Genomic DNA, 56,406 nt, shown 5'->3' on the forward strand with positions numbered 1-56,406 from the left:
CGGGGCCTATGTGGTGTCATTTGGCACCGGCAGCTATTTCCGCAATCAGGATCGACTGGACAACAGTGTGCAGGCGCTCTACGGCATCATTGATGATGGCAATGTGGTGAACTTCAATCAGTTGCTGCAACAGGAGATCATATTCCAGGATGACGTGGACTTTACCTTTGATGGCGAGGACGTCACCTTTGCGCTGAGGGCCACTACCGACCACCAACTGGACGAGAACAATCCGGAGCCCGGCTGGTACCTGAGACTCGAATATGACGGGACGAACGAGGGCGAGCGTGTGGTCAGCCGGCCCAGCCTGGCGCCCGGGGCAGGTCGTAATGCAGTGCGTTTCACAACCCTTATCCCTGATATTGATCCGTGCGGTATCGGCAGGACCGGTTATTTGATGGAACTCGATATCCTGACGGGCAGTCGGCCGGAAGCGCCCGTGTTCGATCTGGATGGGGACGGTTTGTTCGATGATGAAGACATGATCACAATCATCGTCGATGGTGAAGAAATCACGGTGCCGGTATCAGGGGTAGGCGGTGTGACTCAGGGCGAAGAGCTCAGCACCGTCCAGGATATTCAGGGCGTCGAGCAGATTGTGCAGCCGGTTGACCCTGATGATGACAACCCGGACCCGAGCCCTGGGCTACTGGGGGATCAGGGGTCCTCGGGTCGAATTGGCTGGGAGCAGTTGCGATGATGTTTTCACTGTGGAGGAGAACACCCACCATGCGGGACAGAGTCCGGTATATCCCCGGGTTCCGCGGGCCCAAACGGGCTCGCGGGGTGAACCTGATCGAACTGATGATCGTGGTTGGTATCATTGGGGTGCTGGCGGCGATTGCGATTCCCAACTACCAGACCTATCAGGAGCGGACGCGGCGGGCGGACGCGGCGGCGGACCTGATGGAACTGGCGCAGTGGCTGGAGCGCTATCGGATCAACAACAATACCTATGAACTGGCGACAGGTGTCAATCTGCCATTCAACACCAGCCCGCGGGACGGCAATACGGCGTTTTATACTCTGTCCGTTGACAATGATGAAACAGATCAGACCCGTTTCGTCTTGCAGGCTGTGCCCAATGCCAATACGGTACAGGCCAATGACAGTTGCGGCACACTGACGCTGAATCAGGCTGGCACGCGCGGCGCTGACGATACCGTCACCGAGTGCTGGCGCTGATCACTCCACACAGGCCTCACCCGGCTCATCATAGCGCTCGAGCCGGGTGCGGCCGGCCTGCGCAATGATGATGCGGGCCCTTTCTCCTGACTCGCCCGGAGCACAGAGTCGTACGTGACCCCCGGTTGCCCGGCGCGGGGCCCCCATCAGGTTATACTGGTGCCACGGCATATGGCTGGGATGCGAGCTTAGCCGGACATTGTCCGGCAGCTCAAACTGCCGGACAACCTGGTCCGCTGTATGAACCTGTCGGTTGTGGTTCGGGTCGCGGAAAACAACCAGCGGCCCATTGTTCCATTGCGGCCCGCAGGCACCGTCTTCGTCCAGCACACAGAGCGTAATGGTGGTGCGTTCTTCGACCGCGGTCTGCCGGGCCAGCCGGAAGGCGATATGCACCGTGTGCACACTGCTTCTGACTTGTGAGCCACTGACCAGATCACGCATCTGCTGACCGCCGAAGCTGGCTGTCAGGGCCAGCAGGCTGACCACCAGCATCAATTCCAACAGCTTGAAACCTTGCTGCCGTGAAGCTGCCTGAATCGTTCGCATGACACCTGCCTCCCTGGATGTCGTATCAAGATTGCGAGTCGACTCAGATTAGCGGGTTGTCGGTGCTCTGCCTCTAACCTCGGGTATAGACTTTCAGGCGCTCTTCTGCCGAATTGCTCCTGGCCCTTGGCAACTGTGACCGTCTGGCCGACAATACGGGCTCACTATTCCGGCCTCAGCGGCCATCAACCGGATAACGGGCAAAGAAAACACCATGACAGACAGTTTGCGCATCCAGTTGGTTCAGGATGATTTCCCGGTGGGCGACATACCCGGCAACGCACAGCGGATTATCGAGCGCGGACGACAAGCCATCGAAGAGCAGGCCAGGGTGGTGGTCTTTCCCGAGCTCACACTGACCGGGTATCCGCCGGAAGACCTGCTGTTGCGGCCCAGCCTGCAGCCCCGTATTGACCAAGCGCTTGACGAAATACGACAGGCGGCCCTTCCAACAGCCCTGGTTATAGGGTTGCCCTGGCATGTCGACGGCCACCTCTACAATGCCCTGTTCGTGATTGACCATGGCGCCATTGTGGCCCGCTATCTCAAGCGCCGCCTGCCCAACTACCAGGTATTTGACGAACATCGCTACTTTGCCTGCGGTTCTGAACCGGTAGTATGGGAGTGTGAGGGTATACGGCTGGGTCTGAGCATCTGTGAGGACATCTGGTTTGATGATGTGCCGGAAGATCTGAAATCAGCCGGTGCCGATCTGATACTGACCCTGAATGCCTCTCCGTTTCATGTCGACCGGGCGTCGCAACGCCGGGCTTTTCTGATGCGGCAGGCAAGGGCGCATCAGATCGGCATTCTCTACGTCAACGCCCACAGTGCGCAGGACGAGCTCGTCTTTGACGGTGGGTCGATCGTCGTGGATGCAAACGGCCAGTTGCGTGCGGCTCTGCCGGAGCTGGAAACCGCCACGCTGAAGATTGAGGTCAGCCGCGACGCGGAAGGCACCGCTCGGATCATGGGGGACTATTCGGTAGCAGAGCTGCTGAGCGCCGAGGCCAGTGTCTACGAGGCACTGAAGCAGGGGCTGGCCAGTTATGTGAACCGCAACGGTTTTCCGGGGGTGGTGCTCGGCCTGTCCGGTGGTATTGATTCTGCACTGAGCCTGGCCATTGCCGTGGATGCCTTGGGGGCTGATCGCGTGAAGGCCGTCATGATGCCGTTTCGCTATACCTCATCGATCAGTCAGGAAGACGCCCGGGCCGAAGCCGAACTGCTGGGCGTTGATTATCATGTGCTGCCCATCGAGCAATTGTATGACACCGGCATGGCCGAGCTGGCCCCGGTGTTCGGCGACCGCCCGGCAGACGTGACCGAGCAGAATCTGCAATCGCGCCTGCGCGGCGTGCTGCTGATGGCGCTGTCCAACAAGCTGGGCCATATGGTGCTGACAACAGGCAACAAGAGTGAGCTGGCGGTCGGTTATGCAACCCTCTATGGCGACATGTGCGGGGGCTACAATGCGCTGAAGGATGTTCCTAAACTCCTGGTTTTCCGGCTGGCCCGCTACCGCAACAGCCTGAGCCCGGCCATCCCCGAGCGGGTCATCACCCGCCCTCCCAGTGCTGAACTGGCGCCGGATCAGAAAGACGAAGACAGTCTGCCGGCGTACGATATTCTGGATCCGATCATCGAGCGCTACGTCGAGCATGATGAGAGTGCGGAGGCCATTGTCGCTGCCGGGTTTGATCGTGAGGCGGTCTATCAGGTGGTTCGGCTGATTGATCGCAATGAGTACAAGCGCCGACAGGCGCCTGAAGGGGTGCGCATCACACCGCGCGGTTTCGGTCGCGACCGGCGCTATCCGATCACCCATGCCTGGAAACCGGGCCTCTGATCGTCAGGCAGGAAATATCCGGGCAAGCATGTTGCGCAGCGCCTCGACCTTGACCGGCTTGTCGACAAAGCTGTTCATGCGGGCCCGCTTGCAGGCTTCCCGTTCCTGCTGGGTAACCGAAGCCGTGACTGCAACAACGGGCACATCAAAGCCTTCCGCACGCAAGGCATGGGTCGCCGCAATGCCATCCAGAGAAGGCATGTGCAGGTCCATCAGGACCAGCGCAAAGGGTTTCTTGCGGGCCAGCTCAAGGGCCTCATGGCCATCGCTGGCCAGCGTCACCTCCGCACCCAGGTGCTGCAGCATACGCCGCATGATCAGTTGATTGGTATTGTTGTCTTCCGCGACCAGCACGGAGAAGGGGGTAGGTGGTACAAACTCGGGTGGTGCCGGTACTTCCTCTTCGAGCGCTGTGGTCTGGGTCGGAAGAATGACCTCGGCCAGGGTGCCGACAGACGGCTCGCTGCGCATCCGGAAATCGCCGTGCATCAGTTCGACCAGTGACTTGCACACGGACAGGCCGATACCTGAGCCAGTGTGGCGTCGGTTGCGTTCAGGGTGGACCTGAAAGAATGGAGTACCAATCTGATTGAGCTTGTCGGGTGCAATGCCAATGCCCGAATCTTCCACCAGTATCCGCAAAGCGCCATGGTGTTCGGAGTCGGCCTCGCCACTTTCTTTGTAAGTGACCTCCAGCCGAATAAACCCCTGCTCGGTGAACTTGACCGCATTGGACAGCAGGTTGGTCAATATCTGTCGAATGCGCGCTTCATCTGCCAGCAAGCGAACGGGGAATTTTTCAGCCAGTTGGTAGCGGAAGTCGAGCCCTTTTTCTTCGGCCAGATCACGCATCAGAATCACGACATCATCCAGCGTCGGGCGCAGGTCACCCAGAGAGGGCGTTATGCGCAGGCTGTTGTTTTCAATCTTGGACAGATCGAGTATGTCCTCGACCAGTCGGTTCATTGCATCGGCAGAGCGCACGATCAGATCCAGTTGCCCGGTGGTTTCCGCACTCTCCTTCTGTTTCTGGCGCAGCAGGGAGGCGGTGCCCATGATGCCGTTGAGTGGCGTACGCAATTCGTGGCTCATATTGGCCAGAAACAGGGTCTTTGCCGCATTGGCCGCTTCGGCTTCATCCCGTGCGTATTCCAGGCGCCGTTCGGTTTCCTTCAGGTCCGTGATGTCACGCGAGGAACCGAACAGAAAGTCCTTGCCCTCATATTCCAGCGGCACCAGCATGGTGTGCCAGAATTTGCTCGATCCATCCGGCGCGATGCCTTCTTCTTCATAGTAGATGGTACGCCCAGACTGCAAACAGTCCCGGTAGTGACTCAGAACCGTGTCCGGAGCGGGCAGCAGGTCAATCAGCCGGGTGCCTTGCAGGTCGGCACTTTTGGCGCCAATGAAATCTTCCAGTACATGGTTGATGCCTTCTATGTAGAAGTCGTCATCCCTGACCCGAATCAAGAACATCGAGTCCAGGGAGTTTTGCCACATGCCATGAAAGAGAAGTTGCTCGATGACGGTTTTCATTGGTCGGCTCAGGCCCCCTGCTCGGCGGACAGCGGCTGATAGCAACCGGCATAGCCCAGCTGCGCCAGCACCGTTGCATAGGCTCGCAAGATGGACGGCTTTTTCAGGGCCTGGTCGGCAACGAGGCCTATCACGTGAACGGTCTTACCCTGTTTCATTATGTCTTCCACCGAGGCGTTGGAGAAAGCATGGCCGTCTGTGGTGACATAGCAGATGCTGTCCGGCCCCATGCAGACTGGAGAGCTGGCGCTGTCTGACCATGCAATCATGTTTTCATTGAGCCCCATGATGGTCAGTTGGGAGGGCTTCTTGCCCAAACGAACGGTCATGCGATCAAAGCCGCCGGTTGTATCGACATCAACCCCGGTAATCGGGCCGCTGAACAACACTCTCAGTCGCGGCTTGAGTTCCGGCTGTTCGGCGAGTGCCGGCAAAGGGTCTATGCCAGCCGCCTGGGACTGACGCAGGATGGTCCCGATACTGAAACACAGGCTGAGAGAACCATGCACCACGACCTTGTTCAATGCTTCAACGGTAGAGGGCCAGGTTGAGAAAGCTCCGGCTGAATCAAACGCGGGGGAACTGACGATGGATCGGCTCATGGCGTCTGCCTGGGACGGATCGTTCAGGGTCAACTGGGCTGTTATCGGTGTCTCGCCTTCGGAGGCCTCATTGCCGATCACGAAGGGGTGCACCGGGGCTGTTTCATTGAAGGTACTCATGCCCAGCGTGGACATGGCGCGCCCGGCCCCATCCGCATCCAGAATGGGAATGCCACGCTGAGCGCCGGCAAGGAGTGGAATCAGGCTGTTCATGGGCCCGGTCTCGCCGGGAATGAGGCAGCGGAAAGAACTGCCCGTCAATTGTTCCATCAGTCTGACCATGCGCACGGGCGCTCGCGTAAACCCCATATCACCGCCAGAGGCTGCCGCAGGGGAGCCGATACCCGCCACTGTGCCGACAGGGCCTGTCTTGATCTGGTCAAAGCTGGCCACCGTGGGCCAGAGTGACTGATTGGCCATGTAGTCGATGAGCGGGCGGGCCAGACTCAGTGGCCCACCGCCGCCGCTGCCCAGAAAGGCGGCCCCTTCGATGATACATTCCAGCTGCTCTCGGTTCAGGGGCTGGTTCAATTGCATAGGATTATCCTGTCAGCTTATATATGCAGTATAGCCTGCCATAGCCAGCCGAATCAGGGTAGAGCAGGGCAGGTGCACAGAAAAGCAGAGTCGGTTGACTACAGGGAGGATTGTCTGTGTCCCGAAAACAGAAAACCCGGCCATAAGCCGGGTTTTCAGAATGCTTGGTGCCCAGAGACAGAATCGAACTGCCGACACAGGGATTTTCAATCCCTTGCTCTACCGACTGAGCTATCTGGGCCTCGCGTCAGCGACGTCGCGTATTAAACGGTTTTTTCCGCCAAGCGTCAATAGTTTTCTGGCTAACTCACTGATTTTTTTCAGCAATTCCGGGTGATTGTGCAGCAGCTCAATCCTCGGGAACATAGCCTTCTGCCTGATCAAAGTCCTCGCCGGAGAGAAAACGATCCATCTGCTCCATCAGGTAGCGACGAGCCTTGAAGTCGGTCATGCTCAGGTGCTTCTCATTGATCAGCCGCGTCTGATGAGCCTGCCAGTCTTCCCAGGCGGCACGCGAGACGTGCTGAAAAATGTCTTCCCCCTTGGCGCCGGGAAACGGCGGTCGCTCCAGTCCGGGGAGGTCTTTCTGGTATTTGCGGCAGAAGACGGTTCTGGTCATCAGTGCTGCTCCTTGTTTGGGGCTGTGCAAAGCCCTGATTGGTCTTGCCTGGGCGGTATCATTCTTTACACCAGCTTGTTCAGCAACTGGCGCGTCGGTGCGGCCAGACCGACGGTTTCTTCCAGTGCCGGTTGCACCCAGCGGCCTGTTTCGGCGACGTGGTCCGGCGCGGAGACTGGCACATGCACCGGATGTATGTCCAGATGAAAGTGGGTGAAGGTATGGCGGAAGGGCGCCCAGCTATCGCGCTCAGCTCGGCCCAGCCCTTGCGTGGTCAGCCAGTGCTCAAGGTCTTCACGGCATGCGAATTCGGGAAAACAGAACAGCCCACCCCAAAGGCCAGCCGGAGCCCGTTGCTGCAGCAGGCAGCGCTGATCGGGCAGTTGCAAAAGCAGCCACCAGGCCTGTCGCTGCGGCTTGTTTTTTTTCGGTTTGGACTCGGGATAGCGTTCAGGTTCACCTGAGCGGAAGGCCTGACAGTCTGCGGCCAGAGGGCAGTGTTGGCAATCCGGGTTGCGGCGCGTGCAAAGGGTTGCGCCGAGGTCCATCATGGCCTGGGTGTAATTGCGCGCCTCTCGATAGGGGGTGTATTGCTCGGCCAGCTGCCAGAGCCGGCGTGCCGGGGCGGTATGCCCGGGCCATCCGGGTACCGCATGATAACGGGCCAGCACGCGTTTCACGTTGCCATCCAGAATGGGGGCAGGGCGATTCAGCGCCAGGCTGACGATGGCACCGGCGGTTGAGCGGCCAATGCCGGGCAGTGCCGCCAGTGAGTCGACGTCCTCGGGGAACTGTCCTCCATGCTGAGCAACAATCTGCTGGGCGCATTGGTGCAGGTTGCGCGCGCGTGCATAGTAGCCGAGGCCTGTCCAGAGATGGAGTACTTCATCCTGCTCGCCTTTTGCCAGATGCTCGACGGTAGGGAATCGGGCCATGAAACGCTCGAAATAGGGGATGACGGTGGCTACCTGGGTCTGTTGCAGCATGATTTCCGACACCCAGACCCGGTAGGGGGTCTGCTTCTGTTGCCAGGGCAGGTGAGTGCGCCCGGAATGACCGAACCAGTCCAGTACTGCTTGCTGAAATCGGGGAACGGACCGGCTATCGGATGACGGCTTATCAGTCACTTTCTGCAGGCTCCGTGCATTGCGTGACGACTACGATCAGGAAAGGGGACCAGTCGCCCCAGCAGGATACCCATTCTTCCAGGCTCGACTGTCGTTCCGTGGATGAGCCACGCAGCGTGCCGGACATATCACTCAATGTCATTCCCTGAGGCGTGATTTCGAAGTCGCCATAGAGCCACAGGGTGTCTCCTTCCTGACGCTGCTCACTGAATTCACCTCCGGTAATCGACAGCTCTGCGGCACCCACATCACTGCTGACGCTGCCCCACCCGGTCATTGACTGGGTCATGTCGGCACTCAGAACGCTGAGTGTTACTTCGGCACTGTCTGCTTCCCAGCGATCGAGTGACGGTGCCCGTCCACCGGCCTGAATCATCTGCGCGCGCACCTGATTGACCGGTTGCCCGGCCAGGTTCATTTCCCAGGTCAGTTGTGTCCGACCGACCTGATCGGAACCACCGGTGCGCCATTGGTCGCTGTCGAGCAGCCAGCGAACATCGCGAATATTGCTGTGATGGGGCTGCAAGGCCACAGCGCGCTGTACATTGTCGGCGCGCCAGTTCGTCTCATCATCACGCCAGACCAGGCTATTGATGGCAGTTCGCTCGCCATACTCGGCGGCCTCGGCCAGTTCGGTTCCATCACTGCGACCGGTGCCCAATACCAGATAGTCGGCGCGGATGGTGCCTCCCTCGGGATTGAAACGCAGGTTTTCGGCATCAGCCGACCATTGATACAGGCCGTATTCACGCGTCAGACTGGTGAACTCCAGATGTGCATCAACCGACTGCAGCAGCAGAGGCGCGGCGAATTGTTCGGCCGGAGTCCAGCGTCCATGCAGGCGCAGAAAACCGTGGTCAACCCAGCCATCGCCCGAGAGGTCGGTAATGCTCTGCAGTTCCACGCCACCCATGGTGCGGCGCAGTTCGCCGGCAACCCTGAGATCGAGAACATTCTCTGTATCCGGATCAAACAGCGTAATGCTCAATTCTTCGACCTCAAGTGCCTGGAAGTCACCCAGTACATCACGAGCCTGATGAAAATGTCTGACCAGCGGCCATAGCTCATCCAGACTCTCGGGTCCGGCGAGTGAGGCGTCCTGCAACAGTTGTCCATTGCGCACGATAAAGCGCTCAGGCAGCCACTGAAAAACCCACGGGCTGTACCAGCGTGAGCGCCAGGTCGCGTGCGCCAGCCGCACAGGCTCGCTCAGTCCTTCAACATGCAGGCGTGCATTGTAGAGCTCGATTGCCGGTACGGGAAAGAAGCGCAGATGAGTTCGGCCCGGTTCGAGCTGAACGTCCTTGCCTTCGATGGTGAATGTTGTCAGAAATCTGTCGGCTGCGGTCTGCCGCTCATACTGACTGTAGAGAGCCAGCCAGCCGATCAGCGGCCAGACGACAACAACCAGAGCTATGGTGATGAGAGTGTGAAACAGTGTTTTGAGAGTCATTGACTGCGGTTTGGCCGATTCCTGTTGTCCCAGAGCATACCCAATTCACGCTGCAGAACATCGTCTAGCCCAAGGTTCAGCTCGACCATCCGGCGCAGATGGGAAATGGTGTCGATATCCATTTCAGTAAATTCCAGCCCGATGTAGTGGTCTTCCAGATGCGCCACGCGAACGGCCATAGCCAGCACCAGTTCACCGTCGTTCAGGTCAAGTTTCAGTGCGCCTGGGTGACCGATCGAGTCGGGTGGCAGCGGGTCACCCAGGGCCAGCATCAGGGCGCCCTTCAGGCTGACATCATGCAGTTCACCCTCCAGCACCTGATCGGCGAAGGTCAGTCTGGCCTGCAGCGTGATCGGCAGGCGGGTAAACCGCCGTGTGTCTTCCATACTTGTTATACTCGACTGGGTCTGTGACTACTATAGATGGGTGGTCGGACACCGGCAACCAGCAAAAGGGGGTGAACATGGCAAAGTTTTTCAACAAATCCGGATTATCGGTAAGTGCAGAAAATGCCTTGCCGGGACGAAACGAGCCAATGCCCATGCAACAGACGGTACATTCAGTACTGGGAACCCGCCTGACACCGCCCTTCCCTGAAGGAACGCACGAGTTGGTGGTTGGCATGGGGTGTTTCTGGGGGGCCGAGCGGCTGTTCTGGCAGTTGTCCGGGGTGCATTCAACCGCGGTCGGTTATGCAGGGGGGTTCACACCCAACCCGACCTATGACGAAGTATGTTCCGGCCGCACTGGCCATGCCGAAGTGGTGCGTATTGTTTACAACCCGAACCGGATCGAGCTGTCCGCTTTGCTCAAGGTTTTCTGGGAATCTCATGACCCGACGCAGGGCATGCGCCAGGGCAATGATGTAGGCAGTCAGTACCGGTCGGCTCTCTACCTGCCTGATGAGGCGGCAGAAGATTTGGCGCGCCAGTCCGCCGACGCAATGACCGAGAATCTCCAGCGCTCAGGCTATGGCGAGGTTACTACTGAAATAGGCGGTGGCAAGACGTTCTACTATGCCGAAGACTATCATCAGCAGTATCTGCACAAGAATCCCATGGGCTATTGTGGCATCAAGGGTACTGGTGTGACTTGTCCGATCGACTGACTGATCGAACAGACACAAAAAAGCCCACTCAGAGTAGTGGGCTTTGCTGCTTTTCAATTCAGCCCATCAAGGGCTGACAAGCTGATCGGGAGATCAGTCCTCGTTGTGGTAACGCAGGCCCAGCAGTTGCGCCCGATTGTCCTGAACGGTAAAGCGGATGCTCTGGATTTCACCGGAGGCCATACGCTGCCCTTTGACGCTGTAGGTGCCGTCATCCAGGTCTACCAGCAGCCAGGGGCCTTCCGTCATGCCTTCCAGCACGCTTTCACCACTGCTGTCATACAGGGTGAACCAGATTTCTGACAGGTAGGAGCCATCCTGCCCGAAGAACTGGATGGCCGTGTTGTACTCGGGTGCCATCTCACGAGATTCTACACCCGCACCACCTGTCCAGTAGTCAATGGCTTGGGCGCTGGTTGCAAGACCGGCAGCCACAACCGAGGCAAGAATAAAACGTCCTAGCTTTTTCATCGTGCTTTCCTCCGCAGAGTGTATTGTTGTCATTCACAGTATAGAGGGGTTCTGCCACAGGGCAAGAGAACCAACCTGTCCAAACCGCTGAAAGCATGTTGCCACAATTATTCCTGTGTGGCACCCAATTCGCGGAAGGATCCGTTCACTGCTGACGGAAACGGTTCGCCAGATCGCGCAGGGCCTGTGCTTCACTGCGTGCGGCGAGGGCAAAATCGTCTGCCTGGCTGGCATACAGTATGCCCCGAGACGAGTTGATGATCAGCCCGTCACCGTGCTCTGTCAGGCCTGCCTTGAGCACCGCCTCAGCATCGCCTCCCTGTGCACCGAGTCCAGGTACCAGAATGGGCATGTCACCTATCAGGTCGCGCACCCGCGCCAGTTCGGCAGGCGCCGTGGCACCCACCACCAGTGCCAGGTTCTGTCGCCCGTTCCATTGGCGGGCCGCCAGCCGGGCGACCTGCGCAAACAGCGTTTCACCACTGGCCAGTTCAAGGTTCTGCAGCTCTGCTGCAGAAGGGTTGGACGTGCGACATAGCACAACAACACCCTTGCTGCTGTAGCGGGCAAAGGGCTCTATGGTATCGGCACCCATGTAGGGATTGACGGTGACTGCATCGGCCCCGTAGCGGTCAAATGCTTCGCGGGCGTACTGCTCGGCGGTGGAGCCTATATCGCCCCGCTTGCTGTCCAGTATCACCGGGATATCCGGGTACTGACTGCGCAGATAGTCCATGGTCTGCTGCAACTGATCTTCTGCCGCCAGTGCAGCATAGTGCGCGATCTGGGGTTTGTAGGCGCACACCAGGTCATGGGTGGCGTCGATGATGGCCCGATTGAAGGCAAACACCGCATCCGGCCGCTGTGCTATCGAACCGGGGAAACGCTCCGGCAGCGGATCCAGGCCGACACAGATCAGGGTGTTGTGCTTGTGCCAGCGGGCTTTCAGGCTCTCATAAAAGGTGGTGCTCAATGCTTTACTCCTGATCGTGATCAGTGTGCATCATCACAACCGCCCCGGTGGCAACGGCTTGATCAGCACACGCGAATTGCGCTGGAAATTGTACAGGGCTTTGCGCTCTTCCGGCAGGTCGCTGATATCACCCTGCACAAAGCCGTGTTCTCGAAACCAGTGGGTGGTGCGTGTGGTCAGGGCAAACAATTGGCGGATACCATGTGCCCGGGCCTGGCGCTCCACCTGCTCCAGCAGCCGCGCCCCTCGGCCATGGGTGCGATAGTCGGTATGCACGGCAACACAGGCCAGTTCGGCCTGACGACCGGCCTGGGTATCAAAAGGATGCAGGGCGGCGCAGCCGATGATCATGCCGTCGCGCTCATTGACCACAAACTCGCCAATGTCTCTTTCCAGTTGCTCGCGCGACCGTCTGACCAGCACGCCCTCGTCTTCCAGCGGGCGCAGCAGTTCCAGAATGCCGCCGATATCTTCCGCCGTTGCAGAGCGGAATCGATCATAGTCATCCCGCGACACCATGATGCCGCAGCCATCCCGCGTGTAGAGCTCACGCAGCAATCCGCCGGGTTCCGTGGCGGACAGTACATGCACCCGGGAAATGCCCTGCTGGCTGGCTGACAGGGCGGCTCTGGCTTCTGCCAGGCCGGCCAGGTCGGGCGCCAGCGTCTCCAGATGCTGGCGCAATTCATGCGGTGTCATCTGGCTTTGCGCGGCAGGCTCGGGCAAAGCGTCCATGGCGCCCACGATCACCAGCTTGTCGGCCCGGGTTGCCACGGCTGCTGATACGGCGACTTCAGGCGCGCTGAGGTTGAAAACCTCCCCGGTGACCGAAAAACCGAAGGGCGGCAACAGCACTATGTTGCCGGCATCGAGTTGTTGCCGAATACCCTCGGCACCGATACGGCGAACGGTACCGGTGAACTGGAGATCGACACCATTGATGATGCCTCTGGGCATGGCATGCACAAAGTTGCCGTTCACCACACCGATGCCGGCACCATGCATGGGACTGTTCACCAGACCCGTGGAGAACTCGGCCTGCAGGCGCACCATAAGCTGCTGGGCGACGCCGGTGGCGACTTTCAGCGTGGCCGCATCGGTAATTCTGAGGCCGTCATCAAATGCCTCGGTGACACCCTCGTCCTGACAGGCCGCTGTGACCTGAGGTCGCGTGCCATAGGCAATGATCAGGCGCAGACCGAGGCTGCGCAGCAGCGCCAGATCATGAATCAGCGCCGTGCTGTCATGCGCCAGTGCCTCACCTGACAGGTAGACCACCAGGGTCTTGCCCCGATGGGCATGGATATAGGGGCTCGAGGCCCGAAAAAAGCTTAGAAAGTCGTCACTGTAGGAGGACATGGCATATTCCCTGAAACAGGCGCTTATTACAGCAGATGCGGTGACCAGATTAAAGTCGAATGCGGCCGGAGCGCCTGCAGCGTATCCGTTGCCGCCTTTTTCCACCGCCTTGCTGTCGTTGACTCAGCGACCTCAGACACTAGAGTATGCAGTGAACTTCCCTGGGACACGCGAATGTCTGAAGAAATCGAGCTCAAGCTGCTGGTACCAGAGTCTCCCGATATTGAAGTGCAGGACCTTTCGGTGCTGAAGCCGGTCCAGCGGCGCACTTTCAGGCTGATCAACCGCTACTTCGACACCCCCGATCATCAATTGACCAGCGCGGGCATCGCCTTGCGCCTGCGTTATCATGAAGGCCAGTGGCTGCAGACCCTGAAAGGCAAAGACAGCTCAGGTGGCGGTGGCCTGCACAAGCGACGAGAGTCGGAGATGCCGGTCGCCGGTGAAGCACTGGAACTGGACCGGTTTCCGGCCGGTGCGCTCCCGGATGATATTGACCTGAAGGCGCTGCGACCACTCTTTGAAACCAATTTTGAGCGTCATGAATGGGGCCTGTATTACGGTACAGCAGCTGTTGAACTGGTCTGGGATCAGGGGCACGTGATCACGAATGACGGCCGAGTGCCTCTGTCAGAAGTGGAACTGGAACTGAAAACCGGGCCGGCAAATGCCCTGTTCGATCTGGCAGAAGAACTGGCGCGGGATATGCCCATGCTGCCCTCGGACATCAGCAAGGCCGAACGTGGCTTTCGACTGTTGCGCCAGCAGCGCGACTGGCCGCCTACACCAGCACGGGATGCGCCACTGGCCGATTGGCTGAATGCGGTCTGCCGACAACTGGAAGCGCTGCCGGCAAGCAGCAGCGATCTGGCGGCCAGCCTGCAGGGACTGACCCGTGTAGCGCCCGAAGGCAAGAACCAATTGGGCCTTGTCCAGAGCCTTACCGCCGGTCTTGCGGCAGACACGCGGGTATGGCACGAACTGCCTGGCAGCAAGGCGCTGGGGCTTTGGCTGATCAGCCAGAGCCGGGCTGTCTGGGAGCATTCCGAGGCGGCCTGAACGAGCAGTCGGCCAGGTTTACCAGCCGGCCTGCCAGTCCTTGAAGACAGGTTCGTAGCCATTGCTCCGGATGGCAGCAAGCACGTCCTCCAGCGGACGACTGTCATCGATCTCGAATTGCTCCAGCGCCGCATCGGCCTCGGCACTGTAGCCGCCGGGCTGGGTCTGTGATTCAGCGCTCAGGCTGGTGATACCGAGCGTCATCAGGTGATCGCGGAACACGGCGCGCTCACGCGTGGACAGGCTCAGCTCCACATCCGGGCTGAACAGGCGCCAGGCGCAGATCAGTTGCACCAGATCGGCATCACTGATCGGCGCCCGGGCCTGGTAGTCTCCGGCGGCAGGCCGCAGGCGCGGAAAGGACACACTGAAGCGGCTGCGCCAGTAGCGCTGCTCCAGATAGCGCAGATGATGCGCCATCATCAGGCTGTCGGTGCGCCAGTCGGTGAGCCCGAGCAGCACCCCGAGACCCATGCGGTGAATACCGGCACGCCCGAGCCGGTCCATGGTGTCGAGGCGATAGCCGAAATCGGCTTTGTTGCCCCTGCGGTGATGCTCGGCATAGGTCGGGCGGTGATAGGTTTCCTGATAGACCAGCACCGAGTGCAGACCCAGTGCCTGCAGGCGTTCATAGTCCGCCTGCTCCAGCGGCTGTACTTCCAGGCTGACCTGGGCAAAGTGCCTCTGCAGTTCCGTCAGAGCCTCGGCAAAGTAGTCGACCCCGACTACCTTGGGCGCCTCGCCGGTAACGATCAGCACATGCCGGAAGCCTCGGGTTTTCAGAGCTACCGCCTCGCGGCGAATCTCATCGGCATTCAGTACCTTGCGCCGCAGCCGGTTCTCCATCGAAAAACCGCAGTAGGTGCAGATGTTGGCGCAGGCATTACTCAGGTACAGTGGCGCAAACAACTGCTGCGTGCGCCCGAAGCGCTGCTGCGTCAGTTGCTGGCTCAACTGTGCCATGGGCTCCAGATAGGTCCGGGCCGCCGGGCTGATCAGGGCCTTGAAGTCTTCTGTATCGCGCTGCGGGCGTGCCAGGGCACGTTCCACGTCTGCGGCCGTCTTGCCATGCAAGGAAAATTTTTCACTGTCCCAGTCCAGACTGTTCAGTTGATCGGCAAAGCTCATTCAATTGACCTGTCTACTATTGATTGTATTGGGGTGGTGGGGCGCTGCATCCAATGAGCCAAATGGGAGGAGGCTCCGTGAATAGCCGGGTGTCGCCTGCCGGGTGCATGCACTGTGAGACCGTCTCCGCACAGGGATGTGCGGAGTCGAGCTGTCATGGATGACGTTTTTTGCGTGTCTCACAGGCATGTACCCGAGCTTGGCGGCAAACCCGCCACCAATCCCGCAAGCAACCCTCACTCGAGCTTGGCACTTAGTTCAGTCGAAGACCCGTGGGCGTGACTCGACAGCAGCCCCTACACACCCAGAAATTCAGTCAGCGGGCTGGAGGCTGCCGCCTGCGGGCTGGCGGCGGCTAGCCCGGCAAGATAGGCCGCCCGCCCCGCACTGACCGCATCGCGAAACGCCCGCGCCATCACCACTGGGTCGCGTGCCGTCGCAATGGCCGTATTCACCAGCACCGCATCCGCCCCCATCTCCATCGCCGCCATCGCATCGCTCGGTCGCCCGATCCCGGCATCCACAATCACCGGCACCTGTGCCTGCTCGATGATGATGCGCAGAAAAGTCCGCGTCTCCAGGCCCAGATTCGAGCCGATCGGCGCCCCCAGCGGCATCACGGCGGCACAGCCGACTTCCTCCAGTCGCTTGCACAGCACCGGATCGGCATGCACATAGGGCAGCACGGTAAAACCCTGCTGCACCAGTTGCTCGGCTGCTTTCAGTGTTTCAACCGGGTCTGGCATCAGATAACGCGGGTCCGGATGAATTTCCAGCTTCAGCCAGGACGTCCCCATGGCCTCGCGCGCCAGCTGGGCCGCAAAGACCGCCTCCTCTGCCGTGCGCGCCCCCGAGGTGTTGGGCAGCAGGCGATAGCCGGTCTGCTGGAGCGGGCCGAATAGATTGTCGTTTTGTCCGTCAGTCTCGACCCGGCGCAGCGCCAGAGTGACCAGTTCGGTGCCAGCCGCTTCGAGCGCCGCCAGCATGGTGTCCGGATGGCCGAACTTGCCGGTGCCGGTCAGCAGACGTGACTGCCAGCGTTCATTGCCCAGATGCAAGGGGTCATCGGTATCTTGCATGTTCAGCCTCCCGCTATGGCCTGAAAAAGTTGAATGTAGTCACCATCCGAGATACTGCGCAGCGGCCAGTCGCTGGCCGGCACCACCTCCTGATTGACCGCCAGTGCCAAGCCAGTGGCCTTGCCATCGGGCGAGATCAGCCCTAGTGCTGTGAGCACCTCGCTCAGGCTCTGTCCGGCGGCCAGATACCGGACTTTCCCCTGCACAGTCACCGTGATAGTGGTCTGCTGTTCAGTCTTCATACGGTCGCTTCCCCAACAGTCTGACCGTCAAGGCCAGCCATCAGCTCGCGCAGGGCCGCCTCAGGATCATCTGCCTCGGTGATGGCAGTGACCACGGCGACACTGCGCACACCGCAGGCACGCACCGCCGGCAGATGATGCCGCTTGATGCCACCGATGGCGGTGCTGGGGACGCCGGCGAGATCGGCTATGGCCTGGAATTCACGCAGTCGTTCCAACCCCTGCGGTCGGCTGGGCATGTTTTTGGTGCGGGTAGGGAACACATGACCCAGTGCCACATAGCTGGGGCGCAGCGCCAGCGCGCGCAGCAGCTCTGCAAAACCATGGGTCGAGATGCCCAGGCGAAGACCAGCGTGCCGGATCGCCTGCAGATCGGCAGAGACGAGATCCTCCTGCCCCAGATGCACCCCAAAGGCACCCAGTTCGATGGCCAGTTGCCAGTGATCATTGATGAAGACCTGAGCGCCGTATTGTTGCCCCAACTGGATGGCGGCCTGAATTTCATCCCGCAGACGTGGATGACCCGGGTCTTTCAGGCGTAGTTGCACGGTTCTGACACCTGCCTTCAGCACCCGCGCCACCCAGCGGCTGTCCGGGACCACCGGATAGAGACCCAGCGGTTGCCAGAGGCAATCCAGATAGCCGTCGGTGCTGGTTGTGTCTCCCGGTTCGGCAAGCCAATTCGGATAGCACTCGATGTTGCAGTCATCTGTGCGTTGCCACCGTTCCGGCGTGCCGGCACCCTGCCCGGTAGCGTAGGCCTGATGCAGGCCCTGGTGCAGAAAGCGACTGGCCAGAACCACAGCGTCTTCAAGCGGGTGACCGGTCGCCAGCGCAGTGGCGATGGCGCTACTGAGCGTGCATCCCGTGCCGTGGGTGTGGCGTGTCGTCAGCCGGGGTTGCGCAAAACACCAGACAGTGTCGGCGGTGACCAATGCGTCTATGCATTGGCCCTCTGCAGTATCCCAGTCGCCATGTCCGCCCTTGACCAGCACCGACCGGCAACCCTGTGCCAGCAAAAGGCGGGCGGCTGCGATGGCGTCCTCCAGAGTGTCACAGGCCTGTCTGGTCAGGGCGCGCAGTTCCGGCAGATTGGGGGTTACCATATCAACGGCAGGCAAGAGTTCCTGCAAGGCGGCAACCACTTCACCGCGCGCCAATTCGTCCCCGCTGGTGGCGACCAGCACCGGATCCAGCACGACCGGCGCCTGCCAGCGCTGGCGCCAGGCAGGCAGGTTGTCAGCCAGCAGGCGAATCTGCCAGGGCTCCGCCAGCAGCCCGATCTTGATCGCGGCCGGTGGCAAATCCGAGGCCAGTGATTTCATTTGCTGTTCAAACAGGGACATGCCAGTCGATTCGACTGACTGTACGCCCACACTGTTCTGTGCCGTCAGGGCGGTGACCACGGTTGCCGGGTGCCCGCCCAAAGCCAGAATGGTGGGGATGTCCGCCTGAATGCCGGCACCGCCCCCAGAGTCGCTGCCCGCGATGCTCCATACTATGGGCCGGCTCATCTGGCCGGGTCTCCGTCCACGCTCTCGGTGGCGGCTTCCTGATACAGCTCGCTGCCGGCCAGGCGAAATTCGCGCGATTTTTCCGCCATGCCGGCTTCGGCCTCGTCCAGATCCAGCACCCGGATACGGTCATTGCGGGTATCAGGGGCGCCCTGCTGGCGGGCGATATCACGGACTTCATGGCTGATCTTCATGGAGCAGAACTTGGGTCCGCACATGGAGCAGAAATGCGCCAGTTTGTGGCCCGCTTTCGGCAGGGTCTCATCATGGAACTGACGCGCGGTGTCGGGGTCCAGTGCCAGATTGAACTGATCCTCCCAGCGGAACTCGAAGCGGGCCCGGCTCATGGCGTTGTCGCGAATCTGCGCGCCGGGGTGGCCCTTGGCCAGATCAGCCGCATGCGCGGCGATCTTGTAGGCCATCAGCCCCTGTTTGACATCCTCCCGGTTGGGCAGGCCCAGATGCTCTTTGGGTGTGACATAGCACAGCATGGCACAGCCGTACCAGCCGATCATGGCGGCACCAATGCCGGAGGAAAAGTGGTCATAGCCGGGAGAAATGTCGGTAATCAGCGGGCCCAGTGTGTAGAAGGGCGCCTCGGCACAATGTTCCAACTGCTTGTCCATATTGGTCTTGATCAGATGCATGGGCACATGACCGGGGCCTTCGATGATCACCTGGACATCATGCTTCCAGGCGATCTGCGTCAACTCGCCCAGGGTTTCCAGTTCGGCAAACTGGGCCGCATCATTGGCATCGGCCACCGAGCCGGGGCGCAGGCCGTCGCCCAGTGAAATGGTGACGTCATAGGCCTTGAGCAGCTTGCAGATGTCCTCAAAGTGGGTGTACAGGAAACTTTCTTCATGATGGGCCAGGCACCATTTGGCCATGATGGAGCCGCCCCGGCTGACAATGCCGGTGACCCGGTCTGCCGTCATGGGAACATGATGCAGTCGCAGGCCGGCATGGATGGTGAAATAGTCCACACCCTGTTCGGCCTGTTCGACCAGGGTGTCGCGGAAGATCTCCCAGCTCAGGTCTTCGGCGATGCCATTGACCTTTTCCAGCGCCTGATAGATGGGCACCGTGCCGATGGGCACCGGGGAGTTGCGCAGTATCCATTCGCGGGTTTCATGGATGCTGTTGCCGGTGGACAGGTCCATCACGGTGTCGGCGCCCCAGCGGGTGGCCCAGATCATCTTTTCGACTTCTTCCTCGATGGAAGACGTGACCGCCGAGTTGCCGATATTGGCGTTCACCTTCACCAGAAAATTGCGCCCGATGATCATGGGTTCGGTTTCCGGGTGGTGGATATTGGCCGGGATAACGGCTCGCCCGGCGGCTACCTCCTGACGCACGAACTCGGGTGTGATGGCTTCCGGCAGGTTGGCACCCCAGGCCAGGCCGGGGTGCTGCCAGTGCAGGGCCTGGTCACGCAGGCGCTCGCGGCCCTGGTTCTCTCGAATGGCAATGTATTCCATTTCCGGCGTGATCACGCCACGGCGCGCATGATAGAGCTGGGTGACATTGCCGTCATTGCCGGCTGGTCGCTCATCGATCCAGCCCTTGCGCAGCGGTGCCAGACCGGCGCGCACATCAATGGAGACGTCCGGGTCGGAATAGGGGCCGGACGTGTCATACAGCGGTATGGGTTCGTTGTGCAGCGTCTCGCCACTGGCCGCGTCGAGCGTCGGGCTCAGATGCACCTGGCGCATGCCGACCCGGATGTCCGGCCGGGAGCCGGTAATAAAGAGTTTGCTTGAGCCCGGAAAGGGTCCAATGGCATCGCGGCTGAGTTCAGCCACGCGCTGGGCGGTTGGGGTCTGGGTTGTCATTCCGTTCTTCCTGTTCTGTGGTTGGACAGAGAAAGACGAAGTGACCGCGTTGGAGGAGGATGTGAGGAGAACAGCAGCGCTGTCCAGAAGTATCACGTTTTGAGTGATTTTTCTGTTCCCTACGCGAGTAAGGGCGCGATGCCGGGTACTCAATGCATTCAGTACCCGGCATCGCGCCGGCTCGATCAGGTTCCACGGATCCCGCAATTGCGATCTCAGCCAACCGGTTTTGCAACCGGGAGGCACTCCGACAGTTCGGCTGCCAGAGTAGGGAAGGGGCCTTGGAGAGTCAAGTTGGAGTGCCGGCATGTCTTAATCGTTTAAGATCAAATGGTATCGATTTCAGCGCTTTTCGGCGCCTTTCATTGCACGATTTGGCGGGCAGGGCGCTAGTGGGACAAGGGGGTTTCAGTGTAAAGTAGGGCTCTGAGCAACAAGTTCGGTCCGACCGTGTCGGGCCCGCGGCTGAGTGGCTCAAAAAGTGGATCGCCAGAATCCACCAAAGCGACACTACATGGACTGAAATCTATCAAATACATCAGGACTGCACTTCAATGACCAAACTGACGACCCTCGGTGAGTACGTCATACTCAAACAGCACGAATATCCTCATGCCACGGGCGAGCTGAGCCAGCTTTTCGGCGCACTGCGCCTGGCGGCAAAAGTCGTCAATCGGGAAATCAACAAAGCCGGGCTGGTGGACATCACGGGTGCCTCCGGTTTGGAGAATATCCAGGGCGAACAGCAGCAGAAGCTGGATGTTTACGCCAACGATACTTTCAAGGCCGCCTTGCTGGCGCGCGGGCTGGTGGCCGGAATGGCGTCAGAGGAGGAAGTGGACTTTGTGGCGTTCAACGAAGCCCACACGGCAGGCGGCAAATATGTTGTGCTGATCGACCCGCTGGACGGGTCGTCCAATATCGACGTCAACGTGTCGATTGGTGCCATCTTCTCCATTTATCGCCGCGTCTCGTCCCCTGACGGGCCGGTTCAACTCGAGGATTTTTTGCAGCCGGGCAATCGTCAAGTGGCTGCCGGGTACGTCATTTTCGGCTCTTCCACCATGATGGTCTATACCACGGGCAATGGGGTTCACGGGTTCACCTTTGACCCGTCGATTGGCGTCTTCTACCTGTCGCACGAGAATATCCGCACTCCGGAAGAAGGCCTTATCTATTCGGTGAACGAAGGCAACTATGTGAAGTTCCCGGAAGGCGTCAAGAAGTACATCAAGTACTGTCAGGAAATGGACCCCGACAGCAAGCGTCCCTACACCTCTCGTTATATCGGTTCGCTGGTGGCAGACTTTCACCGCAACCTGCTCAAGGGCGGCATCTACATGTATCCCTCCTACGCCAATGCCCCCACCGGCAAGCTGCGCCTGTTGTATGAATGCAATCCGCTGGCCTGGCTGGTAGAGCAGGCGGGCGGCAAGGCAACAGACGGCAACCGGCGGATTCTGGACATAGAGCCCACTGAGCTGCATCAGCGTACGCCCTTCTATATTGGCTCAAAAGCCATGGTCGACAAGGTAGAATGGTTTCTGCATGAATACCCGCAGCAATAATCCGAAAACAGGCAGAGGCATTTAGTCCAGTGACTGTAGAGCGCCTGATGAGCCATCCCGTGGTGACCGTGGAACCGGATGATACGCTGGAGGAAGTGCAGCACATCTTCAGCAAGACGCGGTTCCATCATTTGCTGGTTGTCGAGCGCAACAAACTGGTGGGTGTGGTGTCGGATCGTGACCTGCTCAGGGCGCTCAGCCCCTACCTGAATACTGCGGCAGAGACCGGTCGTGACCTGGCGACGCTGAACAAGCGCGTGCATCAGATCATGACACGCAAGCCACACACGGTGAATGAGTCAGCCAGCCTGCATGAGGCCGTCGCAGTGATTCACGATCACAATGTGTCCTGTGTACCGGTGGTCGCGTCAGGTGGCAGGGTGGTCGGGATTCTGACCTGGCGAGATATTTTGCGTGCCCTTATGCGGGTCCGCCGGAACTGATGCCGCAGAACGCGGAAAGCAGGTCACTGCGCCGAGCACTGTTTCCCTTTATTCACAGTAGCCGAGAAAAAGTGTCTCTGACTGGCAAGCAGAGTTGAATGAGACTAGATTCAAACAACTGTTTGAAATCTGTCGATGATAATGGACTGACACTATGAATCATTTGCTTGTGGCCATTGTGGCTATTGTTGTGATGTTTGCCGTGCTGCGGCGTCAACTGGGAGCGGTCGCATCCATCATCGCATTGGTGGCCCTGACCGTGTTTGCTTTCTATCTTCGGTCACCGCTGATTGGGCTTGTGCTGATGATCGGCGCCATTGGTGTCGTTCTGGCAGGGCTGCCGATGTTCCGCCAGAGCTGGCTCACGCCAAAGATATTTTCAGTTTTCAAGCAGGTGGCGCCGCGCGTGTCACCGACAGAGCAGATGGCACTTGACGCGGGCACCGTCGGCTGGGATGGAGAGCTTTTCTCCGGTCGCCCAGACTGGGCCGTGTTGTTGTCCAATCGCTATGAAGGACTGTCCGGGGAAGAGCAGGCCTTTCTGGACAACCAGTGTGAAGTGGCCACCAGCATGTGCAATGACTGGGATATCTCGGTTGAGCGGGCAGACCTGCCGCAGGCTGTCTGGGATTATCTCAAGCAGGAACGTTTCTTCGGGATGATCATTCCCAAGGCGTATGGCGGCCTGGAGTTCTCCGCCAAGGCCCAGTCTGCCGTGCTGCAGAAACTGTCGGTCAATGTCACGCTGGGTGTCACCGTCGGGGTGCCCAACTCTCTGGGGCCGGGTGAGCTGCTGCTCAAGTACGGTACCGAAGAACAGAAAGACTACTATCTACCGCGTCTTGCCGATGGGCGGGAGATTCCCTGCTTCGGCCTGACGGGACCACGCGCCGGCTCCGATGCCACATCGATCCCCGATACAGGTATCGTGTGCAAGCAGAAGATCAACGGAAAGGAAGTGGTGGGCCTGCGCCTCAATTTCGAAAAGCGCTGGATAACGCTGGCGCCGGTCGCAACTGTAGTCGGCCTGGCATTCAGGTTGTTTGACCCGGATGGTCTGCTGGGTGACGAAGCAGACCGGGGTATCACGCTGGCTCTGTTGCCGCGCGATACCAAGGGTATGGAAATAGGGCGTCGCCATCATCCGATTGGCAGTCCGTTCATGAACGGGCCGATCAAGGGCAAGGATGTGTTCATCCCGCTCGACTACATTATTGGTGGCGAGGCCATGATCGGCCAGGGCTGGCGCATGCTGGTCGAGTGTCTCTCGGTTGGCCGTTGTATTACTCTGCCCTCCAGTGCCAGTGGCGCTGGCCGCTATGTCCCGGCACTGACCGGTGGCTTCGCGCGCATCCGCCGGCAGTTCAACCTGCCTGTGGCCGATATGGAAGGGGTGCAGGACCCGCTGGCTCGCATGACCAGCCTGGCCTACATATCGCGTGCTACCGTGGACCACACGGCCAACATGATAGATCGGGGCGAAAAGCCCTCTGTGCCATCTGCCATCCTGAAGAGCCAGCTGACAGAGTTTCAGCGGGTGATCATGATGGACGCTATGGATGTCCATGGTGGTCGCGCCGTGACGCTGGGGCCGCGCAATTATCTGGGGCTGTCGTTTTCCGCCACTCCGGTAGCGATCACGGTCGAAGGCGCCAATATCATGACCCGCAGCCTGATGATCTTCGGTCAGGGGGCCATTCGCTGCCATCCCTATGTCCTGGCAGAACTGGAGGCCAAGAACGCAGACGACGTCAAGGCGTTTGACAAGGCTTTCTTTGGCCATTTGGGCCTGATTGCCGGCAATGTGGCACGCTCAATCAGTGCAGGGCTATTCGTACCCACAGGGCGCAACCCGTTTGGCGCCGCCGCAGCGCCCTATGCGCGTGCGGTGAACCGGTTCAGTGCGGCGTTCGGTCTGTTGAGTGATGTCGCCATGACCAGTCTTGGCTCGACCCTCAAGCAGCGTGAAATGCTGTCGGCCCGTTTGGGTGACATCCTGTCTAACCTGTATCTGCTGACCATGGTGCTCAAGCAGTGGCACGAGGGTCAGCGCCTGCCCGGCGAGGAGGAGCTGATGAGGCACAGTGCCGAATTCCTCCTGATGCGGATAGAAGATGCCATCATCGGTCTGCTCGACAATCTGCCTAACCGCATGCTGGCGCTGGCCTTGAAGCCGATAATCATGCCGCTGGGGCGCAAGTGGAGAGGGCCGACTGATGATCTCAAGCGGTCTGTGGCAAAGGGGATCTCGACAGACAGCCCGTTGCGCAGCTTCATGATGCAAGGTACCTGGCAGACCTGGCAGGAAGGCCAGCAGGACAATCCGCTGGCGCGATATAATGCCCTCCTGAAGGACAATGCCCGGGCGCATGCACTGTACAAAACGGTCGACAAGGCTTATGCCAAGGGTGAATTGCCGATGACGGCACTGCATCCGGAGCAGCGGTTCGAGGCAGCCGCCAGTGCCGGCCTGATTTCTGCAGACGATGCGGCATTCATGAAAACCTACGAGAAAGAAGTGCTGGAGATGCTGACTGTGGACGACTTTGCCTTCGAAGAGCCGGCGAAAGACAAGTCATTGGTCATTCAGCACAACTGAGATTGGTGGCTTCGCGGCTGCTCTGCAGGCGCATGCCCCAGCGGTGTTGACAGGAATGAATGCGAAATAGTGAAGGGGCCGGCAGGCCCCTTTTGTTTATCTGGACAAGTATCAGAAGCGCAGGCCGACACCCAGGTAGTTGTTGCTGCCCGGGTGAGCACCGGCTTCGAAAAAGACTCGGGTACCATCCAGGTTGAGATTGAGTCCGACCTGACCGCCGGCGCCAATGTTGGTATCCGGCAGCAATTCAGAGCCCACACCCAGGCCACCATAAATGTCAGTGGTGCGATTCAGAACGAAGACGAGCTTGGCCCCGACCATGGTGGCCATACCGAACTTGTCATCGCCGATGCCTCCACCGAGCTGCCCCTCGGCCACGATACCCAGGCCGCTGCGCGCCAGTCCGTCGACATTGAGCGGGATACTGTAGCTGAAAATACCACCAATGCCCGGCCCGTAGGCGCCGACCATGGCAGAGGTAGAGTGATTGCTTCCGTATTGTCCGGCTGCGCTGGCACCGGCCGCAAGGCCGAGGCTCAAAAGCGCAATGAGCAGATGTTTCATGTGATATTCTCCTTAATATTCATTTCCTCCTCATGATACCCGCAAAGCGGCAACTGGCGGTAGTGGGCGTACTATCTCATTACTCTGAACAGGGCATGATGCCCGGACAGCAGTTGGGCAGCATTCCGGGGTGGCACCTGAAAACAGGGCTAGGTAAACTAGCGCCCCTTCATTCATAGGGCATTTGTGCGCGATGCGCGTTTCCGATTTTGACTACCAGTTGCCGGACGATCTGATTGCCCGCTATCCAACGGAGCAGCGCACGGGGAGCCGGTTGCTCAGCCTCGACGGCAACTCCGGTGAGATGGTTCACGGACAATTCACCGACATTGAAGAGCATCTGCATTCCGGTGATCTGCTGGTGATGAACGATACCCGGGTGATTCCGGCACGTCTGTTCGGACACAAGGCCAGCGGTGGACGTGTGGAAATGCTGATAGAGCGGTTGCTGGATGACCGGAGTGCGCTGGCGCATGTGCGTGCCAGCCGCGCCCCGAGGCCGGGCACGGACCTGGTGCTGGATAATCAGGCCCTGATTCGCGTGAGCGGGCGGCGAGACAACCTGTTCGAGCTTGAACTCCAGGGCGGTGCCGGCTGGTTGGAGACGCTGCACAGTCAGGGCCACATTCCGCTGCCGCCCTATATTGATCGCCCTGACGAGTCAGCAGACAAGGAACGGTATCAGACTGTGTATGCTCGCAGCGAAGGCGCTGTGGCTGCGCCGACTGCGGGTCTGCATTTCGATCAGCCTTTGCTGGACCGTCTGGCCGAGCAGGGGATAGAGCAGGCGTTCGTCACCCTGCATGTCGGTGCCGGCACCTTCCAGCCGGTCAAGGCCGAGCGGATTGAAGACCATCAGATGCACGCGGAAAGGATAGAGGTGCCCGCGACTACGGTGGCAGCCATTGCAGCCTGTCGCGCTCGCGGAGGTCGAGTGGTCGCGGTGGGTACAACTTCAATGCGTAGTCTCGAATCAGCGGCCGCAGAAGGCACATTGAGGGCTTTCAACGGTGAGTCCGATATCTTCATTTATCCGGGCTACCGGTTCCGGGTGGTGGATGCCCTGATTACCAACTTCCACCTGCCACAGTCGACCTTGCTGATGCTGGTCAGTGCCTTCAGCGGCTATGATAATATCATGCAGGCCTACCGTTCAGCGGTCGCAGAGCGTTATCGCTTCTTCAGTTATGGTGACGCCATGTTCCTGACCCGACGCTACCATAAGGAGCCCACGGATGAGTGAGCGCGCGAGTTTCATGTCCTACACGCTGCACAAGACCGATGGCCTGGCGCGGCGCGGCACGCTGGACTTTCCGCGGGGCAAGGTTGAAACCCCCTGTTTCATGCCGGTGGGGACCTATGGCACGGTCAAGGGCATGTTGCCGCGTGATATCGAAGAAACCGGGGCTCAGATCATTCTAGGCAACACCTTTCACCTGATGCTGCGCCCCGGCACCCAGGTGATCCGCGAGCACGGTGATCTGCATGATTTCAATGGCTGGCCGGGTCCGATTCTGACCGACAGTGGCGGCTTTCAGGTGTTCAGCCTGGGCGCGATGCGTAAAATTACAGAACAGGGTGTCACCTTCCGTTCGCCCGTGGATGGCTCGCCGGTAGAATTGAACCCTGAAATTGCCATGCAGGTGCAGCGCGACCTGGGCTCTGACATCGTGATGATTTTTGATGAATGCACGCCACACCCGGCGACCTGGGAAGAAGCGCGCAGCTCAATGAATCTATCGTTGCGCTGGGCGGAGCGCAGCCGGCAGGCCCATGGCGACAGCCCGTCAGCATTGTTCGGTATCGTACAGGGTGGCATGTATGAAGACCTGCGGCGCGAATCGCTGGCTGGCCTTGAAGCCATCGGCTTTGATGGCTATGCCATCGGCGGCCTGTCGGTTGGAGAGCCGAAAGAAGACATGATGCGGGTGCTGGATGGCCTGGCGCCGCATATGCCTGCTCAGCGTCCCCGCTACCTGATGGGGGTGGGTACGCCTGAAGACCTGGTCGAAGGCGTTTTGCGCGGGGTCGATATGTTCGACTGTGTCATGCCGACCCGCAATGCCCGCAACGGCCATCTGTTCACCAGCGAAGGGGTGGTCAAGATCCGCAACGCGGTTCATCGGCATGATACCGGGCCCCTGGACGCGGAGTGTGACTGCTATACCTGCCAGAACTTTTCGCGTGCTTACCTGCACCATCTGGATCGTTGCAAGGAAATGCTGGGAGCACAACTGAACACGATACACAATCTGCGCTATTATCAGCGCCTGATGGCCGGATTGCGTCAGGCCATCGAATCAGGTAGGTTGTCCGACTTTGTAACCGAGTTCTACGCCAAACGAGGGCAGAACCGCCCTGTTTCGGCTGACAACGATCACTAATCGCAAGAGACCAAACCAAGGAGTACACGTCAATGAAAGCCCTGTCTCTTATGCTGCTTTCCCTGGGTCTGATGATGCCCGCAAGCGCCCTGGCCGCTGGTGGTGGCCCGAGCCCCATTCCTTCGTTCATCATGCTGGGTCTGTTTGTCCTGATCTTCTACTTCATGCTGTGGCGGCCGCAGGCCAAGAAGCAGAAGGAACACCGGGCATTGATGGAAAGCCTCAACAAGGGTGATGAAGTTGTCACTGTTGGCGGTGTCGCTGGCAAGATCAGCAAGGTGACCGATGACTTCATCGTGATGGAGGCTGCAGAAGGCGTTGAGCTGAAGGTGCAGAAGTCGTCTGTCGCAGCCACCCTGGTCAAGGGAACGCTGAAACAGCTGTAATCATGGCATAGGCCGGGTAAGGGCAACCCTCTGTTTTGCCCATGCCCGGTCATATTGCCGGTTAACCGGTCCGCCTTGCGGACCGCCTGTCGTTATGGGATCGCACTATGCTGAACCGCTTTCCGCTCTGGAAGTACCTGATGGTGGCCATCGTGGTGCTGCTGGGGCTTGTCTACAGTCTGCCCAACCTGTACACCGCAGACTATGCGCTGCAGATTTCCCCCAGTACGGCCACGGGCACACTGACCTCGGATGTCGAGCAGCAGGCACTGGACCTTCTTGAAGAAGGCGGGATACCGGTGCGGTTGGCGGAGCGGGATAACGGAACCCTGCTGATACGCCTGGAGAACCCGGAAGACCAGTTGGTTGCGCGCACGCTGGTCCAACAGAATGTCGGTGATGACTTTGTCGTCGCACTGAACCGCGCCGAAACCACCCCTGACTGGCTGCAGGCAATCGGGGCTCGACCCATGGCACTGGGGCTTGATCTCAGTGGTGGTGTCCACTTCCTGATGGAGGTGGATATGGAAGAGTATCTCAGTGACCGCATGTCGGACTACTCCGCAACGCTGCGTCGTGAACTGCGTGATCGAAATGTCCGCTTTGCAACCATCGAGCAGACGGATGAGCGGGTGATCACGGCGAGTTTCCGTACCACTGAAGACCGCGCCGCTGCGGAAAGCCACATTCGCAATCAGTTTCCCGAATTCTCGCGCACCAGCCGAAGTGAAGGCGAGTTGCAGCAGTTGCGGCTGTTTCTGTCCGATGATCGCCTGGAGCAACTGCAGAGCAACGCCCTGCAGCAGAACCTGACCACGCTGAGCAACCGGGTCAATGAACTGGGTGTGGCTGAGCCTCTGGTGCAGCGCCAGGGCAGCAACCGTATCGTGGTAGAACTGCCGGGTATTCAGGACACCGCTGCAGCCAAGCGCATCATTGGCCGCGCGGCAGAGCTGGAATTCCGGCTTGAAGCCCGTTCGGATGCATCGCCTCTCGACAAGGAATCTTTCCCGTTCCGTGAGGGCAGCGGTCGCAGCGGCACTGCAGAACTCAACACTGAAGTGATCGCCACCGGCGAAAATGTGACGGGTGCGAACTTCGAATATGATGAGAACAATCGCCCGCAGGTATCGGTCAATCTGAATAGTGCGGGCGGGTCCCGCATGATGCAGGCGACCCGGCAGAATGTCGGGCGCAATATGGGTGTGCTGTTCATCGAGTACAACACCCTGACCACCTATTCCACGGTGGATGGTGAGCTGGTCGCCGAATACGAGAATGTGGTCGACAAGGGCATTATCAGTCTGGCCACAATTCAAAGCGCTTTTGGGCCTTCCTTCAGGATTACCGGTTTGAATTCGGCGGCGGAAGCCTCCGAGTTGGCGCTGCTGTTGCGGGCCGGTGCTCTGGCTGCACCCATGTATTTCGTGGAGGAGCGTACCATCGGGCCAAGCCTGGGGGCTGACAATATCCGCATGGGTGTGACCTCGGTCATTGTCGGTTTCATGCTGGTGATCGCTTTCATGATCTTCTGGTACCGCACCTTTGGTCTGTTTGCCAACATCGCACTGGGTGTCAATCTGCTGCTGATTGTCGCCATCATGTCGACCATAGGGGCAACGCTGACCCTGCCCGGTATTGCCGGTATCGTGCTGACGGTGGGTATGGCCGTGGATGCCAATGTGCTGATCTTCTCGCGAATACGAGAAGAACTGGTCAACGGTCTGTCGCCACAGCAGGCGATCAAGGCCGGGTTTGACCGCGCCTTTGTCACCATTCTGGATGCGAATATCACCACCTTGATTGTCGCCGTGATTCTGTTTGCCGTGGGCACGGGTGCGGTGCGCGGCTTTGCCGTGACGCTCACTGTAGGCATTCTGACATCCTTGTTTACGGCCATTCTCGGTACTCGGAGTCTGGTCAATCTGTTTTACGGTGGGCGTGACCTCAAGCGCGTACCGATCTGGGAGGTTTGGGCATGGCGCAAATGAAAGTTATTCCATTCATGTCCAAGCGGCTGCTGGCCGCTGCCTTTTCAGGCCTGGTCATTCTCGCTTCTCTTGGGTCGCTGGCCTTTCAGGGGTTGAATCTGGGTCTGGACTTTACCGGCGGCACCCTGGTGGAAATCGGCTATGACGAAGCGGCAGACCTCTCCGTGGTGCGGGGTCAGCTGCGTGATCTTGGCTTCCCGGAAGCCCGGGTGCAGTTTTTCGGTTCCGAGCGTGATGTGGTGATTCGCCTGCAGCAGGACGACAACCCCGAGCTGGGTGACGAGCTGGTGCAGCAGTTGCGCGGTGAAACCGATGCCCAGCTCACCTTGCGGCGCAGCGAGTTTGTCGGGCCCCAGGTAGGCGAAGAGCTGCGTGACCGAGGCGGGCTGGGGCTCATCATTGCCCTGTTTGCCATCATGGTTTACGTGGCCATGCGCTTCCAGTTCAAGTTCGGCCTCGGGGCCGTGGGTGCCTTGATCCACGATATCGTAGTAGTGGTGGGCATATTCTCCATCTTCCAGCTCGATTTCGACCTCACGGTACTGGCGGCGCTGCTGGCTACCATAGGTTATTCGCTGAACGACTCGATCGTGGTGTCCGACCGGATCAGGGAGAATTTCCGCAATATCCGGCGTGATGATGTCAATTACCTGATTGATCTGTCGCTGACCCAGATGCTGGGTCGTACGCTGGTCACATCCGGTACCACCATGCTGGTGCTGCTCTCGCTGCTGATTTTCGGCGGCGAGATGATCCGCATGTTCGCGCTGGCATTGCTGATTGGTGTGATTGTGGGCACCTACTCGTCGATTTACGTCACGTCCAACATCCTGGTGCAGTTGCATCTGTCCAAGCAGGATCTGGCAAGGCCGGAGAAGAAGGAAGATGACGAGCCGGAGGACATTCCGGACTGGCTGGAGCGCGAGTGACGCGATGAACCTCACGGGTTGGCGACTGGTCGCGCAACCCGTGGGTTAGTCTTTAGAACTGAGCGGGATCGAAAGGCTTGACCATGGAGCCGGTGCCGCCACCATGCAACCAGTCGTGAAATTCATCAGCCAGCCTTTCACCCGCCTGAATTGACCGTCTCCAGTAGGCGATGCGATCCGCATCGCTCATGCGCTGGAAATCCTGCCGATCCGGTATCTTGCCCTGCGGCAGTTTTTCGATAAAGGCTGAAGTTGGCGTCAGCAACAACACATCCTGATAGTGTTCTGCTTTGACCCGGCGCCACTTGAGCCGCTTGTCAAACCAGCCTGGCTTGAGCTGGGGCGCAAAGTGGGGATACAGAATCAGGCCGTCCGGCGTGTCGAACGGCAGGTCAAAGTGGTAGTCGACCATGCCGCCATCTCGATAGAGCCCCGTTGATGACCCCGGAATATCCCTGACGCCTGCCATGGCCACTGGAATGGCCGCACTGGCCAACAGGGCCGGGAACAGATTGTCATCATCGAGTTGACTGCCGGTGGTCCGGAAGTCGGGAAACCCCCTTACAGGCAGGGAGCCGGGGCGGCTTTGCACGATATGGCGGTCGAAATGCAGGCGCAGGGAGCGGCGCGTCACCGCATTGGTGCCGGCTACTAGCATGAACGCGGACAGTTGCTTCCAGTACGTCTCGTGGGTCGTAACCCCGGTACAGCGTGCAGTAATGATGTGCAGCAGGCGATTGGCCTGCGGCACATAGGCGTCGCCCAAAACCTGCTGCAGCATTTCAGCGCACTGGGCACTGACGGCTTCAGGCGTCATGCCGGGAGCGAACGACTGGTTTAGATAGTGCTGCTCCAGGCGCTGCAGGGCAGACTCCGGGTCCTCGGACGCATAGCAGGCCATGCGCCAGGCACCAATGGATGAGCCGGCCAGATGCACGGGCTGACTCATGGCGGGCAGCAGCTCGCGCGCAATCAAGCGGTCCAGGTGACTGAGCACAAACCATTTGGGACCACCGGAGGCGCCGAGTATCAGTCGCACGTCTTCGGGCCGGAAGTGATGCTCACGGATTCTCTGGTACGCTCGTTTGCCGGCCATGATCTGTAGAGCGTGCATTCTGCGATGACTCCGTTATTCGTGATACTCGAAGGGGCAGGGTGCCGCTGACCGTTATTGCAGTTTCGGCCCGCCGCACATCCTCTTCAGGCCTGACGCAGCAGGGTTATGGTGGCCTTGAACAGCTTCGGATTGGCGCACACGACTGATTTTGACCGACTGTCTAGCGGGGCGCCGCTGATATCTCCGGTTACCGCGCCCGCTTCTGTCGCCAGCAGCTGAGTTGCTGCATATTCCAGCGGGGGCAGATCATGATGCAGCGCCAGGTCCAACTGACCGGCGGCAGTGCGCACCAGGTCCAGCAGCGCGCAACCACTGACACGTAATTCAGCGCCCGCAGTGAGCAGCCGACTGCAGGGTTCGGCACTGACCAGATCGGTCGCCATGAAAACACCGGACAGCTTGCTCTGATTGGCGGTGCGCACTCGGCGTCCGTTGATCTGCATGCCACGCCCTCGCGAGGCGATGACTTCCAGATTCATGAACGGGAAAACCAGTGTTAGATGCTCCATGCGCTGTTTCTGCCATTGGCTGACCAGCACGCCGCATTCTCCGAGCCCGCGGCGGAAATTGGTTTCACCCAACAGTATGTCGGTTTGCCAGGACACATCTTCCTGCGGCTTTTCCGGTTCGTACCGACCTTCGCGGGTGCACTCCAGTGCCTGGTCAGGGTGGGATTTGCGCAGCGTGTTGTGAACACGGCGTGAGGCGCCCGGATAAAGCTGGGCCATGATGTCCTCTTGCGGACTTTCCTCGATCAAGCGCGACCAGTGTTCGCGGGTATAAACCAGTTTTTCGGCGGCAGCGTGAGCCGCCCTCAAAGCAATTGTCAGCGTTGGGTGCATAGCAGCGAAGGGCCTGAGCATGTTAAAAAGCTGTTTCAGGCGCGGGATTCTAGCAGAATCTGGCGCCCGTGCATCCCCGAGACTGTGTTAATCTTGGCATTTTCCACACTGTTCTATTGTCTGGAGGCGACATTGTCGGACCCTGCCCTTCCCGAAGACACGCTGGTGACGGCTTCTGTATTGCAGCGCATCAAAATCGTGATGGTCGAGACCTCGCTGGCGGCCAATCTCGGTGCTGCAGCCCGGGCCATGAAAACCATGGGCTTGGCGCAATTGGTGGCGGTCAGTCCGCGTGAACCTCTTGACAACGAAAGCGCCATTGCACGCGCCTCGGGGGCGCAGGAGCTGCTGCTGAATGCCGTTTGTTGCGACTCGCTGGATGAGGCGCTGCAGGGGTGCTCACTGGTCATAGGGACCAGTGCACGCAGCCGCAATTTGCCCTGGCCCATGCTTTCGCCGGTTGAGCTTCCACCAATCGTACAGGGTGTGCCGGAGCCCGGCGAGATCGCGATACTATTCGGGCGGGAACGCAGTGGCCTCACCAACGAAGAGCTGGCCCGCTGTCATTATCATCTGCACATTCCGTCGAATCCGGACTACAGCTCACTCAACATCGCGGCGGCCGTTCAGGTCGTGGCGTACGAACTGCGCCGGCAGTTGGTTGGCGGCGATTTGGACAATGAACCGCACCCGTCTGTTCCGCTGGCCACCGCCGAAGATCTGGAAGGCTATTTCGACCATCTGCAGAGGGTGCTGGTTGATATCGGTTTTGCCGACCCCAATAATTTGCGTCAGCTGATGCTGAAACTGCGCCGTTTTTATATGCGGGCACAGCCTGAGCCCGTGGAACTCAATATTCTGCGTGGCATCATAAGTCAGACCGAAAAATCACTCATTCGAGCTCGCTCCGGACAGGACCGGGCGCCAGATCGCAGCCAGGACAGCCACTGATGTTCAAGACCATCCGCGAAGATATCAGCAGTGTATTTCACCGAGACCCTGCAGCGCGCAACAGCTTCGAGGTGCTCACCAATTATCCGGGTCTGCATGCGCTCATGTTCCATCGCCTGACTCACCGGCTGTGGAATCTGAAGCTAAAGTGGCTGGCTCGTTTCATTTCCACCATTGCACGCTGGCTGACCGGTATCGAGATCCATCCTGGCGCCCGCATCGGGCGGCGCTTCTTTATTGACCACGGTATGGGTGTGGTGATTGGTGAAACTGCGGAAGTTGGCGATGACGTGACCATCTACCATGGCGTGACACTGGGCGGTACCTCCTGGAAAGACGGCAAGCGCCATCCGACTCTGGGCAATGGCGTGGTGGTGGGTGCCGGTGCCAAGGTGCTCGGGCCCTTTACCGTGGGAGAGGGTGCCCGAATCGGTTCCAATGCGGTGGTTACCAAGGAGGTCCCGGCGGGTGCCACTGTGGTCGGGGTTCCGGGGCGGGTCATTCGGCAACGCGTTGCCGGCAATGCAGAAGAAGAGTCGCGGCGGGCGGAGCTGGCGGAGAAGCTTGGCTTCGATGCCTATGGCGTTTCAGATATGCCAGACCCTATAGCCCACTCCATCAAAAGCCTGCTCGACCACATGCATGCGGTTGATGAGCGGGTAGACAGCATGTGCCGCACCCTGAACAGACTGGACTCAGGGTTCAAAAGTGGCCAATTGCCGCCGCTGGACGATGATGATTTTTCCGTGGTCTCGGATGCCGATCGAGCCTGTGGTGGCATCAATTCCGAGCTGGATACCCGTCATCAGGAACCGGCGGAGAAACCGGAAAATCCTGAACCTCCGCATAAGGACCCTTGATAACCTGACATTTTTGCTACCCCATTTTGGTCACCTTGTGCACTAATGCCCTCGATCCTGGGTTGCTAGACTGTTCACCAGTGACCTGATCCTCAGGCAAGAGGTCAGGTCATGCGTCGATCACACTCTATCAATGCAAATCAGGATCATGGAAAAGGAGGGTAGCCGTGACAACTTCAAACCACGCCGTCAAAGCCAGGGAAGCCTGTCTGACTCATCCCATCAGTGCCAACCTGACAGCCCGTCAGCGCTTCGTTCTGCGGGGGCTTATTGCCGGGCACAGCAATCTTGAAATGGCTGAGCAGCTTTGCCTGACGGAGTACACCATCAAATACCACTGCCGGGCTCTTTACCAGCACTTCGGTGTGGCCAATCGAGTCGAGTTGGTCAGCGAACTGTTGCGCCGTTTCGGCAGCGATCTGCTGGCCTTCGCTCAGACCGAGGAACAGGGGCAGTCCCGTTCGACCAGGGCCTCCTGCAACAGGGTGCGGTCGGTCGCTGATCGACGTCCTCGGGGTTATGCGCGGCCATCCCAGCCTCGAGGCTTCACTGCGCACAGCCAATACCTCGGACAGCGCCTCTGACCGGTTGTTTACTGTCTCGAGGCGGGCAGCTTCGAGCTATCTATCTTGAGCTGCCCGTCCTTTGCTATACTGCGCGCCAGAATGGGTGACGCGGCTTCGGGCTGTGTCACTGGCACCGGAATTACGCTCCGATCAGCCTGGCGAGAATCAGTTTAATCATGTCCCAATATGTTGTCTGTGCGCTATACCGTTTTGTCAGTCTTGATGATCACCGGTCCCTGCGCGAACCACTGAAGACCTTTCTTGAAACCCACCAGATTCGTGGCACCCTGCTGCTGGCCAGTGAAGGCATCAATGGCACCGTGGCCGGTTCCAGAGAAGCCATCGACAGTCTGAAGGACTGGTTCTCCCGCGACTCACGTTTCAACGGTATCGACTACAAGGAATCCCTGTCTGACACCCAGCCGTTTTATCGCACCAAGGTAAAGCTCAAAAAAGAGATTGTGACACTGGGTGTAGAAGGCATCGACCCGCAACGGGTTGTCGGTACCTATGTCGAGCCTGCCGACTGGAATCGCCTGATCACTGACCCGGATGTGGTCGTCGTCGACACCCGCAATGAGTATGAAGTTGGCATTGGTACCTTCAAGGGCGCCCTGAATCCCCATACCGAGAGTTTTCGCGAGTTTCCCGAGTTTGTCGCACAGAACCTCGATCCGAGAAAGCACCGCAAGGTCGCCATGTTCTGCACCGGTGGCATTCGCTGTGAAAAAAGCACCGCCTATCTCAAGGAGCAGGGGTTTGATGAAGTCTATCACCTTCATGGCGGCATATTGCGCTACCTCGAAGAAGTGTCGGAGTCCGAATCACTCTGGGAAGGCGAGTGCTTTGTATTCGACAACCGTGTGACCGTCAATCACGCGCTTCTGCCGGGTGATTATCAGTTGTGCGGTGCCTGTCGGGCACCACTGTCGGCGGAGGACCGCAAAAGTTCCCACTTCGTGCGCGGCATCAGCTGTCCGCACTGCATCGACGTCAAGACGCCGGAGCAGCGGCGTCGCTATGCTGAACGGGAAAAGCAGTTGCAACTGGCCAGCAAGCGGGGCCAGGCTCATATCGGCGCGGATGCCGTGCTCCAGATCGAGCAGCAGCGCGCTGAAAAGCAGGCCCGACGTCGCCGTCAGGCAGAGCGTGATCAGCAGGCAGTGCGCGGTCGGTAGCACCGACTTCAGTCCTTACCACTGCAGAATAACCGGGTTGTGGTCCGAGGCACCCCAGGGGGACTGCGGCTCATACAGGTCATGCAGGAACGGAATGGGTGGCATCTCCGCGTGGCCGGGTTGGACCGCACCCTGTAGGTTTGCCGGAGCATTCTGCATCCAGAAGTGGTCTATTTGCTGGGCTCGTCCGCGAAACCAGTAGGTTGGCCCTTCGACCGCCAGTCTTTCCCAGGCATTCTCCAGCAGCGGTTCCCACAAGGACTCATCCGTCAGTGTATTGAAATCGCCGCCCAGCAGCCGAAAACCGTTATCAGGCCTGCCTTCGAACCATGCCAGGATCTGCTCCAGCTCTTCTGCTCGGTCGGCCTTGCAGAGGTCGATACAGCCTCTGCCCCGGGATTTCATGTGGACATTGATGACCTTCAGTTCAGCATCCGTGTCCAGACGGCGAAATCGCTGCGCCAGGGCCGGGCGCGGATGGGTGTCGACCAGGTGCAGGTCGCCTGCCGGCTGCAGAACTTCCGGGTCAAAGAGATAGGCATTGGTGATGGCGTCATCACCGGGGCGTGGCTCGGGCGCCAGTATCGAGTAGTGACGCCCATCCAGTTGGCGCAGCGTTTCGGTCAGTTCGATCAATACCGGGTTGTCACTGTCCCAGTCGTGCTCCATTTCCTGAAGCAGCAGAAGGTCGGCATCCAGTTCGATCAGGGCCTGCGCGACCTTGTCCCGCTGACGCTGCCATTCTGCCTCTGAGCCTGGTCCGCGCGAGTGGCTGAAGTCGCCGTCCAGACCGTTGAACAGATTCTCGATATTGAAAGAGACAATGCGCAGCCTCTCGGTGTCCCGAGGGTTCAGGGTCCAGTCTGCCGGTGTGATGTCAGGCGTCTCGTCGGGCAGCACTACCCAGCGATTCCAGCGCCAGGTCAGTACACCCGTCAGTGGTTCGACAGAGTTGCCATTGCCCAGCAGGGCCGCATTTTGTGGCAAGCCCCAGGGTATGGCATCGAGTCGGCGCTGATTGCTGGCATCTTCCAGTGTCCACTGGTGATCACCGTCGGACAGAATGATCTCTCCGACATCCAGCAGGCGATAGTTGTCGATGATTCGAGTGGCCGGCAGGCTGACCCGCATGTTTTCCAGTGGTTCGCCGGCCCGGTTGCCGGATTCCGCTCCAAGCGCCACTGGGTCGGGCAGTTCGCCCGGGCCGCAGTCGACCACCTGGCTGACGCGGGTCAGTTCGGTCAGGCCGTGAAACTCCTTCACTTGACCGGTGACGGCGACGCGGCGTTCAGTCTGCATACTGTGCCCCGGAGCGAAAATGAACAGGGCCTCGGAGGTGCGCGGGTCACCGTCCGTGTCGCCCTGTACGAAGAAACCGCGCAGGTCCGGAGTCACCTGGGTCACCACGCCGGCCACGGTGACGGTCTCGCCTTCGAGCGGGCTGGCCTCTCCCGGACCCTGCACAGTGTAGGGTTGCATCGCGTCCGAGCAGTCTGCTACCGCGGCCCCTGACAGCAGTCCGCCGAGGAATAACACCGCCAGACAAGTGCGCCAGTGCGCACGGCGCTGGCCACTGTCTGTCGGCCTGCTATACTGCGCGCGTTTCGGATTCGGGGTGTCTGCAGCGCGGGTCTTGTCACTGCTGGGGTAATACTTGACTAAATTACTCGGATTTTCCATAATCGAAGCCTGAATTTTCGGTGTCAGGGGCTGACTCACCATGCGTTTGACCACCAAAGGCCGCTATGCGGTCACTGCCATGCTCGATCTGGCTTTGCACGAAGCTCAGGGTCCGATCAGCCTGGCGGATATTTCGGTTCGTCAGGGTATTTCGTTGTCATACCTTGAGCAACTGTTCTCGAGGCTAAGACGAGACCAACTGGTCAAGAGTGTGCGTGGCCCGGGCGGCGGTTACCAGTTGGCCAGGCCGGCTGCGGAGATCTCTGTAGCGAGCGTGGTCGATGCCGTCAGCGAATCAATGGATGCCACACGCTGCCAGGGCAAGGGCGACTGCCAGGGTGGTGATATCTGCCTGACCCACCATCTTTGGGAAGACCTGAGTGGGCAAATTCATCAGTTTCTCAGCGATATCAGTCTGGGCGACCTGGTGGCGCGTAAGGACATCCAGTCCGTGCGTCAGCGCCAGGATGAATACCAGTGGCATCAGGACAACCAGATTGAACTGAGTCGGATCAACTGAGCCGGCAATGATGACAGGTGGCAGAGGTCAAACAGCGGTCATGCGCAAGCCCGTGTATCTCGATTATGCAGCAACCACGCCGGTTGATCCGGCTGTAGCCGAGCGCATGGCCGAGTGTCTGACGCTTGAAGGGCGGTTTGCCAACCCTGCGTCCCGCTCGCACCTTTACGGCTGGCAGGCAGAAGAAGCGGTCGAACTGGCCCGTCTGCAGGTGGCAGAGCTGATCAATGCCGAAGGTCGCGAACTGGTCTGGACCAGCGGCGCGACCGAGTCGGACAACTTGGCGCTGAAAGGCATGATGCAAGCCTCCGGCAGCGGCCATCTGGTGGTATCGGCGATTGAACACAAGGCCGTGCTGGATGCGGCAGATTGGCTGGAGAAGCAGGGTTATGCGGTGACCCGGCTGACGCCTGACAGTACTGGTCAGATCAGCGTTGATTCCGTGGCTGCAGCGCTGCGGGACGACACCCGTCTGGTCAGCATCATGCAGGTCAACAACGAGGTCGGCACGCTCAATGATGTGGCGGCCATCGGTGCTCTGTGTCGTGACCGAGGCGTGGCATTTCATGTGGATGCCGTCCAGGCCGCGGGCAGAGTCGCCATTGATGTGCAGGCGATGAACATTGATCTGTTGTCACTGTCCGCGCACAAGATGTATGGCCCCAAAGGCATCGGGGTGCTCTATGTGCGTCGTGGTCTGTCTCCGCGCCCGGCCGCGCAGATCCATGGCGGTGGCCATGAGCAGGGTTTGCGCTCCGGTACCCTGGCGACCCATCAGTGTGTGGGCATGGGAGCGGCTGCCGAGTTGGCGCGACAGCGCCTGGTCAACGAGCCGGCTGCGATAGCGGCCCTGCGGGACCGGCTCTGGGACGGTATTCGTGATCTGCCCGGTGTGCGCCTGAATGGTCATCCTGAATACAGGTCCTGCAGTCATCTGAATGTGGGTTTTGCCGGGCAGGATGGTGAGACTCTGCTGATGGCCCTGAGGGAACTGGCAGTATCAACCGGTTCTGCCTGTACCTCGGCCACGTTGGAACCGAGTTTCGTGCTGCGTGCCATGGGTGTGCCTGATGCGCTGGCGCATTCATCCCTGCGCTTCAGTCTGGGGCGGTTTACCACTGAAGAAGAAATTGATCACGCCATCGGACATGTCTGTCAGGTGGTGACGAGTCTGAGTCAAGCGACAGCCTGAGCGCTGTCAGAGTGAGGAAAACATGTCCGAACAGGTCGACAATCTGATCAGGAAAGAATATGCCGCGGGCTTCCATACCCTGATCGACGCGGATACATTGCCACCGGGTCTCAACGAAGACGTGGTGCGCTTCATCTCGGCCAAGAAGGGCGAGCCGGACTGGATGACGGAATGGCGTTTGAAAGCCTACCGGGCCTGGACAGAGATGGCAGAACCCGACTGGGCCAAGGTCAAGTATCCGCCGATAGATTTCCAGAAGATCTCCTACTACTCGGCGCCCAAGAGCATGGATGACAAGCCCCAGAGTCTGGACGAGGTTGATCCGGAGCTGTTGGCCACTTATGAAAAGCTCGGCATCCCCTTGCACGAACAGGAAATGCTGGCTGGCGTCGCGGTCGATGCGGTGTTCGATTCTGTCTCGGTGGTGACTACCTTCCGCAAGAAACTGTGGGAAGCCGGAGTGATCTTCTGTCCGATCAGTGAAGCGGTGCACGACTACCCGGAACTGGTGAAAAAGTATCTGGGCTCGGTCGTCCCGCAGAAAGACAACTATTTCGCGGCCCTGAACTCGGCAGTCTTTTCGGATGGTTCCTTCGTCTACATTCCCAAAGGCGTGCGGTGCCCGATGGAATTGTCGACTTATTTCCGCATCAACGAGATGAACACCGGCCAGTTCGAGCGCACCTTGATTGTGGCCGAAGAGGGCAGCCACGTCAGCTATCTGGAAGGCTGTACCGCACCCATGCGGGATGAAAATCAGCTGCATGCCGCCGTTGTTGAACTGGTTGCGCTGGACAATGCCGAGATCAAGTATTCAACCGTGCAGAACTGGTATCCCGGCGATGCCGAAGGCAAAGGCGGGATCTACAACTTTGTGACCAAGCGTGGCATCTGCCATACCAACGCCAAGATATCCTGGACCCAGGTAGAGACCGGCTCTGCCGTCACCTGGAAATACCCGAGCTGCATTCTGAAGGGTGATAACAGTGTCGGCGAGTTCTACTCGGTGGCACTGACCAACAACTACCAGCAGGCAGACACCGGCACCAAGATGATCCATCTGGGCAAGAACACCCGCTCGACGATCATTGCCAAGGGTATTTCCGCCGGCAAGAGCGACAGCTCTTATCGTGGTCTTGTGCGCATCAACGCAGGGGCTGAAGGCGCCCGCAACTTCACCCAGTGTGATTCACTGCTGATTGGCGACCAGTGTGGCGCCCATACTTTCCCTTATATCGAAAGCCGCAACCCATCGGCCATTGTCGAGCACGAGGCAACAACATCCCGGGTCAGTGATGACCAGATGTTCCTCTGCCAGCAACGGGGTCTGGATGCGGAAAAAGCGGTCTCGATGATCGTGAACGGTTTCTGTCGAGAAGTATTCCGGGAGCTGCCGATGGAGTTTGCTGTCGAGGCTGGCAAATTGCTGGAAGTGAGCCTTGAGGGCAGCGTCGGCTGATCCTGATCAAGAATTGTATTACTGGAATAGAGTTTATGCTGTCTATCAAGAATCTGAGTGCCACCGTTGGCGACACCACCATTCTGCGCGACCTCAGCCTGTCGGTTAAGCCGGGTGAGGTGCATGCCATCATGGGCCCGAACGGCGCCGGCAAAAGCACGCTGGGCAATATTCTGACCGGCCGTGAGGGCTATGATGTCACCGGCGGCAGTGTCGAATTTGACGGCAAGAACCTGCTGGAACTGGATACCGAGGAGCGGGCCCGTGAAGGCATTTTCCTGGCCTTTCAATACCCGGTCGAAATCCCCGGGGTCAGTAACATGGAATTCCTGAAAGCTGCGGTGGACGCCAAACGGGCGCATCACGGGCAGGAAGAGCTGTCGTCTGTCGAATTCATGAAGCTGGCCCGTGAAACCTGCAAGCAGGTGCGCATGGATCAGGCGTTCCTCAAGCGCGGGGTTAACGAAGGCTTTTCCGGGGGCGAGAAGAAGCGCAACGAGATCCTGCAGATGATGCTGCTGGAGCCGCGCCTGTGCATTCTTGACGAGACCGATTCCGGCCTGGACATCGATGCCTTGCAGTCGGTGTCTGATGGCGTCAATGCGATGCGCACCGCCGATCGCGGGTTCATAGTGGTCACCCACTATCAGCGCCTGCTGGATTATATCGAACCTGATTTTGTGCATGTGCTGGCCAAGGGCAGGATCGTCAAGTCTGGCACCAAGGAGCTGGCGAAAGAGCTGGAGGCCAAAGGTTACGGTTGGCTGGACAGCGAGGTGGCCTGAGTCATGAGCGAATTTCAGCAACAGGCCCTGGAGTTGGCCCGACAGCAGCAGGCGCCCGACTGGCTAGCGCCGCTGCGCACCTCGGGTGCCGATCAGTGGGCACAAGCAGCCTGGCCAACGCGGCGCACGGAACAGTGGAAATATACGCCACTGATTCCGCTGCAGAAGACTTGGTTCAACCGCTGGGGCGAGCCTGATCTGGCGCAGGCCGGCAGTATCGACTGGATAGATCCGGAGGCCAGTCGCCTGGTCTTCGTCAATGGTCGCTTTGCTGCAGACCTGTCGTCGAATGACCTGCCGGCAGAAGTGGTTCGCTTTGCCGAAGCGGGTCCCGAGCAACGGGCCCTGATCGAGCAGCATCTTGGACAGGTCGTGGACAGTGAGCGGCATCTGTTTGCAGCCTTGAGCAATGCCTGGACAGATGATGGCGTGCTGCTGCATGTGCCGGCTGGGCAGCAGCTCTCCGGGCCCTTGTATGTGGTGCATGTGTCAACGCCGGAAGCCGAGCCGACGCCGGCTGGCCAACGCCTGCTGATTGTGCTGGACAGCGGCGCGCAAGCCAGCGTTGTCGAGCACTTTGCCTCGACGGCCGACAGCCAAAGCGGCTTCGTGAACAGCCTGACTGAAGTGGTGGTGGGCGATAATGCCCGTTTCCGGCACTGCCGTGTGCACCTGGAGCAGGAAGACCTGATTCATGTCGGTGGCGTGCACGTCAATCTGGGGCGGGCTTCGCACATGAACGGCTTTACCCTGGCGCAGGGCAGCCGACTGAAGCGTATCGACTATCAGATCAATCATCGGGGTGAAGGTGCCGAACTGGTGCTCAATGGCATCTACCTGCCGCGCAACCGGCAACTGGTCGACTACCACACCAATGTCGAGCACTGTGTGCCGCACTGCACCACCAGCGAAACCTTCCGTGGCATCATTGGCGATTCGTCCCGGGCTGTCTTCAACGGTCGCATCCATATTCACCCGGATGCCCAGAAGACGTTGGCGGAACTCAGCAACAAGAACCTGCTGACCTCGGATCGGGCCGAAGTGGACACCAAACCGGAACTGGAAATCTATGCCGATGATGTGCGCTGTGCGCACGGTGCCACAGTCAGTCAGCTTGATCCAACGGCGCTCTACTATCTGCAGAGCCGGGGCATTTCCCGACTGGAAGCGGAAGTCATGCTCAGTTTCGGTTTTATCAACGAATTGCTGCGCGAGGCGCCGGAGCCCGCGCTGCAGGCCTGGTTGCGTCGTCATCTGAATGTGCTGCTGGGTCGCCCGGAACAACTGACGCGGCATCTGGACACCGGCATCGAGGATTCTCTGTCATGACCCAGGCAGCCACTCGAGACACAGCCGCTGCGCCGAACAAGGCGCCATTCGATGTCGAGAAGGTGCGGCTGGACTTCCCCATTCTGCAACAGCAGGTGCACGGGCAGCCTCTGGTCTATCTTGATAACGCCGCCACCACGCAGAAGCCGCGGGCGGTGATTCAGGCACTGGTGGACTATTATGAAGGCTACAACAGCAATGTGCATCGTGCCGCGCATGCGCTGAGTGACCGGGCGACGCAGGCGTTTGAAGGCGCCCGCGACAAGGTCGGCCGGTTCCTGCAGGTGGCCGACCGCCGGGAGATCATCTGGACCAGTGGTGTCACCGAGGGCATCAACCTGGTGGCGCAAAGCTGGGGCCGGCAGAATCTCCGCGCTGGCGACCGGGTACTGGTGTCTGCCATGGAGCATCACTCCAATATCGTGCCCTGGCAGATGGTAGCCGAACCTCTGGGCGCCACAGTGGAGCCCATTCCGGTCGACGAAACCGGTACCCTTGACCTCGAAGCCTTCCATGCCATGCTGGATGATCGGGTACGCATGGTGTCGGTTGGCCATGTATCCAATGCGCTGGGCTCGGTCAATCCGGTAGCAGAGATCATTGAAGCCGCCCACCGAGTCGGCGCGCTGACACTGATCGACGGCGCTCAGGCCGTGGGACATTTTCCGGTTGACGTGCAGACACTGGGCTGTGACTTCTACGCCGTGTCGGCGCACAAGTTGTTCGGCCCTACCGGCATCGGTGCCCTTTACGGACGCCTGAGCCTGCTGGAAAGCATGACACCCTGGCAAGGCGGCGGAGAAATGATCGAGACCGTGAGTTTTGCCGGGACTACCTACGGCGGTGTGCCGCACAAGTTCGAAGCCGGTACGCCCAATATTGCCGATGCCATCGCCTTCGGTGCGGCGATCGACTATCTGAATGCGCTGGATCGTGCCGGCGCGCAACGCCACGAAGATGAGCTGCTGGCCTATGCCGAGCAGCGCGCTGCAGGCACGGAAGGGCTGCGCCTGGTGGGCACCGCGATCGACAAAACCGGCGTCATGAGTTTTCTGGTTGAGGGTACGCATCCTGCAGACCTGGGTTTCCTGCTGGATCAGCAGGGTGTAGCCGTGCGCACTGGCCATCACTGTGCCCAGCCGATCATGGATCAGTTTGGCATTCCGGGGACGGTAAGGGCCAGTCTGGCCTTCTACAATACCCGGGATGATATAGATCGCCTGTTCGCGGCCCTGGACAAGGCCCGGCAGTTGTTTTGATAACCGAAAAGAGGAGGTTGTCATGAGTGTGGAATCATTCAGCCCGGCCACGCAGGTGGTGCGGGTTACCTCGGCGGCAGTGGCGCATTTCCAGCGTCAGCTGGCCACCGCAGAGGATGCTCGGGCAGTCCGCCTGAGTGTCAAGGAGAGCGGCTGTACCGGGTTCATGTATGTGGTTGACCTGGTCAACGAAGGTGCGGCAGACGATCTTCATTTCGCGCTGGACGAGGGCGTCACGCTCTACGTGGACAGCAAGCACCTGGCCATTCTGGCCGGCACCGAGGTGGACTATGTGCAGGAGGGGGTCAATCGCCAGTTGCGGTTCAACAATCCCAATGCACAGGACTACTGCGGCTGCGGCGAAAGTTTCAACGTAGCCAGTGCCGGCTGACCGCCGTCCGAATCATCATTGAGGGTTTCCCATGGAAAGACGTATGGTCGCCGTGCTGGAAGACTGTCCGGCCCGCCGTGTGCCGGACGGTACTCCGCTGACCATTCCGAAAGACACATTCGTGACCATAACGCAGTCGCTGGGCGGCAACTACACTCTGACCTGGAACGGTCAGATGGTTCGGGTGGATGGCACCGATGCCGCCGCCATCGGCCAGCAGCCGGCCAAACTCGAGTTCACGCCGCCAGCAGACGGGCAGATCAGTGAAGCTCAGGTATGGGAGGCGCTGGGGACCGTGTATGATCCGGAAATCCCGGTTGATCTGGTCAATCTGGGCCTGATCTATCGAGTCGACATTGATCAGGCAACCCGGCGCGTCACCATCGACATGACGCTGACCGCCCCCGGGTGCGGCATGGGCCCGGTGCTGGTCGGCGATGTGGAGTATCGGGTGGCCATGGTTCCGCATGTGGAGCAGGTAGCGGTTGAGCTGGTTTTCGACCCGCCCTGGAATCGGGACATGATGAGTGAAGAAGCCCAGCTCGAGACGGGCATGTTCTTCTGAACAGAGCAAAGAGACAGGCAATGGCAGAGTTTGGCAAAGACATTACCGCAGAAGATATCATCGAGACCCTGTCGTTCTTTGACAGCTGGGAGGAGCGGTACAAGTATATCATCGACCTGGGCCGCGAACTGCCGCCGCTGGCAGACGCGCATCGTACCGAGTCCAACCTGGTACGAGGTTGTCAGAGCCAGGTCTGGCTGGTGCATGAGCTGGCCGATGAACGGCTGCAGTTTGCTGCTGACAGCGATGCACACATAGTGCGTGGCCTGCTGGGCGTTGTACTGGCGGCCTACAATGACAAGACACCGGCGGAAATCCGCCAGTTCGACATTGATGCCTATTTTGATGAGCTCAACCTGCTCAAGCACCTCAGTCCAACCCGTGGCAATGGCCTGCGGGCCATGGTGGGGCGCATCAGAGCCACTGCCGAGGCGGCTTGACAGCACTTCACTATGGCACAGGATCCCATTCAATCAGTGCAGGCCAACCTGCTGCTCGGCTTTCTGGGGGTCGGTAAGACCTCAGCCATCCGGCACCTGATTGGTCATCGCCCTCAGGATGAGCGCTGGGCCGTGCTGGTCAACGAGTTTGGCGAAATCGGCGTCGATGCGACACTGATCGGCGATACCGGCATTGCCGTTAAACAGATACCCGGCGGGTGCATGTGCTGTGCGGCCGGCCCGGTCACTCGTGTTGCCCTCAATGCGCTGCTGCGCCAGGAGCGTCCGGACCGGTTGCTGATCGAGCCCAGTGGCCTGGGCCACCCTGCCGACATTATCCGACTGCTGCAGGCTCCCGAGTATCAGACAGTGCTTGAACTGGGTGCAGTCATAACGCTGCTCGATCCGCGTCATGTGATACAGAAACGGTATCAGGACCACCCGTTGTTCAACGATCAGATCAGGGTGGCCGATCATTGGCTGTTCAACAAGACAGACCTGTGTTCACCGGAGATTCTGGACCAGGCTGAGGCCTGGGTTCGCGGTCACTCAGGGGCGCAAGCCGCGGCTGACCGTGCTCCACTGCCTCGTATTACACAGGGGCAGATGCCGGTCCAGTTGCTGTATTCTCCGCGTTTACCAAGTACCATCGAGTCCGACGCTCTCGGGCCAGCTGCGACGAGGCCAGCGCCCCTGGCGCTGCCAACCCTTGATTGGCGCTCGGTACCCCAGGCACCGGAGCCCGGGCACTGGGTTGCCGCAAGTCACAGCGCGGATGGCTTCCACAGTCTGGGCTGGCGCATCAGTGCCCGTGAGCACTGGCAGTCTGAGCAGTTGCTGGAGGCCCTTTACAGCCTCGATTGCCTGCGCATCAAGGGTGTTGTAAAGAGTGAATCCGGCTGGCTCTGGTTCAATCTGGCCGAAGGCGAATTGTCCGCCGGGAATTGCGGCGAGCAAACCGAAAGCATCATTGAACTGATCCATGACGAACCGCTCAACTGCGACCGCATCCGTGCGCAGCTCGAATCCTGCCGGCGAGCCATGGCACTGTGAAGCCGTTGGCCATCGTTTTTGTCTGGCGGGTTTAAACAGGGGGCGACAAACGCCGAGCCAAGATATAAAATGCGCGCCCCATTTTGAAAAGTGCCCGCAACAGGGCAGGTTGTGCATGCAGGTAGCCATTCAGAATCTTACTGCGCAAGAGACACTGCCGATACGGCAGACGGTTTTTGCGCCGGACCAGCCACAGAGTCAGAGTGTGGTGCCGGATGATGAGTCCGGACAGCATTTCGGGTTGCTTGTTGATGGGCGACTGGTGGGCGTGGCATCACTGTTTATCGATGGTGATCGGGCCCGGCTGCGCAAGCTGGCCGTACTGGGCGACTTCCGGCAGTTGGGGCTTGGCACCCGCCTGATAAGGCAGGTCATGGACAAAGCTCTGGAAGCGAAGGTGCAGACCCTTTGGTGTCGCATTCGCGAACCATCGCTGCCGTTCTATGAGCGGTTCGGTTTCACCATGGTGCCGGAATCCCGGCATCAGAAGGGCAGCCTGACCTACTGCCATATAGAACTTTCCCTGGGCAAAAAATAACCAGATTGACTGATCTACCGGCGGATTCACACGTACAATCAACAGTGTGGGTTATCCCCGGGAGGGTGGTCTGATGTCTGTGTTCAAGCGCTGCCTCTTACTGTGTGTCGTCTGTCTGGCCACACCATGGGTGATGGCCCAGTCTCTGGCCGATGCCGAAGTTGTGATTCGAGACCAGATTGAAGCTTTTGGCGACGGCGATGCCGAGCGCGCCTACTCCCATGCATCGGACGGCATCCGAGCGCAGTTTGATACGCCTGAATTTTTTGTCGCCATGGTACGCAGTCAGTACGACGCACTCTACAACCCACGCCAACTGTCTTTTGCCGAACCGATGCGCGTGTCCGATGAGCGGATGCATCAGGAGGTTCTGGTTCTGGACCGCAGCGGTCAGAACTGGCGAGCTGTGTACAGTCTGGTGGCGGTTGAGGGGCGCTGGCGCATAGAGGGCGTGGTAATGCGTTCGGCGTCGAGACAGGCGGTCTGAGAGCCAGTGACGGCGTGCTGCGCAACAACCAGTTTTCCTGGACCAAGAGCGATCAGAAGCAAGGCTTTTTGTTCAGGTTCCCCAGCCAGCCTCCCCGGCTGGCTTTTTTTGGCCAGCAGCTCAGGTTTTCACCACGGAGACCCATTCGTGCTATAAGTGTTGAGAGGTTCCTTCAATAGAGGGCTGAGTGTATGAGTTTTCGGGTAATGCGACTGACCAAGAGTGGCCTGCCAGTGGCCTGGATTCCATGGCAGGAAGCTGCGGTGCTTTATGTGCGCGGCCAGGTACTCTGGACTCTTGGCGAAAACCCGCTGACGGTCCACGGTGGGTTCAACCGCCTGGGCGAGCAGTCCGTGCTCGATATAGCGCCCATTGTCGCTTGCGACGGAGATCACCCTACCGATGGCATTGTACCGGCCCTGACCAACCCGATTCTGTTCCGACGCGATCAGCAACGTTGTCTCTACTGCGGTAACCGTTTCCCGGTCAGAGAGTTGACGCGGGATCATGTAGTACCCCGCGTGCAGGGTGGCCGGGATGTCTGGACCAATGTGGTGACCGCCTGCCGGCGCTGCAATCAGGCCAAAGGGGGGCGCACGCCCGAACAGGCCAGCCTCAAGCTGCTGGCGGTGCCTTTCCGGCCCAATATCTTCGAGTTCATGTATCTGGCAAACCGCCATATACGGGGCGATCAGATGGACTATCTGAGCCGTCGTTTTGGCGATCACCTGAAGCACCCTGCGAGGCAGCCGATGGATGCTCCGGATGACCTCTCACTGTCCGGATGAAATCAGCGTAATACCGACACTGATGTTGAGTCCGCTCAGTGCCTCATCCTGTGACACCATATACCCCACTTCAGTGTTCAGGCGCAGGTTTTGATGCAGCGGGGTAGGCGCATTGACCGACATGAAGAGGTTGGTGCCCAGCGCGTCGGTCCAGACCGCGTCGACCCCGTAGAAAAAGCTTTCCGAACGGTTGACCGCGCCCATCAGGCCGGCAGCAAACCAGGCGGTATCCAGGTAGCCCATGGTAACCCGGTAATACACATCGAAGTTCTGCTGGCTGGCAAAACGCAGCCCAAGTGTATAAGCCTGCGTGGTTTCATTGTCGGTCAGGCCCAGTGAATTGAAACCCAGGTTCACCATTACATCGCCACGCCTGCTGACCTCTTCGATGGCATCTCCGGGCTCTATCAGACCGCGCGCCAGATCGAAATGGTCGGAGCGCAGCACACGGCCCCGGGCATGGTTTTCACTGACCTGGGTAATGCGCACCCGGCCGATCTCTACCCTGAAGGCATCACTGTCGCCGATCTCTTCCAGGTCCTTGTAGACAGCGAACTCGTCGCCGACGCTGATGCCGGCACGATAACCCAGGCTAATGGCCACCTCGTCATTGAGCTTGGCCAGAATCTGTCCCTGATAGTCATCTGCACTGCCGGGCAGTCTCTCCGCCCACTGGTCTTCGGCGATGCTGCGCTGGCCGAGCAGAATATCGGCCACCGCATAGACATTGGTGACTTCGCGCACCACCACAATACCCGTGTGGTCGTCCAGGTAGCCATACTGGTCACCGCTGCTGGTGGAGAGGGGCTCGCCTTGTCCGAAAATCCGATAGACATCACCCGGACGCACATTGGCACTGCGGCCCAGGTCAAACCAGACCCGCTGGCCGCTGATCCGCACCACGCGGCCCAGTTCGCCGAAATGACGTTTCAGGTCCCGTTCCAGCTCATACTCGATCTGCGCCAGCAGACCTTCCGACGTCTGATAGTCAAACTCCAGCGTGCGGGCCAGGGTCACCTCACCACCGACGGCATTGATGAACTCGACGTGCAGCCGGGCGGTGCGCGTGCTGGACAGGCGGCGGCGTTCTGTCGTCGTCAACTCTGCCGTCACGACCACCGGCAGCCTTGATGAAGCCGAGCTGGACAGCATCTGGCGGCGCTTGTCCGGGTCCGTCCAGTCCAGGTCCGGGCGGATCCAACTGACCTCGAAGTCATCAAGGGCATCAATCGCGGATTGCGTGACTCGGCGGAAGGTCGCTTCCTGCTGGCGCAGGTCTCCGCTTGCCCGGGTGGCCAACAGGACATTGGCGTCATCATCAGCTGCAGCAGGAGCGGACAGTGCCAGAAGCAGAGTGAAAAAAAGAAGCGTACTGGATACTACTGGGCGCATGGGCGCTTCATCCTTATATCGGATTTACAGGTTCATGACCTTTATTTAGTCGATGGGTTGCTGTCTGGCAAGGCAAACTGCCGCGCAGGCTGCAAAAAACCTGCAATCCGCATGGAGTCGGGGCGACCTGAACGGTATAATTCGCGCTCTCGATTTTTTACTTACCCCAAGGACTAGACAGATATGGCGATTGAGCAGACATTTTCCATCGTTAAACCCGACGCAGTCGGCAAAAACGTCATCGGCGAAATCTACAGCCGCTTTGAAAAAGCGGGTCTGAAAATTGTTGCAGCCAAAATGCTTTATCTCAGTGAAGAAAAGGCTGGCGAATTCTATGCCGAACACCGTGAGCGCCCGTTCTTCAAGGACCTGGTGTCCTTCATGACCTCTGGCCCGATCATGGTACAGGTGCTGGAAGGCGAGAATGCCGTTGCACTCAACCGCGACATCATGGGTGCGACCAACCCCAAAGAAGCGGCACCGGGTACGATCCGCGCGGATTTTGCTGAAGAAGTGTCCGCCAACGCGGTCCATGGTTCCGATGCCCCTGAATCGGCGCGCCGGGAAATCGGCATCTTCTTCACTGCGGACGAAATTTTCAGTCGCAGCTGATCTGGCCCCAGTCCCGGAGCCAAAGGCTCCGGGCCGACTCATTGATAACGAACGGTATTTGACGTGGACAATAGTGGCATCAATCTGCTGGGCATGACCCGCAGCCAACTGGAAACCCTGTTTTCCGATATGGGTGAGAAGCCATTTCGTGCGCGTCAGGTACTCAAGTGGGTGCATGCCCGCGGCGTCAATGACATTGATCAGATGACCGACCTGTCCAAAGCGTTGCGCCAGCGTCTGCGCAGCGCTGCCGTGCTGGATGTGCCGGAGATCCTGTATGACAAGACCGCCAAAGACGGCACCCGCAAATGGCTGATGAAGATGGCCGGCGGGTCAGCGGTCGAGACCGTCTTTATCCCCGAGGCCAACCGCGGCACGCTCTGTGTTTCGTCTCAGATAGGCTGTGCACTGGACTGCTCTTTCTGCTCTACCGGCAAGCAGGGCTTCAACCGAGACCTGTCAGCGGCCGAGATCATCAGCCAGGTCTGGGTGGCTGCGAAGGCGCTGGAAGGCACAGAAGAGCGGCGTGAACGGCGCATCACCAATGTCGTGTTCATGGGCATGGGCGAGCCCCTGCTCAATTACGATGCTGTAATGGCCGCGATCAATCTGATGCTGGAGGACAACGCCTACGGCCTGTCCAAGCGCCGGGTGACATTGAGCACCTCAGGCGTTGTGCCGGCCATTCGGCAGATGGCAGAAGACACGGACTGCAGTCTCGCGCTCTCATTGCATGCCCCGAATGATGCCCTGCGTGACGAAATCGTCCCGCTGAACAAGAAGTACGGTATCGCCGAAACTCTGGCAGCCTGTAACGACTACCTGAGTCGGCTGGCTGACAAGCGCCGGCTGACGGTTGAATACACGCTGATCAATGGTGTCAATGATCACGCAGATCATGCCCGCGAGCTTGCAGATCTGCTGCGCCAGACGCCCTGCAAGATCAATCTTATTCCGTTCAACCCCTTCCCCAATTCCGGGTATGAGCGGCCGAGCAATAACCGCTGTCACCATTTCCGCGACCTGTTGCTGGCGGCCGGTTACAATGTCACCATTCGCAAAACACGCGGCGACGACATAGATGCTGCCTGTGGCCAGTTGGTGGGTCAGGTGCAGGACAAGACGCGACGTAGTGAACGTTTTATCAAGGCCGTTCAGATAGGCAGTACAGCGGCCGAAATTGCCAGTGCACGAACAGGAAGACTCTGAGCGATGAAGCACTCCCTGCAATCTCTGCTAGCCGGTTTGATGTTGATGGCGCTGATGGCTGGCTGTGCCAGTGTGGGCACTCAGGCCAGTCCTGAAGATTCGGAAACCGCACAACGCTACGTTGATATCGGGTTCAGGCATATTGAATTCGACAATCGACAGCAGGCCAGGCGCGCTTTTCGCGAGGCCATGTCACTGGACAGCAATGTGAGCGGATCCTATCTGGGTATGGCCATGGTCTATCAGGCAGAAGGTGAGCCGGAACTGGCTGAAGACTATTACCAACGCGCCCTGTCGATGAGTGATCAAACCGAATACCGGCACGCCTATGCGCAGTTCCTGTTTCGCCAGGGCCGGATTGAAGAGTCCGAGCAACGCTATCGGGAGGTAACCGGCGATCCGGACTATGTGAACCGGGGTGCCGCCTTCGAGGACCTCGCCGTGCTGAACCTCTTTCAGGGTGACCGGGAGTCAGCCAAGATACACTTTGATCGCGCCATTGTGCTGAACCGTATGCTGCCGATGCCCTATTGGCACCTGGCCAACCTGCACCTGTCGGAAGGCAATTACGATCGGGCCATGCAGTACTACGAAGGGTTCGAGAGTCTGGTCAGTGCCGATGTCATGGATCATACCGAAGACAGCCTTATTTTGGGCCTGCGGGTAACCGAAGCGGTGGAGCGCGAGGAAACCTATTCAGGGTTGCTGGAAATACTGCAGGATCGCTTCCCCGAGAGCCGATACCTCCGGAGTCGTGGGAATGAATAAACGGACGGTCTCTCCGATAAAACGCCGACCATCCCGACAGATCATGGTAGGTGATGTGCCTGTGGGTGGCGATGCACCCATTTCCGTGCAGAGCATGACCAACACTGAAACCACTGATGTTGCCGCCACTGTGGCCCAGATTCAGCGCCTTGAAGAAGCCGGTGCTGATCTGGTGCGCGTGTCCGTTCCCAGCATGGAGGCGGCCGAGGCGTTCGGCAAGATTCGCCAGCAGGTCGCGGTGCCGTTGATTGCCGATATTCATTTCGACCACAAGATTGCTCTGCGCGTTGCGGACCTTGGGGTGGACTGCCTGCGTATCAACCCAGGCAATATCGGCAAGGAAGAGCGGGTGCGTGCGGTGGTCGACAAGGCCCGCGACAAAGGCATACCCATTCGTATTGGTGTCAATGCCGGATCACTGGAAAAGCGTCTGCAGCGCAAGTACGGCGAGCCGACACCCGAGGCGCTGGTCGAGTCGGCACTCGACCATATCAATATTCTGGAGCGCCTCAACTTTCGCGACTTCAAGCTCAGTCTCAAGGCTTCGGATGTGTTCATGGCGGTGGCAGCCTATCGACTGATTGCCGACCAGATCGAGCAGCCACTGCACCTCGGCATTACCGAGGCGGGTGGATTGCGCTCAGGGACCGTCAAGTCATCGGTCGGGCTTGGCATGCTACTGATGGACGGCATTGGCGATACACTGCGCGTGTCTCTCGCCGCTGACCCCGTGGAAGAGGTCAAAGTCGGTTTCGACATACTGAAGAGTCTGCGTTTACGCAGTCGAGGCATTAATTTCATTGCCTGCCCCAGTTGCTCACGGCAGAATTTCGACGTCATAGGGACGATGAATCAGCTTGAAGAGCGCCTGGAAGATATACGTACGCCGTTGGATGTGGCCGTTATCGGTTGTATCGTCAACGGGCCCGGCGAAGCCAAAGAGGCTGACCTGGGGATCACCGGCGGCTCTCCCGCCAATCTGATCTATCTCAATGGACGGCCCAGCCGCAAGCTCAGCAATGACGATCTGCTCGATGAGTTCGAGCGCATGATCCGCGAGCGTGTTGCGCAGCAGCAGGCTGCAGACGAAGATGTCATCGTGCGCAGCGGGCAGGCGGACTAACGAAATCAGGGAACCATTTTGAAGACACTGCAAGCCATACGTGGCATGAATGATGTGCTGCCGGACCGCTCTCCGGCCTGGCAGTATCTGGAAAACCAGATGCGGATCCTGTTTGATCGCTATGGCTATCGCGAAGTGCGGACACCGGTGGTCGAAGAAACGGCGCTGTTCAAGCGGTCCATAGGCGAAGTCACCGACATTGTCGAAAAGGAAATGTATACCTTCGCCGATCGGAATGACGAGAGCCTGACGCTGCGCCCGGAAGGCACCGCGGGTGTCGTGAGGGCGGCTATACAGCATGGGTTACTGCACAACCAGATACAGAAAGTCTGGTATCACGGCCCCATGTTCCGCTATGAGCGGCCGCAGAAAGGACGGTATCGGCAGTTTCACCAGTTCGGGGCGGAAATATTCGGTCTGGAAGGCCCGGACATCGATGCCGAGTTGATTCTGATGACCGCACGCCTCTGGCAGCAACTGGGTATTGCAGAACATATCACGCTGCAACTGAACACGTTGGGCACTCAGGACAGCCGCAACCGCTATCGAGCGGATCTGGTGACCTTCCTCAGGGCTCATGAAGACCGGCTTGATGACGATTCACGGCGACGTTTGGAGACCAATCCGCTGCGTATACTGGATGCCAAGCATCCGCAGACGCAGCAACTGCTCAATGATGCCCCTGATTTCTTCGCTTATCTCGATACCGAGAGTGCCGAGCATTTTGCGGTGTTGCGGGCCGAGCTTGACAAGGCCGGGGTGAGCTACGAAGTGAACCCGCGGCTGGTGCGCGGGCTGGATTATTACGGCCGTACCGTTTTCGAATGGGTGACCGACCAGTTGGGTGCCCAGGGTACCGTGCTGGGTGGCGGGCGTTATGATGCGCTGGTCGAGCAGTTGGGCGGCAAGCCGGTGCCCGCGATAGGATTTGGTATGGGGGTAGAACGTCTGCTCTTGTTGCTGGAGACTCTCGAAGTGATTCCGCCAGCGGCGTTCAATACAGTGGATACTTACCTTATGAGCATGGGTGAGGAGGCTGATGGCCGCTTGCTACAAATTGCCGAGCAGGTGCGCGATGCCAATCCGGGCCTGCGGGTGCAGACGCACCTGGGTGGCGGCAGCTTCAAATCGAAAATGAAAAAGGCGGACCGCAGTGGCGCCCGTTTTGCGTTGATTCTGGGTGCCGAGGAACTGCAAAGTGAGACTCTGGCCGTCAAGGATCTGCGCACTGACAGCGAGCAATTCAATCTGGACTGGTCCGCCCTTGACAGGCTGACGGGTCTGGTCACCGAATAAACGAAAGCAAGGAGTCTGAAGTGTACGAAACTGATGAAGAACAGATAGAGGCGATCAAAAAATGGTTCGCCCGTTGGGGTAACCTGCTGATCGGCGGTCTGCTGGCCATTATCGTGGGCTATGGCGGGTTCTGGTTTTATCAGGATCGTCAGGAGCAGGCGCGGCTGGATGCTTCAGATCGATACCAGCAGATTCTGCAGTTGGTCGGCAATGAAAATGTTTTGAGTTCCGAGCAGATGTCCGAGTTGGACAGCCTTTTCGCTGATCTGGTCGAGGCGCATCCGAACAGCACCTATACGGTTTACACGGCTCTGATGCAGGCCCGGTTTGCCGCTGCTGCAGAGGATCTGGAGCAGGCTGAAGAGCGCCTGCGCTGGGCGCTGGAACAGGCCCGGGACGACTCTTTGAAGCGGTTGGTGAACCTGCGCCTGGCGCGGGTGCAGTTCGCACAGGGTGATCATGATGCCGTGCTGGCGACGCTGGACGCCATGGACCCGGGCAGCCAGAGGGTCGGCTATGCCGAGCTTCGGGGTGATGTGCATGCCTCTCTGGGTGACCGTCAGGCGGCCCGGGAAGCCTACAGCGAAGCCTGGGAACTGGCGCAGTCGCAGGGCCTGAACCGTCCGCTGCTGCAGGCAAAAGCAGAAACCTATGGTGTACTCTAGTATGACTTTGCGTCGTGCTCACTGGGCAGCTCTTCTGGTACTGGCCACTCTGGTCGTACTTGCCGGCTGCAGCGGCCTTGGGCGCTCCGCCCCGCCGGAACCGCCTGCGCTGGACAATGATCGTGTCGCGCTGGGCTGGCATTTCCGGTTTGTGAGTGAGTGGCAGCCGGGGCAGGGGCCGGAGCGTTTGCGCCCGGCGCTGGCCGATGGCGTGCTTTATGCGGCTTACAGCAACGGCGATGTGGTGGCGCT

General features: G+C 59.2%; 57 protein-coding genes, 1 tRNA gene and 1 riboswitch (2 of these 59 running past the window's edge). Of the genes, 37 read left to right on the forward strand and 21 right to left on the reverse strand.

Annotation, left to right across the window (positions count from 1 at the left end; translation table 11 throughout):
- Nucleotides 1–700, forward strand: the final stretch of a protein-coding gene (locus tag LAT62_RS01135) for a PilC/PilY family type IV pilus protein (protein WP_293377623.1). 3,941 nt of this gene lie to the left of the window's left edge; the window shows 700 of its 4,641 coding nt (coding positions 3,942–4,641); its start codon lies beyond the left edge, outside the window; its stop codon occupies nt 698–700.
- 29 nt (nt 701–729) lie between these two features.
- On the forward strand, nt 730–1,185 hold the full coding sequence (locus LAT62_RS01140) for a type IV pilin protein (RefSeq protein WP_293377626.1): 456 nt from the start codon (nt 730–732) through the stop codon (nt 1,183–1,185).
- Here LAT62_RS01140 and LAT62_RS01145 read toward each other — a convergent pair whose 3' ends face one another.
- Complete coding sequence (locus tag LAT62_RS01145; protein WP_293377629.1) at nt 1,186–1,734, reverse strand: GspH/FimT family pseudopilin; 549 nt, start codon at nt 1,732–1,734, stop codon at nt 1,186–1,188.
- Nucleotides 1,735–1,948: 214 nt separating this feature from the next.
- Between LAT62_RS01145 and LAT62_RS01150 the strand changes: the two genes are divergently transcribed.
- Nucleotides 1,949–3,583, forward strand: a complete 1,635-nt coding sequence (locus LAT62_RS01150) for an NAD+ synthase (RefSeq protein ID WP_293377632.1) — start codon at nt 1,949–1,951, stop codon at nt 3,581–3,583.
- Nucleotides 3,584–3,586: 3 nt separating this feature from the next.
- Here the strand turns inward: LAT62_RS01150 and LAT62_RS01155 are convergent, their stop codons facing one another.
- The 7 genes from LAT62_RS01155 to LAT62_RS01185 form a co-directional block, all read right to left on the reverse strand.
- Entirely contained in the window at nt 3,587–5,119 is a 1,533-nt protein-coding gene (locus LAT62_RS01155; RefSeq protein ID WP_293377635.1) for an ATP-binding protein, read from the reverse strand.
- An 8-nt stretch (nt 5,120–5,127) separates the two neighbouring features.
- Complete coding sequence (locus LAT62_RS01160) at nt 5,128–6,258, reverse strand: DUF917 family protein (protein WP_293377638.1); 1,131 nt, start codon at nt 6,256–6,258, stop codon at nt 5,128–5,130.
- A 165-nt stretch (nt 6,259–6,423) separates the two neighbouring features.
- Nucleotides 6,424–6,499, reverse strand: a tRNA-Phe gene (locus LAT62_RS01165).
- A gap of 108 nt (nt 6,500–6,607) precedes the next feature.
- On the reverse strand, nt 6,608–6,877 hold the full coding sequence (locus LAT62_RS01170) for an oxidative damage protection protein (protein WP_293377641.1): 270 nt from the start codon (nt 6,875–6,877) through the stop codon (nt 6,608–6,610).
- A gap of 65 nt (nt 6,878–6,942) precedes the next feature.
- Nucleotides 6,943–8,004, reverse strand: a complete 1,062-nt coding sequence (mutY, locus tag LAT62_RS01175) for an A/G-specific adenine glycosylase (protein WP_293377644.1) — start codon at nt 8,002–8,004, stop codon at nt 6,943–6,945.
- The gene (locus LAT62_RS01180) at nt 7,997–9,457 is read right to left on the reverse strand and encodes a hypothetical protein (RefSeq protein WP_293377647.1); all 1,461 of its coding nucleotides are present in this window, start codon (nt 9,455–9,457) and stop codon (nt 7,997–7,999) included. Before LAT62_RS01180 ends, mutY begins: the two co-directional genes overlap by 8 nt.
- Nucleotides 9,454–9,843: a PilZ domain-containing protein gene (locus LAT62_RS01185; protein WP_293377650.1), complete on the reverse strand. Its 390-nt coding sequence runs from the start codon at nt 9,841–9,843 to the stop codon at nt 9,454–9,456. The genes LAT62_RS01180 and LAT62_RS01185 overlap by 4 nt, the downstream gene beginning before the upstream one ends.
- A gap of 149 nt (nt 9,844–9,992) precedes the next feature.
- Between LAT62_RS01185 and msrA the strand changes: the two genes are divergently transcribed.
- A complete protein-coding gene (gene msrA / locus LAT62_RS01190) occupies nt 9,993–10,565 on the forward strand; it encodes a peptide-methionine (S)-S-oxide reductase MsrA (protein WP_293377653.1) in 573 nt (190 codons plus the stop codon).
- A gap of 93 nt (nt 10,566–10,658) precedes the next feature.
- Here msrA and LAT62_RS01195 read toward each other — a convergent pair whose 3' ends face one another.
- The 3 genes from LAT62_RS01195 to argA form a co-directional block, all read right to left on the reverse strand.
- Entirely contained in the window at nt 10,659–11,036 is a 378-nt protein-coding gene (locus tag LAT62_RS01195; protein ID WP_293377656.1) for a hypothetical protein, read from the reverse strand.
- A 145-nt stretch (nt 11,037–11,181) separates the two neighbouring features.
- Nucleotides 11,182–12,009 carry an orotidine-5'-phosphate decarboxylase gene (pyrF, locus tag LAT62_RS01200; protein ID WP_293377659.1) on the reverse strand — a complete coding sequence of 276 codons (828 nt, stop codon included), beginning with the start codon at nt 12,007–12,009 and terminating at the stop codon, nt 11,182–11,184.
- A 33-nt stretch (nt 12,010–12,042) separates the two neighbouring features.
- Complete coding sequence (argA, locus tag LAT62_RS01205; protein WP_293377662.1) at nt 12,043–13,368, reverse strand: amino-acid N-acetyltransferase; 1,326 nt, start codon at nt 13,366–13,368, stop codon at nt 12,043–12,045.
- Between the two features lie 174 nt (nt 13,369–13,542).
- Here argA and LAT62_RS01210 point away from each other — a divergent pair, with 174 nt between their 5' ends.
- On the forward strand, nt 13,543–14,427 hold the full coding sequence (locus LAT62_RS01210) for a CYTH domain-containing protein (protein WP_293377665.1): 885 nt from the start codon (nt 13,543–13,545) through the stop codon (nt 14,425–14,427).
- A gap of 18 nt (nt 14,428–14,445) precedes the next feature.
- Here LAT62_RS01210 and thiH read toward each other — a convergent pair whose 3' ends face one another.
- The 5 genes from thiH to thiC all read right to left on the reverse strand — a co-directional run bounded on the left by thiH (nt 14,446) and on the right by thiC (nt 20,225).
- On the reverse strand, nt 14,446–15,555 hold the full coding sequence (gene thiH, locus LAT62_RS01215) for a 2-iminoacetate synthase ThiH (RefSeq protein WP_293377668.1): 1,110 nt from the start codon (nt 15,553–15,555) through the stop codon (nt 14,446–14,448).
- A 296-nt stretch (nt 15,556–15,851) separates the two neighbouring features.
- A complete protein-coding gene (locus LAT62_RS01220; protein WP_293377671.1) occupies nt 15,852–16,634 on the reverse strand; it encodes a thiazole synthase in 783 nt (260 codons plus the stop codon).
- 2 nt (nt 16,635–16,636) lie between these two features.
- On the reverse strand, nt 16,637–16,876 hold the full coding sequence (gene thiS / locus LAT62_RS01225) for a sulfur carrier protein ThiS (RefSeq protein ID WP_293377674.1): 240 nt from the start codon (nt 16,874–16,876) through the stop codon (nt 16,637–16,639).
- Entirely contained in the window at nt 16,873–18,390 is a 1,518-nt protein-coding gene (gene thiE, locus LAT62_RS01230) for a thiamine phosphate synthase (RefSeq protein WP_293377677.1), read from the reverse strand. The genes thiS and thiE overlap by 4 nt, the downstream gene beginning before the upstream one ends.
- A complete protein-coding gene (thiC, locus tag LAT62_RS01235; RefSeq protein ID WP_293377680.1) occupies nt 18,387–20,225 on the reverse strand; it encodes a phosphomethylpyrimidine synthase ThiC in 1,839 nt (612 codons plus the stop codon). The genes thiE and thiC overlap by 4 nt, the downstream gene beginning before the upstream one ends.
- 99 nt (nt 20,226–20,324) lie before the next feature.
- Nucleotides 20,325–20,485: riboswitch (TPP riboswitch) on the reverse strand.
- 294 nt (nt 20,486–20,779) lie between these two features.
- On the opposite strand from thiC, the gene fbp reads away from it, so the two are divergent.
- From fbp to LAT62_RS01250, 3 genes are all read left to right on the forward strand, one after another.
- Nucleotides 20,780–21,793 carry a class 1 fructose-bisphosphatase gene (gene fbp, locus LAT62_RS01240; protein ID WP_293377683.1) on the forward strand — a complete coding sequence of 338 codons (1,014 nt, stop codon included), beginning with the start codon at nt 20,780–20,782 and terminating at the stop codon, nt 21,791–21,793.
- A 47-nt stretch (nt 21,794–21,840) separates the two neighbouring features.
- Nucleotides 21,841–22,236, forward strand: a complete 396-nt coding sequence (locus tag LAT62_RS01245) for a CBS domain-containing protein (RefSeq protein ID WP_293377686.1) — start codon at nt 21,841–21,843, stop codon at nt 22,234–22,236.
- Nucleotides 22,237–22,390: 154 nt separating this feature from the next.
- Nucleotides 22,391–24,835, forward strand: coding sequence for an acyl-CoA dehydrogenase (locus tag LAT62_RS01250; protein ID WP_293377689.1), 2,445 nt, complete (start codon nt 22,391–22,393; stop codon nt 24,833–24,835).
- Between the two features lie 111 nt (nt 24,836–24,946).
- Here LAT62_RS01250 and LAT62_RS01255 read toward each other — a convergent pair whose 3' ends face one another.
- A complete protein-coding gene (locus LAT62_RS01255) occupies nt 24,947–25,399 on the reverse strand; it encodes a hypothetical protein (protein ID WP_293377692.1) in 453 nt (150 codons plus the stop codon).
- A 193-nt stretch (nt 25,400–25,592) separates the two neighbouring features.
- Here LAT62_RS01255 and queA point away from each other — a divergent pair, with 193 nt between their 5' ends.
- The 5 genes from queA to secF all read left to right on the forward strand — a co-directional run bounded on the left by queA (nt 25,593) and on the right by secF (nt 31,089).
- Nucleotides 25,593–26,642, forward strand: coding sequence for a tRNA preQ1(34) S-adenosylmethionine ribosyltransferase-isomerase QueA (gene queA, locus LAT62_RS01260; RefSeq protein ID WP_293377695.1), 1,050 nt, complete (start codon nt 25,593–25,595; stop codon nt 26,640–26,642).
- A 13-nt stretch (nt 26,643–26,655) separates the two neighbouring features.
- Nucleotides 26,656–27,783, forward strand: a complete 1,128-nt coding sequence (gene tgt, locus LAT62_RS01265) for a tRNA guanosine(34) transglycosylase Tgt (protein ID WP_293377878.1) — start codon at nt 26,656–26,658, stop codon at nt 27,781–27,783.
- A gap of 32 nt (nt 27,784–27,815) precedes the next feature.
- Nucleotides 27,816–28,169 (forward strand): preprotein translocase subunit YajC, encoded by a 354-nt coding sequence (gene yajC / locus LAT62_RS01270; protein ID WP_293377698.1) that lies wholly within the window; start codon nt 27,816–27,818, stop codon nt 28,167–28,169.
- 107 nt (nt 28,170–28,276) lie between these two features.
- Nucleotides 28,277–30,160, forward strand: a complete 1,884-nt coding sequence (gene secD / locus LAT62_RS01275) for a protein translocase subunit SecD (protein WP_293377701.1) — start codon at nt 28,277–28,279, stop codon at nt 30,158–30,160.
- Nucleotides 30,148–31,089 carry a protein translocase subunit SecF gene (secF, locus tag LAT62_RS01280; protein ID WP_293377704.1) on the forward strand — a complete coding sequence of 314 codons (942 nt, stop codon included), beginning with the start codon at nt 30,148–30,150 and terminating at the stop codon, nt 31,087–31,089. Before secD ends, secF begins: the two co-directional genes overlap by 13 nt.
- 52 nt (nt 31,090–31,141) lie before the next feature.
- Here the strand turns inward: secF and LAT62_RS01285 are convergent, their stop codons facing one another.
- Both LAT62_RS01285 and LAT62_RS01290 read right to left on the reverse strand, forming a co-directional pair.
- A complete protein-coding gene (locus tag LAT62_RS01285; protein ID WP_293377707.1) occupies nt 31,142–32,203 on the reverse strand; it encodes a patatin-like phospholipase family protein in 1,062 nt (353 codons plus the stop codon).
- An 86-nt stretch (nt 32,204–32,289) separates the two neighbouring features.
- A complete protein-coding gene (locus LAT62_RS01290) occupies nt 32,290–33,069 on the reverse strand; it encodes an inositol monophosphatase (protein WP_367120512.1) in 780 nt (259 codons plus the stop codon).
- A gap of 111 nt (nt 33,070–33,180) precedes the next feature.
- On the opposite strand from LAT62_RS01290, the gene LAT62_RS01295 reads away from it, so the two are divergent.
- The 4 genes from LAT62_RS01295 (at nt 33,181) to LAT62_RS01310 (ending at nt 36,603) form a co-directional block, all read left to right on the forward strand.
- The gene (locus LAT62_RS01295) at nt 33,181–33,999 is read left to right on the forward strand and encodes an RNA methyltransferase (protein ID WP_293377713.1); all 819 of its coding nucleotides are present in this window, start codon (nt 33,181–33,183) and stop codon (nt 33,997–33,999) included.
- The gene (gene cysE / locus LAT62_RS01300; protein ID WP_293377716.1) at nt 33,999–34,859 is read left to right on the forward strand and encodes a serine O-acetyltransferase; all 861 of its coding nucleotides are present in this window, start codon (nt 33,999–34,001) and stop codon (nt 34,857–34,859) included. The genes LAT62_RS01295 and cysE overlap by 1 nt, the downstream gene beginning before the upstream one ends.
- A gap of 167 nt (nt 34,860–35,026) precedes the next feature.
- Nucleotides 35,027–35,443: a LuxR C-terminal-related transcriptional regulator gene (locus LAT62_RS01305; protein WP_293377720.1), complete on the forward strand. Its 417-nt coding sequence runs from the start codon at nt 35,027–35,029 to the stop codon at nt 35,441–35,443.
- Between the two features lie 158 nt (nt 35,444–35,601).
- Nucleotides 35,602–36,603 (forward strand): rhodanese-related sulfurtransferase, encoded by a 1,002-nt coding sequence (locus LAT62_RS01310; RefSeq protein ID WP_293377723.1) that lies wholly within the window; start codon nt 35,602–35,604, stop codon nt 36,601–36,603.
- A gap of 15 nt (nt 36,604–36,618) precedes the next feature.
- Here the strand turns inward: LAT62_RS01310 and LAT62_RS01315 are convergent, their stop codons facing one another.
- Nucleotides 36,619–38,082, reverse strand: a complete 1,464-nt coding sequence (locus LAT62_RS01315) for an endonuclease/exonuclease/phosphatase family protein (RefSeq protein ID WP_293377726.1) — start codon at nt 38,080–38,082, stop codon at nt 36,619–36,621.
- 241 nt (nt 38,083–38,323) lie between these two features.
- Between LAT62_RS01315 and iscR the strand changes: the two genes are divergently transcribed.
- From iscR to LAT62_RS01380, 13 genes are all read left to right on the forward strand, one after another.
- On the forward strand, nt 38,324–38,803 hold the full coding sequence (gene iscR, locus LAT62_RS01320) for a Fe-S cluster assembly transcriptional regulator IscR (RefSeq protein ID WP_293377729.1): 480 nt from the start codon (nt 38,324–38,326) through the stop codon (nt 38,801–38,803).
- Nucleotides 38,804–38,843: 40 nt separating this feature from the next.
- The gene (locus LAT62_RS01325; RefSeq protein WP_293377732.1) at nt 38,844–39,995 is read left to right on the forward strand and encodes an aminotransferase class V-fold PLP-dependent enzyme; all 1,152 of its coding nucleotides are present in this window, start codon (nt 38,844–38,846) and stop codon (nt 39,993–39,995) included.
- Between the two features lie 22 nt (nt 39,996–40,017).
- The gene (gene sufB, locus LAT62_RS01330; RefSeq protein WP_293377735.1) at nt 40,018–41,454 is read left to right on the forward strand and encodes a Fe-S cluster assembly protein SufB; all 1,437 of its coding nucleotides are present in this window, start codon (nt 40,018–40,020) and stop codon (nt 41,452–41,454) included.
- A 35-nt stretch (nt 41,455–41,489) separates the two neighbouring features.
- The gene (gene sufC / locus LAT62_RS01335; protein WP_293377738.1) at nt 41,490–42,239 is read left to right on the forward strand and encodes a Fe-S cluster assembly ATPase SufC; all 750 of its coding nucleotides are present in this window, start codon (nt 41,490–41,492) and stop codon (nt 42,237–42,239) included.
- 3 nt (nt 42,240–42,242) lie between these two features.
- A complete protein-coding gene (sufD, locus tag LAT62_RS01340; RefSeq protein ID WP_293377741.1) occupies nt 42,243–43,568 on the forward strand; it encodes a Fe-S cluster assembly protein SufD in 1,326 nt (441 codons plus the stop codon).
- On the forward strand, nt 43,565–44,827 hold the full coding sequence (locus LAT62_RS01345; RefSeq protein ID WP_293377744.1) for an aminotransferase class V-fold PLP-dependent enzyme: 1,263 nt from the start codon (nt 43,565–43,567) through the stop codon (nt 44,825–44,827). The genes sufD and LAT62_RS01345 overlap by 4 nt, the downstream gene beginning before the upstream one ends.
- Before the next feature lie 22 nt (nt 44,828–44,849).
- Nucleotides 44,850–45,218 (forward strand): iron-sulfur cluster assembly accessory protein, encoded by a 369-nt coding sequence (locus LAT62_RS01350; RefSeq protein ID WP_293377747.1) that lies wholly within the window; start codon nt 44,850–44,852, stop codon nt 45,216–45,218.
- 31 nt (nt 45,219–45,249) lie between these two features.
- Nucleotides 45,250–45,783: a putative Fe-S cluster assembly protein SufT gene (sufT, locus tag LAT62_RS01355; protein ID WP_293377750.1), complete on the forward strand. Its 534-nt coding sequence runs from the start codon at nt 45,250–45,252 to the stop codon at nt 45,781–45,783.
- Between the two features lie 20 nt (nt 45,784–45,803).
- Complete coding sequence (locus LAT62_RS01360) at nt 45,804–46,223, forward strand: SufE family protein (protein WP_293377753.1); 420 nt, start codon at nt 45,804–45,806, stop codon at nt 46,221–46,223.
- Nucleotides 46,224–46,235: 12 nt separating this feature from the next.
- Complete coding sequence (locus tag LAT62_RS01365; RefSeq protein WP_293377756.1) at nt 46,236–47,276, forward strand: GTP-binding protein; 1,041 nt, start codon at nt 46,236–46,238, stop codon at nt 47,274–47,276.
- Nucleotides 47,277–47,391: 115 nt separating this feature from the next.
- On the forward strand, nt 47,392–47,814 hold the full coding sequence (locus LAT62_RS01370) for a GNAT family N-acetyltransferase (RefSeq protein WP_293377759.1): 423 nt from the start codon (nt 47,392–47,394) through the stop codon (nt 47,812–47,814).
- A gap of 73 nt (nt 47,815–47,887) precedes the next feature.
- Entirely contained in the window at nt 47,888–48,301 is a 414-nt protein-coding gene (locus LAT62_RS01375; protein ID WP_293377762.1) for a DUF4864 domain-containing protein, read from the forward strand.
- A gap of 206 nt (nt 48,302–48,507) precedes the next feature.
- Nucleotides 48,508–49,089, forward strand: a complete 582-nt coding sequence (locus tag LAT62_RS01380) for an HNH endonuclease (protein ID WP_293377765.1) — start codon at nt 48,508–48,510, stop codon at nt 49,087–49,089.
- Here LAT62_RS01380 and LAT62_RS01385 read toward each other — a convergent pair.
- Entirely contained in the window at nt 49,075–50,481 is a 1,407-nt protein-coding gene (locus LAT62_RS01385; protein ID WP_293377767.1) for a hypothetical protein, read from the reverse strand. The two genes, LAT62_RS01380 and LAT62_RS01385, sit on opposite strands and share 15 nt — an antisense overlap.
- A 183-nt stretch (nt 50,482–50,664) precedes the next feature.
- Here LAT62_RS01385 and ndk point away from each other — a divergent pair, with 183 nt between their 5' ends.
- The 7 genes from ndk to LAT62_RS01420 all read left to right on the forward strand — a co-directional run.
- Entirely contained in the window at nt 50,665–51,093 is a 429-nt protein-coding gene (ndk, locus tag LAT62_RS01390) for a nucleoside-diphosphate kinase (RefSeq protein WP_293377770.1), read from the forward strand.
- A gap of 63 nt (nt 51,094–51,156) precedes the next feature.
- A complete protein-coding gene (gene rlmN / locus LAT62_RS01395) occupies nt 51,157–52,302 on the forward strand; it encodes a 23S rRNA (adenine(2503)-C(2))-methyltransferase RlmN (protein ID WP_293377773.1) in 1,146 nt (381 codons plus the stop codon).
- 3 nt (nt 52,303–52,305) lie between these two features.
- Complete coding sequence (locus LAT62_RS01400) at nt 52,306–53,070, forward strand: tetratricopeptide repeat protein (RefSeq protein WP_293377776.1); 765 nt, start codon at nt 52,306–52,308, stop codon at nt 53,068–53,070.
- On the forward strand, nt 53,063–54,193 hold the full coding sequence (ispG, locus tag LAT62_RS01405) for a flavodoxin-dependent (E)-4-hydroxy-3-methylbut-2-enyl-diphosphate synthase (protein ID WP_293377779.1): 1,131 nt from the start codon (nt 53,063–53,065) through the stop codon (nt 54,191–54,193). The genes LAT62_RS01400 and ispG overlap by 8 nt, the downstream gene beginning before the upstream one ends.
- A 15-nt stretch (nt 54,194–54,208) precedes the next feature.
- A complete protein-coding gene (hisS, locus tag LAT62_RS01410; RefSeq protein ID WP_293377881.1) occupies nt 54,209–55,489 on the forward strand; it encodes a histidine--tRNA ligase in 1,281 nt (426 codons plus the stop codon).
- A gap of 20 nt (nt 55,490–55,509) precedes the next feature.
- Nucleotides 55,510–56,154, forward strand: coding sequence for a tetratricopeptide repeat protein (locus LAT62_RS01415; protein ID WP_293377782.1), 645 nt, complete (start codon nt 55,510–55,512; stop codon nt 56,152–56,154).
- Between the two features lies 1 nt (nt 56,155).
- Nucleotides 56,156–56,406 carry the 5' portion of a PQQ-binding-like beta-propeller repeat protein gene (locus LAT62_RS01420; RefSeq protein WP_293377785.1) on the forward strand. It continues 913 nt past the right edge of the window, so 251 of the gene's 1,164 nt are visible here — the first part of the coding sequence; the start codon lies at nt 56,156–56,158; its stop codon lies off the right edge, out of view.

The sequence above is a fragment of the Natronospirillum sp. genome (assembly GCF_022565775.1).
In the GTDB taxonomy this organism is placed as follows: domain Bacteria; phylum Pseudomonadota; class Gammaproteobacteria; order Pseudomonadales; family Natronospirillaceae; genus Natronospirillum.

Bases quoted from the DNA above. Each gene is read 5' to 3' on its own strand.
- LAT62_RS01250 (WP_293377689.1), top strand. From the start codon at position 22,391: ATGAATCATTTGCTTGTGGCCATTGTGGCTATTGTTGTGATGTTTGCC.
- thiH (WP_293377668.1), bottom strand. From the start codon at position 15,555: ATGAGCTTTGCCGATCAACTGAACAGTCTGGACTGGGACAGTGAAAAA.
- LAT62_RS01155 (WP_293377635.1), bottom strand. From the start codon at position 5,119: ATGAAAACCGTCATCGAGCAACTTCTCTTTCATGGCATGTGGCAAAAC.
- queA (WP_293377695.1), top strand. From the start codon at position 25,593: ATGCGCGTTTCCGATTTTGACTACCAGTTGCCGGACGATCTGATTGCC.
- yajC (WP_293377698.1), top strand. From the start codon at position 27,816: ATGAAAGCCCTGTCTCTTATGCTGCTTTCCCTGGGTCTGATGATGCCC.
- LAT62_RS01385 (WP_293377767.1), bottom strand. From the start codon at position 50,481: ATGCGCCCAGTAGTATCCAGTACGCTTCTTTTTTTCACTCTGCTTCTG.
- thiC (WP_293377680.1), bottom strand. From the start codon at position 20,225: ATGACAACCCAGACCCCAACCGCCCAGCGCGTGGCTGAACTCAGCCGC.
- LAT62_RS01325 (WP_293377732.1), top strand. From the start codon at position 38,844: ATGCGCAAGCCCGTGTATCTCGATTATGCAGCAACCACGCCGGTTGAT.
- LAT62_RS01245 (WP_293377686.1), top strand. From the start codon at position 21,841: ATGAGCCATCCCGTGGTGACCGTGGAACCGGATGATACGCTGGAGGAA.
- iscR (WP_293377729.1), top strand. From the start codon at position 38,324: ATGCGTTTGACCACCAAAGGCCGCTATGCGGTCACTGCCATGCTCGAT.
- secF (WP_293377704.1), top strand. From the start codon at position 30,148: ATGGCGCAAATGAAAGTTATTCCATTCATGTCCAAGCGGCTGCTGGCC.
- LAT62_RS01400 (WP_293377776.1), top strand. From the start codon at position 52,306: ATGAAGCACTCCCTGCAATCTCTGCTAGCCGGTTTGATGTTGATGGCG.
- sufT (WP_293377750.1), top strand. From the start codon at position 45,250: ATGGAAAGACGTATGGTCGCCGTGCTGGAAGACTGTCCGGCCCGCCGT.
- argA (WP_293377662.1), bottom strand. From the start codon at position 13,368: ATGTCCTCCTACAGTGACGACTTTCTAAGCTTTTTTCGGGCCTCGAGC.
- LAT62_RS01370 (WP_293377759.1), top strand. From the start codon at position 47,392: ATGCAGGTAGCCATTCAGAATCTTACTGCGCAAGAGACACTGCCGATA.
- LAT62_RS01150 (WP_293377632.1), top strand. From the start codon at position 1,949: ATGACAGACAGTTTGCGCATCCAGTTGGTTCAGGATGATTTCCCGGTG.
- LAT62_RS01290 (WP_367120512.1), bottom strand. From the start codon at position 33,069: ATGCTCAGGCCCTTCGCTGCTATGCACCCAACGCTGACAATTGCTTTG.
- tgt (WP_293377878.1), top strand. From the start codon at position 26,656: ATGTCCTACACGCTGCACAAGACCGATGGCCTGGCGCGGCGCGGCACG.
- LAT62_RS01180 (WP_293377647.1), bottom strand. From the start codon at position 9,457: ATGACTCTCAAAACACTGTTTCACACTCTCATCACCATAGCTCTGGTT.
- ispG (WP_293377779.1), top strand. From the start codon at position 53,063: ATGAATAAACGGACGGTCTCTCCGATAAAACGCCGACCATCCCGACAG.
- LAT62_RS01145 (WP_293377629.1), bottom strand. From the start codon at position 1,734: ATGCGAACGATTCAGGCAGCTTCACGGCAGCAAGGTTTCAAGCTGTTG.
- sufC (WP_293377738.1), top strand. From the start codon at position 41,490: ATGCTGTCTATCAAGAATCTGAGTGCCACCGTTGGCGACACCACCATT.
- LAT62_RS01140 (WP_293377626.1), top strand. From the start codon at position 730: ATGCGGGACAGAGTCCGGTATATCCCCGGGTTCCGCGGGCCCAAACGG.
- LAT62_RS01345 (WP_293377744.1), top strand. From the start codon at position 43,565: ATGACCCAGGCAGCCACTCGAGACACAGCCGCTGCGCCGAACAAGGCG.
- LAT62_RS01375 (WP_293377762.1), top strand. From the start codon at position 47,888: ATGTCTGTGTTCAAGCGCTGCCTCTTACTGTGTGTCGTCTGTCTGGCC.
- LAT62_RS01170 (WP_293377641.1), bottom strand. From the start codon at position 6,877: ATGACCAGAACCGTCTTCTGCCGCAAATACCAGAAAGACCTCCCCGGA.
- cysE (WP_293377716.1), top strand. From the start codon at position 33,999: ATGTTCAAGACCATCCGCGAAGATATCAGCAGTGTATTTCACCGAGAC.
- LAT62_RS01160 (WP_293377638.1), bottom strand. From the start codon at position 6,258: ATGCAATTGAACCAGCCCCTGAACCGAGAGCAGCTGGAATGTATCATC.
- sufD (WP_293377741.1), top strand. From the start codon at position 42,243: ATGAGCGAATTTCAGCAACAGGCCCTGGAGTTGGCCCGACAGCAGCAG.
- LAT62_RS01195 (WP_293377656.1), bottom strand. From the start codon at position 11,036: ATGAAAAAGCTAGGACGTTTTATTCTTGCCTCGGTTGTGGCTGCCGGT.
- LAT62_RS01315 (WP_293377726.1), bottom strand. From the start codon at position 38,082: ATGCAACCCTACACTGTGCAGGGTCCGGGAGAGGCCAGCCCGCTCGAA.
- LAT62_RS01220 (WP_293377671.1), bottom strand. From the start codon at position 16,634: ATGCAAGATACCGATGACCCCTTGCATCTGGGCAATGAACGCTGGCAG.
- LAT62_RS01285 (WP_293377707.1), bottom strand. From the start codon at position 32,203: ATGCACGCTCTACAGATCATGGCCGGCAAACGAGCGTACCAGAGAATC.
- LAT62_RS01380 (WP_293377765.1), top strand. From the start codon at position 48,508: ATGCGACTGACCAAGAGTGGCCTGCCAGTGGCCTGGATTCCATGGCAG.
- secD (WP_293377701.1), top strand. From the start codon at position 28,277: ATGCTGAACCGCTTTCCGCTCTGGAAGTACCTGATGGTGGCCATCGTG.
- fbp (WP_293377683.1), top strand. From the start codon at position 20,780: ATGACCAAACTGACGACCCTCGGTGAGTACGTCATACTCAAACAGCAC.
- LAT62_RS01310 (WP_293377723.1), top strand. From the start codon at position 35,602: ATGTCCCAATATGTTGTCTGTGCGCTATACCGTTTTGTCAGTCTTGAT.
- LAT62_RS01365 (WP_293377756.1), top strand. From the start codon at position 46,236: ATGGCACAGGATCCCATTCAATCAGTGCAGGCCAACCTGCTGCTCGGC.
- msrA (WP_293377653.1), top strand. From the start codon at position 9,993: ATGCCCATGCAACAGACGGTACATTCAGTACTGGGAACCCGCCTGACA.
- LAT62_RS01185 (WP_293377650.1), bottom strand. From the start codon at position 9,843: ATGGAAGACACACGGCGGTTTACCCGCCTGCCGATCACGCTGCAGGCC.
- sufB (WP_293377735.1), top strand. From the start codon at position 40,018: ATGTCCGAACAGGTCGACAATCTGATCAGGAAAGAATATGCCGCGGGC.
- LAT62_RS01210 (WP_293377665.1), top strand. From the start codon at position 13,543: ATGTCTGAAGAAATCGAGCTCAAGCTGCTGGTACCAGAGTCTCCCGAT.
- ndk (WP_293377770.1), top strand. From the start codon at position 50,665: ATGGCGATTGAGCAGACATTTTCCATCGTTAAACCCGACGCAGTCGGC.
- thiE (WP_293377677.1), bottom strand. From the start codon at position 18,390: ATGAGCCGGCCCATAGTATGGAGCATCGCGGGCAGCGACTCTGGGGGC.
- LAT62_RS01350 (WP_293377747.1), top strand. From the start codon at position 44,850: ATGAGTGTGGAATCATTCAGCCCGGCCACGCAGGTGGTGCGGGTTACC.
- LAT62_RS01360 (WP_293377753.1), top strand. From the start codon at position 45,804: ATGGCAGAGTTTGGCAAAGACATTACCGCAGAAGATATCATCGAGACC.
- LAT62_RS01255 (WP_293377692.1), bottom strand. From the start codon at position 25,399: ATGAAACATCTGCTCATTGCGCTTTTGAGCCTCGGCCTTGCGGCCGGT.
- thiS (WP_293377674.1), bottom strand. From the start codon at position 16,876: ATGAAGACTGAACAGCAGACCACTATCACGGTGACTGTGCAGGGGAAA.